The following is a 57,671-nucleotide window of genomic DNA, read 5'->3' as shown; positions in this document are numbered from 1 at the left end:
CCGGAATGATGCCCGAGGCGGCAATTTCCGTCGCGGCGCTTTCGGGGCGCGTATTTCCGCTCAGGACCAGCGCGGTTGCCACGCCGTAAGTGTTGCCGCCCAGGATGTCGGTGTGGAGGGTATCGCCTACCATGAGGATGTCTGCCGGACATACCGAGGGCATCTCCACGGCTACGCTGTCGAGGGCCATCTGAAACATCTGGCTGGCGGGCTTGCCGAACTTAACGAACTTTCGGCCCAGTACGTACTCCGCCAGGCGGGCGATGCTGCCGGTAGCGAGGGCTACGTCGTTGGCCGTAGTGGGGTAGAGCAGGTCGGTATTGGCTACGACGACCGGTACCTGGCAGCGGCGCAGGATGTTGATGAGTAGGTTAATGTCAACGTTTTTGTCGTAGCCCTCGTCGTCGAGAAAAGCTACCGCCTTGATCTCGTCGAGCCGCTCGAAGTCGACGTCCGAAATCGGGATGGCATCGAGCCCGGCGCCGATGATGTATTCGGCCGAGGCCGGCGTACCGAGGTAGGCAACCTTCCCCCCCTTGACCTTTTGCTCCAGAAAGTGGCGGGTGGTCGCACCGCTGGTGATGACTTCGGCCGAGGAGATGCCCCTGAGGCCATAGTCGGCCAGCCGCGCGGCGGCGGCTTCCGGGCTGCGGGCGGCGTTGTTGGTCAGGATGCGGATGTGTTTTCCGGACGCCCGCAGGACGCTGACCGTCTCCAGGGCACCGGGAATGGGACCACGGTGGTTGCGCAGCACGCCGTAGCTGTCGAAGAAAATGACGGGAAATTGGGACGCGACGTCCTTAAAGGCACTGATGTTCATGGGGTTGCTTAAAGGTCGAGAGCGGCAAGGATGGGTTCGGGGCTGAACTTTTCGTCCAGCGTGGGCAGGTGCTCGGTGAGCACTTCGCGGGAAAGTTTTTCGGCAAACTCGGGACGGAAGAAGAAGCGGCCCAACCGGAGCACGTAGTTCAGCAGGAAAAAGCGGTAGGCCTCCTTGATGAATAGTACTTCCGGCCGGGTAAGGGGAAACACGTCGTGGTAAGCGCGCAGGAAGATCAGGAAACGTTCTTCCATCAGCCGGTCGACTTCGTAGGTGAAGACGGTCTTGTCGCCGATCTCACTGACCACGCGACTCAGGAAGTAAAAGTCCACTACCCGGGTCGAGACGCGGAACCAGTCGTAGTCCCACCGGCTGGTGAGGCGGCCGTTCTGATCGACGCTGAAGTTGCCGATGTTCCAGTCGACGAAGACGGGGATCTTCTGAAATCCGTACACGTTGATGCGGAAGGTATTTTCCAGGAACCGCTTGCAGTGCTCTTCGATCAGATCGAAGTGTTCGGGGTAGTCGGTGCGGGCGGAAGTCACCAGAGCGTTGACGTCGGTGGTCATGTCGCGATCGCTGCGCGGCAGGGTATTGGTCACCAGGGTGCAGTCGCGGTGGAAGTACGCCATCTCCCGGCCCAGTTGTTTCACCTGGCCTACGGTGAGGCGCCTGGGGGGATTTTCCTGAATCTGGATGGGCCGGTAGAAGATGATCCACGCGTCCTGCTCGTCGTCGATGTGCCGGTGGAAAAACAACTGGGTGCCCTTCATGAGTCCCCGGCTCAGGAAGTTGGCGTAGCGTACCGGCAGGTTATTGGCCAGTACATTGATGATGGTGTGATCCTCGGCAAATCCCTCGAAGGAGCCGAAGTAGGTCACCTTGGCAATGAGGACATTGCCGTCCTCCATGATCAGTTTGAAGACGTGATTGGTCGACACCTGGGCACTGATGTCCTCGATCGACCGAATGCTCCGCGTGTGGTCGTAAGCCCGCCAGGCGTAGCGAAGGATATTTTGGTAGTTCTTCAAGCAACTTATTTTATGGCCCCGCGGACGCTGATGGCTTCGGCCGGCCACGAAAGTAACAACCACCGGCGGAAACCGGGTAGCGCGGCCCCTAGGCCAGCTCGAAGTAGCGGCGGGTTTCCCAGTCCGTCACGGCACCCAGGTACTGCTGCCACTCCCACTCCCGAGTACGTACGAAGTGGGTGGTGAAGTCCTCGCCGAACAAGTCTGCTGCTTTTCCCCCCTTCATGGCACCCGCGGCCCCGCCCAGATGGTTGGGTAGGGGAGTACCGACCGATTGTTCGTAGGCACTGCCCTCTACGGCGGGCAGGTCGAGCGGGAGTTCGTGCTCGATGCCGTAGAGCCCGGCGGCCAGGGCGGCGGCGATGGCCAGATAAGGATTGGCGTCTGCCCCGGGTACGCGGGTTTCCAACCGGGTGGAGGTAGGTCCGCCGGGGATGACGCGCAGGGCGGTGGTGCGGTTGTCGACGCCCCAGTTAGCCCGGGTAGCCGCCCAGGAGCCCGGTACATATCGCTTGTAACTGTTGATGTTGGGCGCGAAAAAAGGCATGAGGGAGGGCAAGAATTCGAGTTGTCCGGCGGTGTACTGTTCCATCACCTTGCTCATGCCGTGGCGACCGGTGGAGTCGTTGAAAACATTCTCTCCATCCCGCCACAGTGATTGATGCAAATGGCCCCCGCAACCCGGCAGTGCAGCGGAGGGCTTGGCCATGAAACTGGCGATGAGGCCGTGGCGGTAGGCGATCTCCTTTACCCCCTGCTTGAAGAGGACGGCCCGGTCGGCGGCCTCCATTGCCTCCTGGTGTACGATCGCGGCTTCGAGCACGCCGGGGCCGGTCTCGGTGTGCAGGCCCTCCAGGTCGATGCCGAACTCGGCGAGCCGGTCGAACAGGTCGCTCATCAGTCCGGTGTGCTGGGCGGTACGCAGACCGGAGTACCCGAACATGCCGGGGGAAAGGGGGCGTAGATGCTGGTGCGATTTGCGGTCGGCGGTCACCGGAGTTTCCCGGTACATGAACCACTCGTACTCCGGTCCGAAGCGGGCGGTAAAGCCGAGGGAGGCCGCCCGTTCTATTACGCGCTGCAGCAACGATCGCGGACAGGCGGTGCCGGCAGGCCCCCCATCGTGGCGAAAGTCGGCGAGAAAGAAGGGCAGGTCGCTCTCCCAGGGAATGGCGCGGCGGGAAGACTCGACGATGTGGGCCGCAGCGTCGGCGAATCCGGCATCGGCAACGTGATTGGCGTAGACCACGTCCTGGCTGTCCCAGCCAAATACGACGTTGCAGAAGCCGAAGCCGTGATCGAGCGCGTTCAGCAGTTTATCGCGGGAGATGTACTTGGCCCGCAGGATGCCGTCAATGTCCGTTACCGCCACCTTCACGCGGGAGGAAGGGTGATTCCGGAGCCATTCGCTGGTTGCTTGCATGCAACAAAGCTAGCGCATTTCCCACGGGCCGAACCTACCGGCGGGTAGGAATAAAATCCTTATATTTGCCCGTCGTCACCACTCAATTAGCGCTGCGATGCGACAAAATCCACTTTCCTTCCTGTTTGTTCTATCCCTGATTGTGGTATTGCCCAATTTGGGTGCCGCCCAGATTGCCGAGGAGATCGTCGATACGCTCGGTCCGCACGACAGCCACACCGAGTTGGTCGCGGAGGTGAAACGGATTCGCAAGTTAACCTCCCGGGGTCCCCACCGCAAGAATCCCCTGGCCGGTGGCCGATTGCGGACCCTCAACCGCGCCGCCCGGGTAAAGCAGCTGCCGACCACCTACACCCAGCTCACGGAGCGGGCGTTCGGCAGCAGGTTACGGGTACGAACTTCCGACCGATTGGTCCCACAAAAGAAAGTTCCCCGCGCTTACGGTCCGAAGTACAAGAACCGGGGTGCCCGATCGCAGTTTGGTTTCGGTAGGGGATAACCGAAGTTACTCCTCCGGGCGCAGATCGAACCGACGCCGGAGCTCGTCGAGGGCCGGATTCTTCTCCCGCATCTGCAAAAATTTATCCTTCGCCGACAGCCGTTTTTTGACCTTGGTCTGCACCGGCTTCATGGTCTCGTCGTGCTCCAGGATCATGACCAGGTTGGGGCGTTCGAAGGTTTCGCGCAGGAAGGCGACCAGCGTTTCGTCTTCCCGGAGTGAAGCGATGGCGCGTTGGGAACCGAGCTTTACCACTACCTCGTCGTCTCCCCTCACCAGCGGCAGGGCCTGTTTCAAAAAGATTGCCAGGGTGCTGCCCTTTTGCTCCAGCAGGAAGGCTTCCCAAGCCTTGTGCAGCGATTCATCGTCTAGTTCGGGCAGGTCGTCACCCGGTATGGTGGCTTCGAGCTCTCCCTCGGCCTCGGCGATGAGGCTGCTCATATCGATGCTGGTGAAGGCCGTGTTCGCCGGTGGCGGCGGGGGCGCTTCTTGCGCCGTTACGGGCGGGGCGGGAGCGGGGGTCGCCTCAGGACTTTTTTTTTCTGCAAGCGGCGGCGGGGGCGCAGGTGCCGTGTTTGCCAAGGCGGGAGCTACGTTTACTGGCTCGTTGCGGAAGGCCCGTCGGATCGTCACCATGCGCAGCAAACTCATCTCTACGTGGAGTCGTTTGTTGCGGGCGAGCCGAAAACCGAGGTCGCAATCGTTGGCTACGTCGAGTACGGTAAGCAGCAGATCGGGGGGAGCGATCGCGGCCTGCTGGTGGTAGCGTTCGCGCAGGCGTTCGCCTACTTCGAGCAGTTTTAGGGTGGCGGCATCCTTACAAACCAGGAGGTCCCGGACGTGGGCGGCCAGGCCATTCAGAAACAGGTCTTCGTCGAAGCCGCGGCGCAGCACCTCGTCGAAGAGGAGCATCATGCCGGCCCGGTCCTCGGTCAGAATGTAGTCCACGGCGCGGAAGAAGTACTCGTAATCGAGGACATTGAGGTTCTCGATGACCGACTCATACGCGATGGTGTCTCCGCTAAAACTTACGATCCGGTCAAAGATCGACAGGGCGTCGCGCAGGGCACCGTCGGCCTTCTGGGCGATGATGTGTAAGGCGTCTTCGTCCGCGGTGATGCCCTCCTGTGCGCAGATTCCCTGTAAGTGTTCGATGATGTCGTTGGGCTGGATCCGCTTAAAGTCGAAGATCTGACACCTGGACAGGATGGTGGGAATGATCTTGTGCTTTTCCGTCGTGGCGAGGATGAAAATCGCGTAGGGCGGCGGCTCTTCCAATGTTTTAAGGAAGGCATTGAAGGCCTGCTGGGAGAGCATGTGCACCTCGTCGATGATGAACACCTTGTACTCCCCCTGCTGGGGCTGGAAGCGCACCTGCTCGGTGAGGGCGCGGATGTGGTCGACCGAGTTGTTGCTCGCCGCATCCAGTTCGGTGATGTTGAGGCTGGCGTTGTTGTTGAAGGAAACACAGCTATCGCATACGTTGCAGGGCTCGTAGTCTTCCGTCCGGTCCTGGCAGTTGAGCACCTTGGCCAGGATGCGCGCCGAGGTGGTCTTACCTACGCCCCGGGGGCCGCAAAACAGGAAGGCGTGCGCCAGGTGATCCGTTTGCAGCGCGTTCTTGAGGGTTTGCGATACGTGCCGCTGGCCCACCACTTCATCGAAGCGGACGGGCCGGTACTTACGGGCGGAGACAACGAATTTGCTCATTGGGGCGAAGATAGGGACAAGGGGTCGATCATCTCCCGCGCGACGATCTCGCCGGCTTTGGTGTAGATGGAATCGATCCATATGGGTTCCTGTCTGATGATCCACATGAGGCTGTCGAACTCACGCCGGGTGTAGCCGTGATCCGCCAGGACGGAGTCGAAGTACAGCGCTTCTATGGAATCCCGGATGACGATGGGAACTTCTCCGGTAAGGGCCTGGGCGAGGTGGAGGTCGGCCACCGTGCGTACCAGGCGCTCGGTGTCTACCGGTGGACGGGCCGGTGTCACGTCGGCACAACCGAGTGCCAGGAGCAGTAGGCAGCACGTGACGGCTTTTCTCATTTGTTTTCCTTGGGGTAATGGAATGCCGTACGCCGGGCCTGGGCCATTTTCCAGTCCGACCAGTGTTTAGCGTCCGAAGTGCTGGCGACGATGCCGCAGGTAGGGACGTTGCCGATATATGCGTCGTTGCGGAGTACGTTGGCTACTTCGGTGTATCCGGGGTTATGGCCGAAAACGAGCACCGTGCTCCAATCGTCGGGGAGATCTTGGATGCACCGTTCGATGGTTTTAGGGCCGGCGTGATAGAGTTTTTTCTCCTTCGTTATCCTGGCCTTTCCCAGTCCGAAGGCTTCGGCGAAGGCCTGGGCCGTCTGCCGGGTTCGTTTGGCGCTGGAGGTAAGGATACCGTCTATTTTCACCCCCTCTTTTGCGAGGCGGGCGGCCATGTGGGGGGCGTCCTTCTTGCCCCGGGCATTTAGGGGGCGGTCGTGGTCTTTTAGATTCATGTCGGCCCAGCTGCTCTTGGCGTGGCGGACGAAGTAAACTTGCTTCACGGCGAAATTTTATTACGTTGCTTTACCTGCGCTTAACGCGCAATTAAGGTGCAAGCCATATGCTAGGCCTACTTTTGCACTCAATTTAACCCTACACGCATGAATGCTACCCCGGCGAAGATACTTCTGGTCGATGATGAACCGGACATCCTGGAGATCCTCGAGTTCAATTTACGGAAGGAAGGCTTCGAAGTCGCTACCGCCAGCAACGGGGAAGAGGGCCTGAAACTTGCAAGGGAATACCGTCCGGATCTGATCGTCCTTGACATCATGATGCCCATCATGGACGGAGTGGAGGTGTGCCGCCAGCTGCGTGCCGACCCGGATTTCGACAATACGGTCATCACCTTTCTGACCGCCCGGGAGGAGGACTACAGCCAGATTGCCGCCCTCGACACCGGTGGCGACGATTACATCACCAAGCCCATCCGACCCCGGGTGTTGATCAGTCGGGTCAAGGCACTGCTACGCCGCAACGTACGGCAGGATGACGAGGACGAGGCCGCCAGCTCCATCAGCATCGGAGATCTGGAGATCGACCTGGAACAGATCGTCGTACGCCGGGGAAAGGAGCGCATCGAGCTGGCCAAAAAGGAGTTTGACTTACTTACTCTGCTGGCTTCCAAACCCGGCAAGGTCTTTAGTCGGGAAGAAATATTCAATAAAGTATGGGGCACCGACGTCATTGTGGGCAACCGCACCATCGACGTACACATCCGCAAACTTCGCGAGAAACTCGGCGATCACTACATCAAAACCATCAAGGGCATCGGTTATAAGTTCGAGTTCTAGGTATGCTCAAAAACAGTACACCCCGCGAGATCGCGATCCGTACCAGCCTGTTCATCGGCCTCGCTACCGAAGGAGCGCTATTGCTGATCATGGCCCTGCCCCCCGTTGCCTTCAGCTGGTGGATCGTTCTGCTGATCGGGCCGGCCACCTCCCTGATCAGTTACTTCATCGTACTAACCACGCTGGACCACTACATCTACCGTAAGATCAAACTGATCTACAAGACCATCCATAGCCAGAAGGTAAGTTCCGATATCAAACGCGAAGGCATCGATCCCGATCAGCCGATCATCGACGACGTGGAACAGGAAGTAGCCGAGTGGGCCGAGAGCCAGCAGGAACAACTCAATCAGTACGAACGCTTCGCGGAATACCGCCGCCGCTACGTTGGCGACATTAGTCACGAACTGAAAACACCGATCTTCAACATCCAGGGATACCTGCACACCCTGATGGATCATGGCTACGGCGATGAAAAAATTACCAAATCATTCATCAAGAAAGCGGCCAAGAACGTCGAGCGCCTACAGACCATCGTGGAGGACCTCAGCGCCATCAGCCGCCTCGAGAGCGGCGACCTCATGTTCGACCCCGAGCCCTTTAATATCAAGGAATTGGCCCAGGAAGTGATTGAGGAACTGGACCTCAAGGCGCGTCAGGCCAGCATCACCCTCGGATTCAAGCCCGGCGCCGATTCCGGAGTCATGGTTTCGGCCGATCGCGAGAGCATTCGCCAGGTGCTCATCAACCTGGTCACGAACTCCATTAAGTACGGTAATTCCGGCGGTGCCACCCGCTTCGGTTTCTACGATATGGAATCGTACATCCTCTGCGAAGTGGCCGATAACGGGATCGGCATACCCGAGAAACACCTGCCCCACGTTTTCGACCGCTTCTACCGCGTCGACAAGAGCCGCAGCCGCCAGAAGGGGGGGAGCGGACTGGGCCTTTCCATCGTGAAGCACATCATGGAAGCCCACCAGCAAACCATCAACGTCAGGAGTACCCAGGGACTGGGCTCCACCTTCGGAATCACCCTCGCCAAGGCTTAGTCTACCCCGTCGGACCGTTTTAACACCGACGGGGTCACCCCGTCCGCTCCAAAACGGTCCGACGGGGTAGCGGAAGGAGAAATATTTGCAACTACGAATGCTTTCGTATATATTTGTACGAAACACTTCGTACGATGCAACAACCAACGGAAGGCGAATTGGCGATCCTCAGCGTGCTATGGCGACTCGGCGGCGCAACGGTCCGGGAAGTCAACGACCGGCTAAACGACGATAGCGATAAGCCCATTGGCTATACGACCACCCTGAAGTTGATGCAGTTGATGGCCGATAAGGGGTTGGTGAGCCGCGATACTTCATCCCGTAGCCATGTGTATACGGCCATCGCGGGGCGGGAGCGCACCCAGCAGGGGTTGTTGCGCCGCTTCGTGGATGCCACTTTCGGGGGGTCGCGCACCCAACTCGTCCTACGGGCCCTCGGTGAAAGCAACGCCACGCCCGACGAGCTGGCCGAGATCAAGCGCCTCATTGAAGAACTTGAAAAAGAGGAAAATCATGCTTGAGCAATTCCTAAATCCGGCGTTGCTGTACGCTGCCGGCATGACCATCCTCCACTCCTTCTGGCAGGCAACCCTGCTCGCGCTGACCCTCTGGGTATACTCCCGGCAGTCAGGTTCTCGTGCGGAATCGCGCTACAACCTCGGGTTTGCACTGTTGGTCATCCAGGTCCTGGTCTCCGTCTGGACTTTTAGTACGTACTATGAACCGGCAAGCGAGGCCCTGGTCGAGGCTGTCGTATTGATGTCCCCGCCAGTCGGCACGGCCCTGGTCGAACCAGGCATAGCAGCGCCCAAAGCCTGGCTTACTCCCAATTTTTGGCTCAGCCTACTGGTAGTAAGTTGGGCCGTTAGCATGGTGGCGGGCGGCATTCGCCTGGGCTGGTCGTACGGGCAAGTCCGTCAGCTGGCGGCAAGGTCTACCTCCGTGCGCTCAACGGGCGATCTTGCGTACCTGCACCAGCGAGTGGGTCGGTTGGCCCAGCGTATTGGTTACCGCGGGCCGCTGCGACTCAGTCTGTCGGACCGAATAAACGGTCCCATGTTGGTCGGACACCTCAAACCCCTGCTGCTGTTTCCCGTGGCCCTGATCAACGAGCTTTCCACCGAGGAGGCCGAAACCGTGATCCTTCACGAGCTGGCGCACCTGCGTCGCTGCGACCACCTGTTGCATCCGGTCCAGTGCATGATTGAAATCCTTTTTTACTACCACCCGGCCATCCACTGGATCGGCGCTCGCGTCCGTGAAGAAAGGGAACACTGCTGCGACGACCTGGTGTTGCTGCACGGTCCCGGCCGCCTTCCCTACGCTCGGGCCTTACTGTACTTCAGTGAGCATCCTCCCCAGATTGCCGCGCTCTCCCTGGCCGAAGGTGGGGGATTACTCGCCCGGGTACGTCGCTTCATTGATCACCAAGAAATCAAATATACCATGAACTCCAAATTGTTGCTTCTTCCCCTACTGGCCATCCTGACCCTGGTAACCACCGCAGCCAATCTCCCCGCTGAACGGGACGCCAGGATGCTTTGCTCTTTAGAAACCGCCCCTGCTCCCGCGCTTGCCGCCCCGGATACCCTGCCGGACGGCACCCACCAGGTCACAAAAATTTCCGATGGAAAGACAACCCGCCTGCGGGTGGAAGACGGTGAGATTAAGGAGCTGGAGATCGATGGCCGCACCGTACCGCCCACTGAGTTCGATCAACACGAAGCTACGGCGGAAAAACTACTGGGTGTGGATGAGCGGCCGCAGCGAAGTTGGGGCGATGGGGCCTTTTACTTTGATTTCGACTCCTTCGATATAGATTCGATCGACACCCAATCGATGCATGGAGCATTGCCGATGTACCGAGCCCTTTCCAAACTACAGGATATGGACTACGGGCGGTTTGAATTTGAGGAGTTCTCCGAGCGCATGGACACCATCAGTAGAAAACTGGCCCGTATCTACCCCTTCGGGGAGGGGGACAGCGATGGCCTGCTCAGGATACACGAGTTCGACTTCGATACGCTGATGCGCGGGAAACTCCCCGAAATACACCGCTTTCGGGCAAATCCGTGGGGTCAGGAAGAACTGCGCGAGCTGGATCTGCGCGAACTGGAAGCGCACGAGCGTGAATTGCGGGATGCCCTCCGCGAGTTGGAGCAACGTAAGCGGGAACTTTCGGAGGAGAAGGATATTCGCGGTGAGGCGATGCGGTACGAGCGAACTCCCATACACGAGCAACTCATGGAGCGTGAGGTGGCACACCAAAAAGCGGCCGCCCGGCAAATGCGGGAGCAGCTGCTCGCCGAGGGACGGCGTCAACGGGAGGAATATCGTGCGGGAACTGACTGCTCCGAGGCTGTCGCTCACGCCTACGCTTACTCCGTCGGCAATCGGATCCTGCCTACGACGGAAGATGTGGAAAGGATATACATCCGCCAACGGGATGAAGCCGAACCCAGGGTAAGAATAATCCGGGACGTAAGACCGATCCGGCTGGCCGTTCCTGCACCGGTTTCCCCGATCAGCACTTGCCCCGGTTAGTAGCCGGGCGCGTCGGAAAAATGACCGACCGGTTCGGCGGTACGAACGTAGCTGAGGAAGCGCTCAAGTGCCTCCCGTTTGCCGGCGTCCAGGTCATAGTCGATGTGGTGGGTGAAGTAAGCCGTTAGGTCGAACGAAGGATCGGGGGAGGGGAGCAGCAACTGAAGCTGTGGCAAGTGATCGAGACCTTCCCTTAGCGCGGCATTGAACTCCTTCACGAAGGACTGCGGGAGTTTCCGTGTCGTTATCCAGGCTGCGAAAACGAAGGGCAGGCCAGTATGTTTTTTCCAGGCGGTCCCGAGGTCATAGACGTAGGGGAAGCGTTGATCGAGTCCGATGGTGCGATCACCGATGACCAATCCGCCAATGGTACCGTTGATGTGATCGATGTAGCCGTCCTGGGCATCTAAGAAAACCACCTCGTGCTGCCAGTATTCCTCCAGCAACAAGCGCGTGAGCATGACGGAGGTCCGGCTGTGGTGATCGAGGTAGATGTGCGTCATTTGCTCCAACGGTACATCGCCGTAGAGGCAAACCGTGGCAACCGCCCCGTCGGCTCCGATGCAGTAGTCGCTGATGATCTCGTAGTAGGGAAGCTCGGGCAGCACCGCTACGGGCACCAGGGCAATGTCGGCCTCCCCCTCGGTCACCTGCCGGGCGCACTCACTGGGCACGGCCAGGTCCATCCGCAGCCGGTCGCTGATCCGATTGCGCAGCAGCCCGTACAGCAGCGGTTTGGTGTTGAGGTAGCTGACGGCTACGAGGCGGAGGGGGGGAGTGGCTACCATTTGCCGGGCTTTACGGGACCGGGCAGGTGGCTGCGGTCGTTGCGGAGGTGGAATTCGTAGTGGCCCTCCGGTTTTAATTCGCCGATCCAGAGGCCGAGGTTGTTGTGGGTGTGCTCGTTCATGCGACTGATGTGCTCACCCAGCAGGAGGGTGACGAGGCCACACATCGCCCTGCCGTGACTACAGATCAGAATTTTCGATTCCGGCCGATCGGGCAGGTGATCGATGAACCGCTGCAGCCGCGTGCTTAACTCCCGGGCGCTTTCGCCACCGCCGACGCGGCCGTCGATGGCTCCCTCGCTCCAGCCCCGCTTGATCGCGTTAAATTCAGCGATGCTCTCGGGTGTACCTGATTTGCCCTCGTGCTCACCCCACGACATCTCGGTAATTTCGGGGTGTACCTCCCAGGGAATCCCATCGTCGATGAATCCCTGCACCGTCTCCTGGGTCCGCCGGAGCCCGCTGGTGATGACCAGTTCGAATCCCTCGTTTTTATACTTATCGTGAAAATGCCGCGCCTGCTCCCGCCCCGTTTCGTTCAGGCTCGAATCGACCCCGCTGCCCTGTACGATGCCGTTCAGGTTGTAATCGGTTTCCCCGTGCCTTACGATGTAGATTTTCATAACTGATTTTTGAGTTTTTGGGTTGGTGGGGTGGTGAGTTGTTGAGTTACCCGCATCCAACAACTCAACAACCCACCAACTAAACAACCGGCAGCGCCGTATATCCCCGGTATTCCTTGTCGCTGGCAAACTCTACGTCCGTGAAATCTTCAATAATGCCGTAGAGGGTATCGCGTTCGATGGGTTGGCGACCGACGGCCCGGATCATTTTTACCAAGTCTTCGGTGCTCATGGCGGGGTGTTGTTCTCCGCCGGCCATGGAGTAGATGCGGGTGGTGTCGTCGATGGTGCCGTCCAGGTCGTCGACGCCGAAGGCGAGGCTGAGTTGGGCGGTCGTGCGGCCGATCATGGGCCAGTAAGCCTTGACGTGGTCGAAGTTGTCGAGGTAGAGCCGACCGATGGCGTAGTTGCGCAGGTCTTCTATAACGGTCGATTCCGGCAGGTGACTCAGTTCGTTGTTTTCGTTGCGGAATTTGAGGGGGATGTAGGTCTGGAATCCGCCCGTCTTGTCCTGTAGCGCCCGCAGCTTTTCCAGGTGGTCGATGCGGTGGCCGTAGTTTTCAATGTGGCCGTACAGCATAGTAGCGTTGGAGCGACCGCCCAGTTCGTGCCAGATTTCGTGAATACGTAGCCACTGTTCGCCCGAGCACTTGCCGCCGGCGATCTGGTCGCGGATCTCGTCGGCAAAGATCTCGGCTCCACCACCGGGCATGCTATCCAGTCCCGCTTCTTTCATCAGGCGCATCCCATCTTCGTAGCTGATCTTAGCCTTTTTAAAGATGTAGTGGTACTCGACCGGAGTGAGGGCCTTAATGTGCAATTCGGGCCGGTGCGCCTTTATTTGACGGAACAGTTCGGTGTAGAATGGTACATCGTACTGCGGCAGTACCCCCCCGACGATGTGGACTTCGGTCACGGGCTTGCCGTCGTACTGTTTCACGATGTCGAGCATCTCGTCCATCGTGTATTCCCAGCCGTCTTCCCGTTTTTTCATGCGGCGACTGTAGCTGCAGAAGGTGCAGGTGTAGAGGCAAACGTTCGTGGGCTCTACGTGGAAGTTTCGGTTAAAGAAGGTGCGATCGCCGTGCATCCGTTCGCGGACGTGATTGGCCAGTGCACCCAAATAACCAAGCGAGGCTTCTTCGTAAAGCATAAGTCCGTCGGCGGGCGTCAGGCGCTCTCCGTCAACTACCTTTTGGGCGGCGGCGCGCAGGTGCCGGGGCAATTTGGTATCGCGCAGTATGCTTTCGGGGCCGGGAGTTACCATGGTCTTCGTCGTTGGGGTGAGAATTAGAACACGCCGATCAACTTTCAGTTTTTTCTGAAAGTAAATATGTCAACTTATTCTACGGAGATAAGGCGGCGGCGTACCTCCCGACCCCCGCCGCGCCAGTGGTAGCGGTACACTACCCGCACGTGCTGCCCGGGACGCAGGTCCAGGCGCCGAAGTTGCCGCGACTGCGCAAGAAAGGAATATTGCCGCCCGGAAGGAAAGCGAACCAGTAGTTCACCATCGGCGGAGATGCCCACGAAGGTGCCTTCCGCCTGGTACAATTCCTGCCCCTCCCGAAGGGTAGTCTCCAGGGGGTCGGGGGGGGGATTCTTGGGGCCGGTCTTCGGCTCGGTACGCTTCGAAAGTGGGATATCGTTGTAGTACAGCTTCACCTCTTCCGCTTCGGGGGTAAGGCCATACAGTACCGGACACCCGGCGGTGAGTCGGTCGATGAGTAAGTTGCCCAGACTTTGCCGGTCGGCGGCATTGTCGGCCGAAAGCTGTAATTCTAGCTTGATCTGCCGGGCGTGCAATTCAGCTACCAGATTCACGCAGTTTGCGGCCTGAATGCGTGGATAGACGATCTCCGGAGCTTCGGTCATGCAGTCGCAAATCTCTACGGCCAGGGTGTCGAGCAGCGTCTGGGAACCGAGGAACATCGGAAAAAGACAAGCGATGTAGAGCGTAAACCGAAGCATCACCATACATAACGGACCGGTCGCCCTTTGTTGCACGTCCGTACCGAATACCACGGAGGTTGCCGGCCGCACGGTATGCTCGAAAAAGCCGGGACAATAGTAACTTGACCCGTATGCGCACCGTACTTAACTGCTTCTTACTGCTGTTCCTCTGCGCCACCGGTTGGTCACAGAATCCTGCACTCGCGACCACCGTACCCGCCCAGACGAAACCTAATATACTGTTTATCCTCACCGACGATCAGGGGATTGGTGATTTGACGCTGCACGGCAACGACAGCATCCGCACGCCGCACACCGATGCCCTGCTGCAACGCTCCGCACGCTTCGAGCGCTTCTACGTAAGTCCCGTTTGCGCGCCGACCCGCGCCAGTTTTCTGAGTGGGATGTACCACCCCCGGACCGGTGCCATATTCGTCACCCGGCGCCGGGAAACGATGGACGACGGCATCACCACGTTGGCCGAATACCTGCGCGACGCGGGTTACCGTACCGGCTTATTCGGTAAGTGGCACAACGGAGCTACCTTTCCCTACCACCCCGGCGGACAGGGGTTCGAGGAGTTTCTAGGCTTTACCCTGGGCCACTTCAACGATTATTTCCGGGGGGAGCTGCGCAACGAACGCGACGAAGCCGTGCCCTTCCGCGGGGACCTTACGCAGGTACTTACCGACTCCGCGCTGCACTTTATGCAATCCTCCCCGGAGCCTTTCTTCTGTATGCTTGCTTACCAGGCTCCCCACACCCCCGTACAGGTAGCAGATACGTACTGGGATCGGGCGAAAGCCCGCGGGCTGACCGATTACAACACCGGAATTTACGCCATGGTAGAATCCATTGACACGCGGATCGGTGAGCTTCTTGAACAACTCCGCAAGGCCGGAAAAATCGACAACACCCTCATCGTTTTCTCCACCGACAACGGACCGAACGGCGACCGCTACCGCATGGGCCTGAAGGGGACGAAGGGGCAGGTTGACGAGGGTGGGGTGCGCGTACCTTTCGGACTTCGTATACCGGGACACCTGGCAAACGGGCAAGTCATCGCCACGCCGGCCGCCCACATCGATCTGCTACCGACCCTCCTGGATGCCATCGGGGAACTGGTACCTCCGGGGCTCGACGGACAAAGCCTCCTACCGCTACTGAGGGGCGATACCATACCCCGGCGGTACATCTACGCCTTCGGCCAGGGGGATGAATTTACCGGGTATCCGGGCAGTATGCGCGATCGCCACTACCTCTACGTGACATCCGACTCCGGCCGACACGAACTGTACGACCTGCAGCGTGATCCGGGACAGCAGAGAGATATTTACGGTACGTCACCTGTCGGGGACGCAATGGCCCGGGAGTACCGACGGATTGCCGCTACCGTAGGTCGTCCGGACCTCGTCGCACCTCCCATCGACCTAACTGCCGCTCCCGACACCGTCCGCCTACTCGCCCACGAAGGGGAACCCGTGGGTCGCACCCACTTTCAGGATACGTACGGGTGGGCCAACGATTTTTTTGTCGACGTGGGAATCGATGGCGCCTACTGGCCGGTCACTGAATCTGTGGGAGGTGAGTACGAGATCGTCGTGAGGTACCACCTGGACGCCCCCGCACCCCAGGCGATTACGGTGACCACCGATGCCGGGACGAAGCTGCAGGCTGCCCTGCCGCCCGCCCTTACCCGACAACTGCCGGTTGCCGATCGGGTTCCGCGTAAAGAAGTGTACCCCCGTGCGTGGGCGAGGGCCGCCATTGGTACATTACGGGTGCCGGCCGGCGCGACCAGGCTGAGCATTGCCACCCCTGCGCAGGCCGGAGAGGAAACCGGTCTGTGGATTAAGGAACTGCAATTGCGGCCTACCGCAAGATGACCACCTTTCCCAGTCCGTTGCGGAAGTACTGACTGGTGCCGTTGTCGTAGGCCTCCAGCGATTGGCCCTCGGTATTGGAGGTGATAACCCGGTAGAGGTAAACGCCATTAGCCAGGGGGTCGCCGTACTCGTCCGTACCGTCCCAGGTGAAGTCCGTCTGGTGGGTGCCGACGCTGACCTCTTCGTAAGCAAGCAGGTCGATGTCGCGGACAACCCGTCCGGAGACCGTCATGATCTGGATACGGAACACGTCGGGAGATACGCTGCCGGTGAGGGTATACACGAAGCGCGTCTGGGAAGTGAAGGGGTTGGGATAAGTCAGCACGTTACTGATCAATTGCTGATTGATCACTTCGAACGACTGGCGGTACTCCAATCTGCCGGAGGCGTTGCTGGAGCGGTCGCTGGCCTGTACCACAAAGGTGTAGTTGCCGTCCTGTAGCAGCTCGGGGCGGAAATACACTTCCGCCTGGTTTGCCCCATCGGCGGCGGCCGGAACGAACTCAACGCGGGTGTCGGACATTGCGATCGTCTCCGTGGTGCCGTCGGGGGCGATCAGTTGCATGAGGTAGGCGCTCGAGTCGTCTAGGCGGCGGTAGCGGCTCTCGTCCCTTAGCTGGATCAGAATTTCGGGTTTTCCGCTAATCAGTTCGCCGTCGCGGATCCGGCGTCCGTCGTAGTACACCTTCAGGTCCGGGGGGGTGCGGTCGACCGATACGCCCAGGTTGGTAGAGAGCACGTTGTTGAAGAGGATGTCTTCGGCCTGGTCCCCGTAAGGGTTCAGCGTAAGTTGAAGGCGTAATCCTGCGGTCACTTCATCGGTCGGGAGGGCAAACTGAACTTCTCCCGGAGCACCGGCTGCGAGGGGGGGCTGTCGTTTGGCCAGGGTGGTTACCCGATTGTTTTCGTCGGTGACGGTCAGCTCCACGAGCAGGCTGTCCATATCGGTGTAGGAAATGTTTTCGTAGCCGATCGCTATCCGGGCTTGCTGCCCCTGCTCCAGGCTGTCAGGAACGGAATAAGCAACGGAGGGGCTGATCGCGACGTCGCCCGAGCGCTGGTAGTTCACATATATTTCATCGACGGATGCTACGGTGCGATCCGTTTCGTCAAAGAGTTCCATGGCGGCCACGAGGTAGGGGTACGTTGCGGCGTCGTATGCACTCAGGTCGTAATCGAACTGTTTGCGGCTGACGATATCGAGTGACCCTTCGGTGAGTAGTGTTCGGGAGCCACCTTCGGTTTCCCCGAAGAGCTGAAAGAAGCAGCTGTCCGCCGTCCCAATGTTCTGGTTGCGGAAGCGGAGCGTGAGGTCGTTCCACTCCAGGGCCGGACCGATGCGTTTGGTTTCGTAGGCACCCCGTTGGCGATTTTCGTGGATGGGGAACAACACCTGGGTTGTTGCGTCCTGATTTGTGGCAACGGCTTCCGCCAGGGGACCACGGCCCTTCTGGTAGGCAAAGGTGTAGGGTACCGAGCCGAGTTGCTCGAGCAGCCGGACCTGTTCGGCACCTTCCGCTTCGAGCACATCGTATATGGATTTTCCGAGGCGGATGGAATCCTCCGCCCAGCCATCGTTATGGTATTCGAGGGTGGGAGCCCGTTGAACGGTGTACACAAAGACATACCGGCCGGGGGCAATGCCATTCTCCAGAAAGTCAATGAGTCCTTCCCTTCCGGCGTCGGTTCGCGTATCGAAGCTCCACGGGGTAGCCGTGCCGCGGGCCGAATTATAGCTGCCGTCCCCGCTCCGGTACCACAAACTGTTGTTGGTGCTGTCAACAACCATTACCTGTACTCCGGCCCGGATTTTCCAGGGGTGGGGGGAATTGAAGCGGGTACCGTTCCAGACCAGGCGGGGCATCTCCCGACTTTCGTAGACGCCGTTGAAAATCTGGATGTCCGTCGTATTGCGGCCGTAGTTCCACTTGGGGTCATTGGCTCCGAGCAGGATATCCTCGGTCACTCCATCGATCAGTTGCCCCGGGTGCTGCAGGGCGTAGGCAATGCTGCGGGCGGGATGGTCCTTTAAGTAGGTGAAGCTACTGCGGCTCCAGATAAAGCCCGCATCCTCGGTGCTGGAGCTGTCCGGACTGATGCGCCAGTAGTAGGTGGTGCTGTCGGTCAACGTTATGGTGGGGCGGTAGCGGATAACCCCCCCGGGAGAGGAAACCTCCTCGTTAACCACCGGATTAGCAAAGTTCGAGGTCAGGGACATCTGCAGCCGGTAACGGCGCTCGGGGGCCAGGGGATCGGAAGAAGAGGAGAGGAGTTCTACGTCCGGACCCACTACGGCATATTCCGGCGGGAAGGCTACGCGCGCGGTATTGGCGATCACCGTAAGCGGTACGCCGGGCTGTCCGCCCACAACCAGCTCGTTGTTGCTCTCGGCTTCTGCCGCGGGTAGTTCGGCTACGTCGTCTTCTTCATCGACGGTAACGAGGATACGATTTAGCCCCACCGCCTCGAATCCGATGTTCGGTAGGGTAAGCGACACCTCCTCATCGTAATTGGGAACTGCCACCGGGTAGCGTCCGAGGTCACGGACTTCTCCGGACGGCAGCCGCTGATGCACCCGCAGTACCATGGTGTCTTCTACCGATTCAGCCTTCGTGCCAAGATTGAGCACGCGCAGATCGATCTGCAGACTGGTGTCCTGAGCCGGCAACACCGAGGGGGTAAAACTTACCGAAGCCGGGTCGATCACCAGATCGGGGCCGGGGCGGGGGTGAAAGCGGAAGGCCGGATCGCCACTCAGGGAAAACTGCTCGAGCAGAATCCCGATGGTGAAATTATTCGTTCCCGCAAAATCCGTGACCGTTGCCTTAATGGCGTCGCCGACCCCCATCCCGTAGTTGTCGCCGGAGAGGTGGTTGAAAATGCTGCGCCCGTACGTGCCCAGTGCGCTGATGTATCCCAGCCCCTTCGAAGCGGCGAAGGTGATGGCACCACCCTCGGGCAGAAACATGAACCGCTCACTGATGCTGCGCGCCTCCGTAAATGCGTCGCCACTATAGCACCCCAGGCTCATCATGAAGGGGTACTTGTCCTTGTTTTTATAGTTCACCGGATTGTCAATGTTAAAGTCGAACCCCTGACTGCTCGAGTGACCGTAAAAGGTGAGGATTGAAATGCCGGAGTTGATGCGGTCGAAGATGAGCTGCTGGCGCGTCGTCTCGATGGGGTCGGTGCTGGTACGGAAAACGCTGGTCACGTTGCCGCCCCACTTGCTGGTTTCAAATATGTCTTCCATCGTGCCCAGGTGGTAGCGAATCGTAGCTTGCTCGCCGGCCGTCTGCCCCCCTCCGAGAAAAAGGGCCTGCTTCATCCAGTCGATATCCTCAATGGTTTGGTTGGCTAGCTCGATCCGTTGCTCAACGGCCCTGAGTTTTTTGGCGTAAATGGCCACTTCCTCGGGGGTGATGGCCGCCAGTCGACCGGTAGCCAAGCGCGGCACTACACTCCCCGTCTCGGCCGAAAGTAGGTTGTCGGATGCCGGTAGACCGATACCCGGAACAAAAAAGGTTTCCTGCGCTGCCATTAACTGGGCACCCGTCCGTAAATTGACGTATTCCCGCCCCTTTCCGATAATGAAAAGATACGCGAGCGAGGGGGCACGCGCGATCGCCGCATCCAGGTAGTTGCGCAGCGCCTGGGGGTGGCGGTGGTGTCCGTACCCAAAGGCATCGTACAGGTCTTCAACAAACACCGTATGCACGAGATAACTTCCCCCGGTGGAGCTGCTGCGGTACTCCGTCAGGGCGTCAAGTCCGGATCCGGCCAGTCGGCGGCTGGCCAAAATCAGGTAATCGGCATCCGCGGCCGGCAAAAGTTCCCGTAGTTGCAGGGGGGCGGAGGACGCAGGAGCCATGAACGTTCCAACGAGCTGAAACCGGCGCTCCGTAGCCGCGGCGGGAAGGGCAAAGGCGTTCGCGTTTGGGGTGTAGAGGAGCCCCCCGTCCAGATCGTACAGCCGCGCGCCGGACGAAAGACCGGTAAAGGATAGCGTCCTGGCCCCGCCGGCGGGCAGGGTGAAAAAGAGTTGGTCGGTGGTAAGCGATGCGGTGGCCGGATAACTCACCCGCACGTAGGCTAAATTCGCCTTATCCTGGTCACCGGCCTGGCCGGAGATGCTTACTACCGCCTTCTGGCCCGTAGGGGTGAAGTTGAACGATTCGGTTTTAACGCCCCAGTTCGCCGAGCGTACTTCACCGAGCAGCTGTCCGCCGACGCTGATCTGCTGTTCGTGGTCGTTGAAGGCCAGGCCGAACCGCATCTCCAGGGTTGCCGCGCCACCGGTCGATCCCGGTAGCGACAGGTCGACGGCCGTCACCGTAGAGCCGTTGCTCGAAAGCAGATCGGAACTACTGCGTGACCCGTATCCCTCACCCAGCTCGTAGTGTGAAAAAACAATGGTGGCTCCGGAACTGCGGCGGTAGAATTTACTCTGATGGTCACCAAATACGGTCTCCGTTGTCCGGTAGACCACGTTGCTTGCCGTTCCCCCGGTAGACGGTGCTCCCTCCGCATACCTTAGTCCACCGTCACCCTCCGGAGCCAGACCCAGGTAGTAGGCTGAGGTGTCGGTATACATACCGTAGCGGGGATTGAGCTGCTCGACGGCTGCATCCGGAAAAAGGTAGGCGTCGAGTTCTCCCCGTGCCTTCTGACCGTAGAAGTGCACCGCGTTGTTGGCTACGTCCACCGGCACCATCTCGCCGAAGTGATACATCACCAGACGTGCTCCCTGCTCTCCGTCGATCGACAGGCCGGCCGCGCGCAGCGCGGCCGCATCGACGCGGTACATGCCGTCTTCCGCCACCTGAATCTTTAGGTAGTTGCTGCCGGGCGTGAACCATTCATTCCCGAAGCGGTCTCCCTGCGCGGTACTCATTTGGGCGGCGAGATTACCGAACAGAACGTACAAAAACAGAAGGGTAAGGGTGCGCAGCATACGGGGCCTTTTTGTCCGCTGGGTGGTCGGGACGGCTAGTTAGGTTATTCAAACACTAAAGGTAACGTGAATGAAAAGCCGACAGATACGCTTGGCGGCCGGTATTTGTCCGGCAGCCGCTATTGGGCCACCACGAAGGTGACGTCCATTGAAGCACTCTGCCCCCTCAGCGGAGGCATACCCCGATAGGCAAATCCAAATTCTAGGTATGCCTCCCCCAAAGGCAGGTCCGTCGGAAAGTCGAGCGAGCCTTCGTAGAGTACAAGCCGCTCGTTGGCAGGTAAGCGGGTTGTTCGTACGGGGGTAAGCCGCCAGTAGTGTTTCTCACCAGTCGGATACCGCACGATGGCAAACAGGTCGAGGGGCAGCTCGGCGCGCAAGTTAACCGGCCGGGGCGCAGCTCCACGGAGTACGATCTCGAAGTGCTGACCGGGCCCGACCTTTGCCGGTAGCCCTCCATCCACTGACAAGTGAATGTCCTTCGCAACCTGAAAATTAGGCACTTCCAGCAGCAGCATGTTTCTCTTCTGCGTGCGAAAGGGTAGGGCATCCTCATTATTCCAATCTGCCTGCCCCATGAGGAGCACGGTTCGGTCCTGAAAGATCGTATCCCCCCGCCAGATGTCGTACTGGCTAGGACGGTAATTGATGTCGGTAAACGTCCATGCGGGTTGTCCCCCACTGTAGAATTCGTACAGCGACGCGAGGCGGTAGCTATTTTCTATAATCACGGGGCGACCCTCCGCCAGCAGCGCCAATCGCTCCACCCAGGGGGCATGGTCGAAGGGCTTGTCGAAGGGCAGCCAGTCCCGTGGCGCGATAATCAGCAGGCGGCCGAGGAGAAGGATCACACCGGTGAAGTAACACATCCGCAGGAGTGAGGGCTGCCACTCCGGAAACCGCCCGACGGCCCGGTAAGTCAAGTAAACCAGTGGTATGCTCAGGAGAGCCGTCCACTGGGCTTCCGTACTTCCCTTAGTGGTTGTGTACAGAAAGAACAGCAAGAACCCCATCACCAGCCAGCGACAGCTACGTTCGAAGGCGTCGTGGGCGACGTCCTGCACGAGCGCCTTGACGTAATAGTACACGAGCAGCGGACTGAAGATGAGCAGCTGGTTAAGCACGTACTGAATGGTGTAGCTGAACCGGTAGGGATCGTCGCGACCGCTCAGGTGATAGCGAAAAGACGGAAAGTCGTTAGCGTACTGCCAGTACAGATGGGGAAAGAACAGTCCGGCACCGAAGATGACCGCTACCCACGCCGCTCGCTGTCGAAGGAGAAACCATACGTTCGGCAGTACGCTGAATGTGATCAGGATGAGGCCATGGTACTTGCTATACAGCAGTCCGGCCATCGTAAGCCCCCAGAGTAAGCCGCTTCGAACACCGGGCTGTTGCAAAAAGCGTCGGTAAGCAAGCAGGTAGAGGGCAGTGAACAGCAGCAAAGGACCATCGGGGGTAGCAATAAACCCGTATACCTGCAACATCGGCTGGGCAAAGATCAGGGCGGCGGCTAGTGCCAGTCCGCTTCCCCGTGGCTTATCCAGCAAGTGATACACTGCTGCTACCGTAACCGTGCTGGCTAATACGTGTCCAAAACGGACGCCCAGTGCTCCCGGCAGCCAGTCTCTCCCGAGGCGAATCAGTAAGGCCACGGCCGGCGGGTGATCGAAGTAGCCCCAGTCGAGGTGGCCGGCATACATCCAGTAGTACGTCTCGTCGGGATCCAGCGGAGTGAAGGCGGCCTGAACCAAGTTCAGGACAAACCAGGCCACCAGAAGCCAGCGGGGTCGAAAACGTGGGCGGGTTAAATACACAACGGTAAAGGTACGGTCGTGCCTTGCGGGAAACGAAAAAGCCGTCCCGGGGTCATGGGACGGCTGTGAAAAAGGACACTTAACAAACACTATTAATGTACGATGATCTTTACGGCTTGGTGCTGAACACGTAGTACGTATAGACCGGCAGCAAGGTCCTGCGGTAGTTGCAGCGTATTGTTGCTCGATATGGGATAACTTCCAATGGTCCGGCCGGACTGGTCCAGTAGGTCAGCGGAAGGTGATTCGTTGTGGAGATAAGCGGTGGGTAGCTCCAGGTTTATTAGGGATCCGGCCGCTGCGGGATTAGGGCTTACGACCGTAGAGAGATCGACGCTCCCGGCCCATTCAGCGGATCGCAGGCCCAGGGAATTTACCGTACCGTCGAAGTCGTGTTGGTCCAGGCGGTACAGGTTAAGTCCGGCTGCTGGACGGTTATGCAGATACTGGTAGTCACTGAAATCACCCTGACCGGTCAGCCGCGCCAGTTCCTGGTAAAATCTACCGTCGGTGCTGTGCAGTAAGCGATAGAAATCATTTTCGGTTTCCATTGCTGTTTGCCAGGTAAGGTCAATCCCGGTGTTCACCGGCTCGGCGGTCCATTCTATCAGGTCGACGGGCAAATTGCCTGAACTGCCGAGGGTGCAGGGGCTGGGTGGAGGGTTGGTTACGTTGAAAAGGTCCACCCGCAGGCTTAGGCACACCAGTGCATCAAGTCCGAGAACGATGCCGTTGAGGAAATGGGCCCCGGCTGGTCCACTTACGGACGAGGTTACGTGACCATCCGCAACCATCTCGAGCTCCGCGCTCGACCCGTCCAGGGTAAATTTAGTGCCGGAACTGACAAGGGTGGAGGCGAGAAATCTTGCTTGAGTATCGTCACCGATTACGACTTCGATATCCCGAAGATCAATGAACTGGAAAAGGTCGATGCTGCCCAGGCTGTCCTCTAGTACGAGGGAACAAATATCTTCCGGCTTATCGCAACCGTCCGAGTAGGCGATCTCGTCGTGTTCTTTGGTGATCAGGCAATCGCAGACCGCACTGGCTTGCAGTTGTGGGCTTAAGAGCAGGCAAATGAATAAGGAGGTAATAGTAAGGTAAAGGTGGTTCATGGATGAATGTGTTGTATAGTGATAAAAAGGATGGTGGGGGCACAGGAATACCCGTCCCTGAGTGACGCTCAGAGTAGTGGTCGCTGTGCCAAGCGCCCAGATAAAATTGGTGCTGAAAGGGCATCAGGATCCCATTCCCGGCGACAGGTTTTTTTGTCGACGGTTTAATGCAAGCTTATTTCGGTATATACCGAATAACCAACCGGGTTGCTTTAGTGGGTATACTAAGCGCGGTCGTAGCTTTACTGGGGGATAATGTCGGGAATGCTTCTTCCGGCCAGTCCGCTAGCTCGATAACAAGTACCGGCAGTTTACCGGTAAAGAGCAGGTAGGGGGCGGGTAGCGATAGGGTTTGTGATGGTGCATAGTGATCTGGTGTTTAATGTGATGGTCGGGTGAATCAAGGCAATAGCAAGAGGGCACGCCGCCGGCAGCTCCGATCGGGGGCTTCGGCAATAGCAATTAGTTACTACGCTAAATGTGATTCATCACCGGAAAATATTCCAAAGGGTGAGGCTAAAGGAGCCTGCAAAACAATGAGTGGATAAAAAATTATGCCGGGTAATGCATAATTGTTGTAATAAAACTTAACTCAGGATACCGACTCAGCTCAGTAATTTTTCGATTAACTTATTTACAGCGTCGCTGCAGTGAATGGTGTTGCGGGAAAATACCCGGGTGCTAGAGCCAGCACGGAAGCCATTAAGGCTACCTAAAAAATTAGGATGTTAATGTTGTTGTTCAATGTAATATACGTATTATATACATAGTTGGTTCGCGACACGCATGTTAAATTTTGAAAAAAGAACAATTGCGAATAGTAATTCTGTAAATAATATAAGTTGCAGTATATTAGTGTATCTACATGTATTGTACGTAGGGCTACTATGTCGAGTTAAGATACGATGGAAATGGATCGCGAATGCTGTTAAAAATTGATAAGAGCTGTATATATGGAAAGTAGATAGGTATTATAGTGTTAGAACATCTTAATGCCCGGGAGCAGGCGGTGCAGTAGCCTTAGCGTATCGGTACCTCAACTCAACGCTTCGGTCTTGGCGGTAAAGAAAATTAAATCATGGACGCCGCGCCCTCCCATGGGTGACCTTTGCCCCCTAATCCGTCGCAACACGGTCTTTGTGGAGAGGATTTCGGATATTTGTCCGACTATGCAGTACTCTTTACCCCTTGCCGTATTTCTTTTTCTCGGGCTGTTCGTAGGCTGTGACGGATCGCAAACTGATGTGGGTCAACGGCCTACCGATCTCGCTTCCGACCTGCTGGGAACCTGGGAGACGATCGAGTACGATGTCGACTACCAAACCTACCTGGGCGGCGACACCTCCTTCGTAGAAAGCATCCGGGAGGCCGACTGGGGGAGGAAGTTTGGCGTGAAACCACCCAGCACGGTGTTCGCCGCGGATGGGAAATTGCGGCGCACCCATCGCCTGCGAACCGGACAGGTAGCCAACGTTACGAACGGAATATGGAAGGCCCAGGGCGACAGCCTTTTCGTCATCGAGCCTAACATCACCTACACCTACCATCACGACCTGCAGGGCGATCGACTCTTGCTCACCGGCATTGTCGATCAGGACCAGGACGGCCGCCGCGACGACACCTTCCGCGCCGTGTACCGCTTGGTTGGCCGTACACGCTAATCTACACAGCAAAGGGCGCCCTGGTGTGCACCAGGACGCCCCTATAAGCTTAAAATGGTAGATGAAAACTAAGTTCTTTATTCTGCAATCACGAGCTGGGTGGTTCGGTCCCGAACACGTACCGCGTACATTCCTGCCGTAAGCCGGGGTAGTACGAAGCCCCCATTGGAGATCTGGTATTCACCCAGTATCCGTCCTGTGGGGCCGATGAGGTGGGCCACTTCACCGTCCGCATCGGTTAGGTTCACCGTCAACTTGCTGCCGGTGCGGGCCGGATTGGGCGTAGCGGAGAGCGCCGTTTCCTTGCCACCCTGCCAGGTGGTCGACTGTACGCCAAGCTCGTTAACGCGGCCGTCGTAGTCGACCTGCTCGATCCGGTAAAAGTTGATCCCTACGGCTGGCTCGAAATGGCGGAACGCGTATTCACTGATGATGTCCGTGGTGCCATTTCCGGTGATCGTAGCAAGCTCCTGAAACGATCGGCCGTTCCTACTATGCAATAGGCGGAAATAAGCATTATGTTCTTCGGCAACCGTGTTCCACTTTAGTTCTACGTATCGGTCATATGTCTTTGTACTCCACGAAAGCAGGTGTACGGGAAGAAAGGCGGATTCCGTAGGGCGCTCAAGGGTGCAAACTCCCTCGCATCGCGTTAACTCGAGGTTATACCTGCGGATTCCATCCGGATTATTGCCCGCGCCCGGGCCCATCACACGCGCATTTCCCTTGTCGTCGATGACGGTAAGCAAGGTTCCGCCACCCCCTCCCGTAAGGGTAAACTGGGTCAGAGCGGAAGAAAGGGTGATACCCCGGAAGGTAGGCGATGAATGGTTGCCTATGTATACCGTGACATCACGCAGGTCAGAGAACTGGCTTAGGTCCAGATTTCCCACATTCGGCCCTACTTCCAGAGTACATAGTTCCGCTGGCCTGTCACACGCGGGGGAATAAGTAATCTGATCGTTGACGCGCTCGATGTAGCAATTACATTCTTGAGCGAGTACGGAGTGGGGAAGGAGGAGCGCCGCAAAAAGCAGCGCTGCCACAATGAATTTAATCATGAGTTGTGTTGTTTAATAGTGTTTTAAAATGGGTCAAAAAACCCGCTTGTATGTGTATAGTGTCTCAATCAGTGGGTCCCTTGTACTAATACAATGGTAACGCAATACTTAAAATAAAAATGAATGCGAATAAGTGTGTTGTTCAAATGTGTCCAATAGTGTCATGTAGCCAAATAGTCTTGACAGAAAGGATTGCTTCATACACCCATAAATGGCGTATAAATACATAGTCCGTTTCCGGGCCGGGGCGAAGCCGCGGCCGAATACCATACTTACCGTAGAGGAGGGTGGGGGAGCGCTGCAATAAGCAGAGCGGAGTTGGAGGAATTCAAAATTGTGTTGTTTTGTTCAGTGTCATTACGGGCAAAAATGCCCACATGCTAAAACGAAGCGATTTCACAGCGTTGTTCAAAAGTCAATACCGAAAATCAAAAGATTGCGACAAGCGCCACCGGTATGTCCGTCAAACGTAGCCTCTGTGAAAAAGCAAAAGGCTGATAACATAAGTCAAAAGCAGGAGCGGCTAACGTATATAGATCGTGTAACCGGTTTGCCCTACAAATGTACGTCTGTTGTTGGGATAAAGAAGGTTTTAAAGCGATTTGTTCGTCGATGGCTCAAACTTTAACGTTTAACTTAAAATATGTGCCCGATGAGCGAGTGTATGCAGGTTAAATTAGCCACTAGCGCCTATCCAGGTTCGCTATTCTTCGACCGTCACTCGCAGGTTCAGGTCCTTCAACTGCTGTTCGTCGATGCGGGCCGGCGCGTCGATCATGACGTCGCGGCCCTGGTTGTTTTTCGGAAAGGCGATGAAGTCCCGGATTGAGCTCTGACCGTTCATCACGGCACACAAACGGTCGAAGCCGAAGGCAATACCTGCGTGGGGTGGGGCACCGTACTCAAAGGCACCCATCAGGAAACCAAACTGCTCCTCCGCTTCCTCTGGCGTGAAGCCCAGGAGTTGGAAATTTTTCTCCTGCAGTCCCCGATCGAAGATCCGCACCGACCCGCCGCCGATTTCGGCGCCGTTGATCACGAGGTCATAGGCATCCGCCTTTAGGGATTTCATCGTCTCGTGGTCACCGTTCAGCATGCGTTCCACCTCCTCCCGCTTCGGGGAAGTGAAGGGGTGGTGCATGGCGTGGAAGCGACTGGCCTCTTCGTCCCACTCCAGCAGCGGAAAGTCTACCACCCATAAGGGTTTAAAACTGTCTGTGGGAATCATATCGTACTCCGCCGCTACGTGCAGGCGCAGACTACCGAGTTGCTTGCGGGTCTTTTCGTCCTCCCCGCTCAGGACGAGCATCAGGTCACCCTTCTCCGCTCCTGCGGCCCCGCCCCATGCCTGTAGTGCCTCGGCGTCGAAGAATTTGTCGACGCTGGACTTTACGCTGCCGTCCTCGTTGAATTTGACGTAGATCAGCCCCTTCGCCCCAATTTGGGGGCGCTTCACCCAGTCGGTCAGGGCATCGAGCTGTTTGCGGCTCAGGTCGGCCTTTCCCGGTACACGGATGCCCACGACGAGCTCGGCTTCGTCGAATACCTTGAAGCCCTTTCCCTGTGCGACGTTGTTAAGCTCGATAAGTTCCATGCCGAAGCGCAGGTCGGGCTTGTCGGAGCCGTAGCGGCGCAGGGCCTCGTCGTACTGCATGCGGGGAAATTCGCCGAGATCTGTCCCCTTCATTTTCCGGAATACGTGGCGCGTGAGTCCTTCGAAGGTATTGAGCACGTCTTCCTGGGTCACGAAGGCCATTTCGCAGTCGATTTGGGTAAATTCCGGCTGGCGGTCGGCCCGCAAGTCCTCGTCGCGGAAGCACTTCACGATCTGGAAGTAGCGGTCGTAACCGGCCACCATGAGCAATTGCTTGAAGGTCTGCGGGCTCTGCGGCAGGGCGTAAAACTGTCCCTCATTGAGCCGGCTGGGCACCACGAAATCGCGTGCGCCCTCGGGCGTACTCTTGATTAGGTTGGGGGTTTCCACTTCCACGAAGTCCTGGTCGCCCAGGTAGGCGCGTACGGCCAGGGCGAGTTTACTGCGGAAGATGATGTTTTTCTGCAGCGGTCCGCGGCGCAGGTCGAGGTAGCGGTAGCGCATGCGCAGGTCGTCGCCGCCGTCGGAGTCATCCTCGATGGTGAAGGGGGGCACCTTCGACTTATTGAGCACGGTGAGTTCGCGGGCCAGGATCTCCACGTCGCCGGTGGGGCGGTTGGGGTTCTTGTTGGTGCGTTCGCGTACTACTCCGGCTATTTGGATCACCCATTCCCTTCCCAGTTTCCGGGCCCGTTCGGCCAGTGGCGCGTTGTCGTCGCTATCGAACACCACCTGGGTGATGCCGTAGCGGTCGCGCAGATCGACGAAGGTGAGTCCGCCAAAATCCCGCCCGGCCTGTACCCATCCGCTGAGGGTTACTTCTTTTCCGGCGTCTTGGAGGCGGAGTTCGCCGCAGTTATGGGTACGAAACATGGGTCGTTGGGTTGAGGGGGCGAAGGTAGTAAGCTTTGTTTGTATGGGGGCGGCGGCGCGCGGGTGCGGTGTTTATGGATCAAGAGCCATGCCACCGGTACCGGAGTGCCCTATCCTAAGGATGAGGCTTTCCAAGCCGACCCTGCAGCCCTAAGGATGAGGCTTTCCAAGCCGACCCTGCAGCCCCAAGGATGAGGCTTTCCAACCCGACCCTGTAGCTCCAAGGTTGAGGCTTTCTAAGCCGACCCTGCAGCCCTAAGGATGAGGCTTTCTAAGCTGACCCTGCAGCCCCAAGGATGAGGCTTTCTAAGCCGACCCTGTACTGTGCGTTGAATGGCATTTCAGGGTCACCCCAGAGGGGCTCATCCTTTCTTCCCAAAGCCGACCCTGTACTACGAGTTAAATGGCATTTCAGGGTCGCCCTAGAGGGGCTCAACCTTCAAACCCTACCGGCCCACCAACCTAACCCGCTCCCCCGGCAAAACCGAGTAGCGCACGTAGGCCGGTTCGTCTGCATCCCTAAAAACGTTAAGGGGGGTACCGGAATCCGCGTCGGTGGAACGCACGAGCTGTACCGATGTCCAACCCTCCGGAACGGCGGTCCTGAGCGTAAGCGGTACGTTATACACCATAGTGTCCAGCGCACAGTCGATGCTTACCGTAATTTCCTCTTCCGATCGCTGTTCCTCCACCCGGCTGTTCTCCCGCTCGCGGATGTACTTGGTCACCGTAGCGAAGGGGGCGATCCAGAGGCGGTCTTCCCGCTCCTTGATGTAGGTAAAGTATTCCCGGAGCTCGGCCGCCGGGCGGGCCGCCCAGCCGTAGTCGTCGACGCCGTGGAAGACTTCCACCAGCCAGATGTTGTCGTGGGCGAGGGTGGTGTCGACCCAGTCCTTCATCTCCTGTAGGGTGGTGTTGTCGGTCGGGCCGCGCTGCCACTGTACGTACTCCTGCGGCATTGAGCCCGGCGCCACCCGACTGCCCCGGTTCAGTTCGGCGAGGTAGGGGGCGGGCATGCGGTTGCGCAGGGCGGGATACACCCGGTGTGCGAATTCCATGACCCGCTCGTCTTCGGTGCCGTAAGGACCCTCCGCGGAAAAGGTGGCTGCCTCCCCGAGAAATTTCGCGATGTCGGCCCGGCTTTGTTCCAGTTCGTAACGGAGGTTCGGGGCATCGAGGACGGCCAGGCGGGGATGGGTGACCGTGTGGCTGGCGATCTCGTGGCCGGCGGCCTGGTAGGCGCGGTAGTCGTCCCAGGTCGTGGTGTCTACCGGATTGTCGTGAAAAACGACATCGTCGGTGTTCTTTAAGGTACCGCCACGCAGTTTGGCGTAGGCCTCGTCGATGAGGCGGTGGGCTTCCTCTGTTTTTCCGGCCTCAAAGCGGGCACCGGCGTCGGAATGGTAGGTAATGGCCTCCGTGGTGCCCGTAAAGGCAACCAGGGAGGCGCGCTCGAAAAAGTTGCTGGAATCCGTGGGCGTAGTTGCGGTTTCGGCAATGATGAGCTCCGGGTCCCGCCCGATAAATTTTCCCTGTCCCGATCCTTCTACTTTACCGGTGATGATATAGAAAGTACCCTTGAGGCCCAGCGAGTCCAACAGCGGCCGCGCCACGGTAAACTGCGTAATGATCCCGTCGTCGAAGGTGATGGAAACGGCACCCGCCTTGTCGTCTTGCCAGCGGGTAATCTGAGTTTGTCCCGTTGCTACCACACCCTGGGCTCCAACCGGCAGAGCAAGGAACGTAATTAGCGGTACGCATAAACAAGAAAGGAAGGTGCGGACAATCATGATGGAACAGCTTTGTGAAGCAACATACCCATTCTATCGGACTGGTGATAGGATGAAGAAATTCGCCCCTGCACGAATGTCCGATTATTGTATTGAAGGAAACAGGCGAACCGACAATTAATGTGGCTACAAGATTAAAGTGGAAAACTTTATGAACATTTATTCGTGAAATCGTATGCTTTTGGCCGCACGCAACAGAATATTTAATTTCTACTTCCCGTTCTACATGCACTTCTACCGGTTTGTTTTGGCGGGTTAGAAGCAAATTCATTCCCAATGCCCGGCCGATCTGCCCGGCGGACACCTAGACACCCTCATGAAAATTATCCTGACGATACTCGTCCTGGTGGTCTGTGTCACCACCGGACATACGAATAATGTAGATGTTACCAACGTCACCTTCGGAGACAAGGATGTAAGTCTCGGTACCCGCATCATTAATTTCGACGTAAGCTGGGAAAACTCCTGGCGCACCAGTGCCGCCCCCGCCAACTACGACGCCGCCTGGGTATTCGTCAAATTTCTGACCGACGACGGCAACTGGGAACACGCCACGCTGTCGGGGGGCGCACCCGGCACCGTCTCCACCACCGTAGAGCCCAGCGCCGATGGGGTAGGTGCCTTTGTGTACCGGAGCGAGAATGGATTCGGCGACGTAATGCATGCGGACATCGAACTCGAGTGGGACTACCGGGCCGACGGCGTCGCCGATTATTCCATCATGACGGTCGAAGTGTACGCCATCGAAATGGTATACGTACCCGAGGGATCCTTTTACCTGGGTTCCGAGGGCAACAGTGCGCTCGAATTCTACACCAGCTCCACGCTACTGCCCCTCGACCGCTCTCCCTACGAAGTAAGTTCGGAAGAGGCCATCCGCATCGGTACCCTGAACGGGGATCTGAACTTCGTCGGTGCCGAGATAGCGGGCAACCTATTCGGTACCCTCGCAGCCGATTACCCCAAGGGGTACGGAGCATTCTACTGCATGAAGTACGAAACTTCCCAGCAGCAGTACGTTAAGTTCTTCAACACGGTATCGGAGTCGCAGAAATCCCTGCTTGACCTCGCCGGTTTGGGCACCCTCTGTGGCGAACTGGCCGCGTTCCGCAACTCCTTCTGCTGGGACGGAACGAACGAGGCCGTTACCAGCAACCCTTACGTACCGATCACGTTTCTGTCGTCCCTGCAGATGATGGCCTACCTCGACTGGACGGGCCTGAGACCCATGACCGAACTGGAATACGAAAAAGCGTGCCGCGGCACCCGGTATCCGGTCGCGAACGAGTACGCCTGGGGCACCGCAACCATCAATACGACCAAGTACGAAGTAAGTGACGCAGGCTCTTCCAGCGAGACGATCGAAAACTACGGCGAGCTATCGGAGCTTAGTGGCAACGGACTTTATCTGGGCAACGCCCTGGAAATCAGTATGACGCCACTCGACGGACCCATCCGCGTCGGGGCCTTCGCGGCCATTACCGGGGAGGCGACCCGCCTGAGCAGCGGCGGTAGCTACTACGGAATCATGGAACTGTCCGGCAACCTGAGCGAGCTGGTTGTAACGGTCGGCGATCCCGTCGGACGCGCCTTCACCGGAGTAAACGGCGATGGCATTCTCTCATCATCCGGAATGCCCGACGTTGCCCAGTGGCCGCTGTCGGGAACGGGATACGGAAGTAGGGGCGGATCATTCGCTCTGCCGAGTGCCACCCTGCGCGTCTCCTGCCGTGCGCTCGCAGCCACCAATTTCACCGCCTCCGAGTTGCACGGCTTTCGGGGAGTAAGAACTCCCTCCGAATAGCTTCAGCACCTCCTTTTTCCCGCCTAATTCCCTCCCTACGCAAATTCGGTTCCATGGTCTCCCCAAACGTGTCCCTACGGATTTACCTCATCCTCCTCGTGTGCGTTGCGGTACTCCTTCCGGTTTCCCTCTTTGCCCAGATCAGTAGCAAGGGAAGGGCTAAGAGCGTAGTCAACCATTCTATATACCACGGCGGCGTCGCGGGTGGCGACGATTTCGAGATGCTCAGCGATGCTTCGCTGCCCGTCGACCTGGTATCCTTTGCCGCCGAAGCGACCACGACCGACCGCGTCACCGTGAGTTGGGAAACGGAATACGAAGCCGACCTGTACGGATTTTCCGTAGAGTACAGTCCCGATGGAGTGGAATACCAACAAGTCGCCTGGCAGGCCCCCGCAGCAAAGGACGGCCGGGGACACTATGTCCAGGAACTGCCCCGCCCCGCCGGCACGGTCGCTTATTACCGGCTGCGGGTAGAGGAAGCCGACGGTACGAGCTGGAATTCTGATTTAAGCCACCTCCGGTTCACCACCGATGGATGGTCGGTTTCTCCCGCCGTCAATCCGGTGGTCGGCAACCGGGCGACATTCAAGGTCGCGGGAGTCACGGCCGGAGAATCGCTTGCGGTACGGGTCGTAGACCTGAACGGCAGGGTGGTACACCACGGCATTTGCCCGGACACCGGCAGGAGTGAACACCTGCGGCTTTCGTTGGAGTTGAATCCGGCAACCTACGTCGTCACCTTCCGCCGGGATGACGGCCGTCACCAGTCCCATAAACTGGTGGTCCGTTAGCATCAGTGCCTTTCCCAGACAACCAGGGTCTCGTTTATTTTTCCCGCTAACCGGAAGTGTTGCAGGAGCTCCCGCGCCAGGGGAGTATCGGCCTCCGGATCGTCAACCCGGCTTACCACATACCGAACTCTGGGATCATCGATCAGCGACCGGGCCACAGATTGCTCGTCGATCTGAAAGGCCCGCAGGTGGTGATCAAAAAAGAGCAGCGAGGAATGAACGTAGGGCGTGGGCACCGGCCGATCGAGCAAATGATAGGCGATCTGAAAACCGTTGATGGCAAAAAAGGTATCGCCGGGGGATAAACGCGGGGCGAGGTAGTCAGCAATTTCCCGCGGCTCGTCCTTTTTTTTGGCGTAGTAGAGGGCATGGGCTAGCCCGATTCCTACCGCTAGAACGACCGTTCCCACGGCTACCCGTTGCCAGTGCCGCCAGTTGCCCCACGCCCGGCCCACCCACAGTCCCACCCACAGCGCGATCACCGGATGCAGCTGGATCTGGTAGTGCCCGAAGCGTTTTCCGGTCAGCAGCACAACTACCGTGACGAGGATAAACTGCAGTAAAAGGAATCGCTCCAGGTGCCAGGAGCCCCCGCTTTTACTTCGCTTCCACTGCGCCCGCGCGACGCCGCCCAACAGGATAAACGGCGCGTAGCGCAACAGGTAATCCCCCATAAACTTAAGCCGCAGGTACCACGGCAGCTCGATGGGGTAGGCCCCGCCCACCTCCACGGTGTAGAACCAGAGGGCAGACAACAGATCGTGGTGGAAATAGTAGGCCACGACCACTAACTGAGGCAGTAAAAAGGTTCCCACGAGGACCAGTCCTCCCAGGAAAAGCCGGCGGTACTCCCCCCGCCGAACGTAGAAATACACCAGGAATAGCCCGACGGCCAGCGCCTCGGCCGCCACGAAGGGTTTGATGATGAAGCCGACGCCCAGCAGTAGTCCGGCCACCGGCCAGTGCCAGAAGGGGTCGCGGTCGCGATCGTACGTACGGGGAGCCACGGCCAGCGCCACCGCCCCGAGCGTGAACACGTTGAAGAAAATCTCCGTATTGGGCGACATGCCGTAATAGGTGTACACGCTGCACATCATAATGTACACGGTGCCCGCCGTCCAGCCGGCTACGCTATTGCCCCCGGCCCTCACGGCGGCGAGTGCGAGCAGCCAGCCCCCCAACGCCACGAAGGTGCTGGCCGCCAGACGCAGCAGAAAAATGCTGCCGCCGGTGAGTTTGATGAGGAGCGCGTAGAGCCAGAAAATACCGATCGGCTTGGTGTCGATGGCGTCGCGCAGGTACACTTCTCCGCGCAGCAGCTCGTCGGCGATCACGATGTAGGTGCTTTCGTCGTGGTTGATCACGGAGATGAAGAAGGAACCCCAGCGGAGGACGACCGCCAGCAGGATAAAGACCAGCAGGCTGAGCCAGGCGGGATAGGGGCGGGGGAGGGGGCGGACGAAAGGCAAGGGGCGGGGACGCAGGTGCAATGAATGGGCTTCGACTGAGCCATCTTATACGCGGAGGAGCCACGGGCTTCGAGCTACCTTTGCGCGATGTATCAGCGAATAGTCATAAAGGTAGGTACCAACGTCCTGACGCGCGCAGACGGGCGGGTTGATATCACCAGCATCAGTAGCCTCGTGGATCAGATCGCCCTGCTGAAACGGGAGGGGGTCGAACTCGTACTCGTTTCTTCCGGTGCCGTGGGCGCGGGAAAGGAACTGCTCCCGGGGCGTACCGACGACGGTGCCGTGGCCCAGCGGCAGGTGTATTCGGCCATCGGGCAGGTAAGGCTGATGGAGTTGTACCGCCAGTTGTTTGCCGGCCACGGACTGCTGTGCGCCCAGGTGCTGGCCACCAAGGGCGACTTCCGCGACGACCTGCACTACGACAATATGCTCAACTGCTTCCGGGCCCTGCTCGTGGATGAAATCGTACCCGTAGTGAACGAGAACGACGTGGTGGCCGTCACCGAGCTCATGTTTACCGACAACGACGAACTCGCCGGACTGGTCGCACGCATGGTCGACGCCGAGGCGCTCGTGATACTCAGCAGTGTGGAGGGACTTTACGACGGTCCGCCGGAATCGTCGAAAAGTAAACTTATCGCCCGCGTCGATTCACAGGACCGGGCAGTGGCCAACTTCGTACAAGCCCGCAAAACCAGCGGTGGCCGGGGGGGCATGGCCACGAAGCTGCGCATCGCTGCGGAAACCGCCCGGGCGGGCATTCCCGTCATGATCGGCAACGGGCGGCGGCCGGGCATCCTACAGGATATTCTGAAGGGAGAGTGGCCGGGAACGGTGGTGGGATAGCGGGGGCAATCCGCACGACCCGGAATGCAATACCCTCCGCACCAAACCAGTTCTTTAGCTTTGTTCTCACTACCGTATATGCGCACTCTCCTGTTCCTCGGCCTGTTGCTTGTATTCTTTGCGGCCTGCGAAGTTGACCGTGATTTTGTCACCGGTGATGCCGTGCAACTGCGGGTCGGTGTGGATACCCTGAGTTTCGATACCGTTTTCACCGCCCGGGGCAGTGCGACCCAGGTCTTCAAGTTGTACAACGATGCCGCCGACCCGATCAAGATCGACCGCATTACCGTAGCCGGAATGACCGGAGTACACTTCACTTTCAACATCGACGGCGAACTGGGCCCCGAAGCCCGCGACGTGGTGATCTGGGGGCGCGACAGCATTTACGTATTCGTGGAAGCGGAGGTGGACCCGACGGCACCGGAGGAGGTGAGTCCATTTATTGCCGAAGACCGGCTGATCTTCGAGACCGGCAGCCGCCGGGAGGAGGTCGTGCTGCAGGCCTTCGGTCAGAACGCCAACTACCTGAATGGTTTCAACCGCGGCAGTTTTTTTCAGCCCATTTGCCAGGGGGGCACCTTTACCCTGCCCGTGGATTTGCCGACCGTCATCTACGGGTCCATGTTCATCGACAGTTGTACGGTGCAGGCACTGGCCGGTACGCGCATTTACTTTTACGGGGGCATCCAACGCAACGAAAACCTGGGGGGCAGCGGAATTTTTAATGACGGCTTCATCTACACCCTGCCCGCCGGCCGCCTGCACCTGCTCGGTACGCAGGAGGAGCCGGTTGTTCTGGCCACCGACCGACTAGAGGAGGCTTACGGGGAAAGCCGGGGGGGATACCGCGGGCTTATCTTCGGTCCGGAGAGTACCGGCAACCGGATCGAGCACACCCGCATCTACAACTCGATCGTGGGAATTACCGCCGATAGCCTGGCCGAAGTGACCATTGAAAGCTCCATCATTGCCAACAGCTCCGGTGCCGCCATCAGCACGTACCAGTCGACGGTCACGGCCCGCAACAGCCTGTTCCATTCCAACTTCGGCAATACCGTCCAGTTTTTGAAGGGAGGCAGCCTCACCCTCGAGCACTGCACCCTGGCCAATTACGGTACCGACGCCGTAGCGCTGGCCCTGCTCAACTTCAGTTGTGACGACAACGACGTCTGCCTCGCCGCTCCGCTCACCGCCCGGGTGCGCAACAGCATCGTCGTCGGTGCACGCAGCGGGCAGTTGTTGTTTGCCGATGGGTTCAGTGGCGATCAGCCCGACTTCTTCGACGTCGAGATCACCAACTCGGTGGTGCGTACCGACGACGATTTTCTACGGAGCAACGACGGCATCTTCAGCGACTTTTATTCCACTAGCTGCACCGGCTGCTACAATTACCAGTCGGCTGATCCGCTTTTCGTCTCGATCAGCGAGGACGACTACCGGCCCGACAGCCTGAGCGTGGCCCGCGACCTGGGGGTGTTTTTGCCGGCACTGCCCCTGGACCTCGAGGGGAACGACCGCGACACCGACCGCCCCGACGCCGGCGCCCTCGAGTGGCAACCCGCCAACTGACCCAAACCTATCGCCCGTAGCCGGCGTTACACCTCGAACCCCACCCCGCGTACATGGTCATTGACAACATGCTCTATAATTTAGGTCGTTACGTGACCTTGATGCGTTCGACCGTTGCCCGGCCGGAGAAGTTTTCCATGTACTATAAGGAGACGATTCGGCAGATGGATGCCATTGGCGTGGGTTCCGTTTTTATCGTGTTGCTCATTTCGGTCTTCATCGGGATGGTTACGGCCGTTCAATTTGCCGATCAGCTGGGGGATAGCTTCGTGCCGTCCTACTACATCGGGTACATCGTCCGCGACATTACCATCATTGAGATGGCGCCTACGATCACCTGTCTGGTACTGGCCGGTAAGGTGGGGTCCAACATCGCGGCCGAGATCGGGGGGATGCGGCAGAAAGAACACATCGACGCCATGGAGATCATGGGCGTCAATACGGCTGCTTATCTCATCATGCCGAAAGTCCTGGCCGCCGTGGTGGTGATTCCCATGCTGGTGGCTATTTCGGCCTTCGTGAGCATCATCGGTGGTTACATCAGTACCGTACTGCCCGGAACGATTTCGCATACGGAATACGTGCTGGGGCTGCGGTCGTTCTTCGTTCCCCGCTACGTCTTCATGATGTTCGTGAAGGCGGCCGTCTTCGCCTTCCTCCTTACCTCGGTAAGCTGCTACATGGGATATTACGTCAAGGGGGGAAGCATCGAACTTGGTGAGGCCAGCACCAACGCGGTGGTGGTGAGTGACGTGCTCATCCTCGTTTTCGACTTCCTCATCGCCCTGCTGCTCACCTAATCCGCCCTTCATGATCCGCACCCAAGACATTACGAAGTCGTTTGGAGAAAACGAGGTACTCAAGGGTATCACGACCGAGTTTTACGACGGCAAGCCCAACCTCATCATCGGCAGCTCGGGTGCCGGTAAGACCGTGTTGCTCAAACTACTGGTCGGCCTCTTTACGCCCACGACCGGAAAGGTATTTTACGACGACGTCGACCTGTTTTCCCTCGACGACGATGCCATACGGGAAGTCCGCATGAAGGTCGGTATGCTCTTTCAGGGCAATGCCCTCTTCGACTCCATGACGGTCGGCGAGAACATCCGCTTTCCCATGGATATGTTTACGAAAAAGACGCTGAAAGAAAAGACCAAGCGCGTAGACGAGTGCCTCGAAATGGTGAACATGGAAGGCATCAACGACCGCTTTCCCTCGGAAGTCTCGGGAGGGATGCAGAAGCGCGTCGGCATCGCCCGTGCCATGGTCCTCGAACCGAAGTACCTCTTCTGCGACGAGCCCAACTCCGGCCTCGACCCTAAGACCAGTATCCTCATCGATGAGTTGATCTGTGACCTGACCAATAGGAACAACATCACCACCGTCATCAACACCCACGATATGAACTCCGTGATGGGCATCGGCGACAACATCGTACTCCTCAAGGACGGCCACCTGGTCTGGCAGGGAGACAAGACCCAGGTACTCGAGAGTGAGAAAGAGGTGCTGCAGGACTTCATTTTCGCCAGCCCCTTCCTGCGCAGGTTGCGGGAGGATGCATTGAAGCAACGACATGCGCATGACTGATTAGTCGATGAGTAATCAGGTTGATAAGTTGGTCGCCAACGTTGGAGGTGAATTTTGCGTCTGATGGGCAAATGACTGACCTATGCGCTACTTACTGGTTTTCCTGTCGTTTTTGGTTCTGGCCTGTGGTGAGGATGATTTTCGTCTCGATTGCCCGGCCGGGGGGATTGGGTTGGGGGAACAGCTTATCCTTCCCGACGATAGTCGACTTGAATTGGTCCGGGTGAACGACAACCGGTGTCCGTGCGACGTACAGTGCATCTGGGCGGGTTACCTCCAGGCTACGCTAACGGACGGCGACACGACACTAAGGGTGGCCGACGTCACCATCTCCGACTCACTAGGTATCGTGGATGTCGTGCAGTACCGGGGCTTCACCATCTCCATCGATACCGTACAGCTTAAAACGGGAGACTGCCGGACGTACTATACGCAAGATGAGTACTGCATCGCCTTTACGTTTGAATAGGATAGAGTGGAATACATCGGTGGCTTACCTTTAGCGACGAATCAATCGTCCCTAACATGTACCTCATATTTCGCCTTACGTTACTATTCCTAGTTGGTATCTCCGTCGTCGCCTGCCAGGATAGCGGCTCGACCACCCTGAACGCCCAATCCCGGCCGGACAACAGGCAGGCTACGGAAGACCGACCCGATTACGCCCTCGTAATTCACGGGGGAGCGGGTACCATCCTCAAGGAGAATATGTCGGACGAACGGGCTGCCGCCATCACCGAAGCGATGAACGCAGCGATGGATGCCGGTGAGGCCGTACTAAAGGCGGGCGGAAGCAGTGCCGACGCGGTGGAGCAAACGATCTGGGTGCTGGAGGACAGCCCCTACTTCAACTCCGGCCGCGGTGCCGTCTTCACCAATGCCGGCATCAACGAACTCGACGCCAGTTTCATGACCGGTGAGGACCAGAACGCCGGTGCCGTCGGTGGACTTACCACCATCAAGCACCCCATCAGTGCCGCCCGTGCGGTGATGGAGAAATCGGAGCACGTCTTGCTTTCGGGAAAAGGAGCCAACGACTTCGCCGCCGAACAGGGGCTGGAAGTCGTGGATCCGAAGTACTTCTTTACCCAGGAGCGTTACGATGCTCTGCAACGCGCGCTGGATGGAGAGAAGGTAGAACAGGAACAGGTCGATGTGGACAAGAAACACGGTACGGTCGGCTGCGTCGCCCTCGATAAGCACGGCAACATCGCTGCCGGCACCAGCACCGGGGGAATGACCAACAAGCGCTACAACCGCCTGGGCGACAGTCCCATCATCGGCGCCGGCACCTATGCAGACAACGCGACCTGTGGGGTCAGTTGCACGGGGTGGGGAGAGTACTTCATTCGTTACGCCGTAGCCTACGACGTTCACGCGCGAATGGCCTACGGTGGGGCCAGTCTACAGGAAGCCGCCGATGCCGTCATCCACCAAACGCTGGTCAATAAGGGCGGCACCGGCGGCCTGATCGCGCTGGATGCGATGGGAAATGTCGCTATGCCCTTTAATACGCCGGGTATGTACCGCGGCTATCTGAAGGCGGGGGGCGAGCGGGAGATTAATTTCTACGAGGATTAACTCGTCGGCCGACCGAGGCACGAGGCTCGTCCGCCGAGTAGGGGGACAGGATTTACCATTTACAGTTTACCATGTACAATATTCAATTTGCGGCTCAGTTCGCCCTGATAGCTATCGGGACTCGTTTGCCGACTGGGCAGACTCGTCGGCCGACCGAGGTACGAGGCTCGTCCGCCGAGTAGGGGTTGATACCTTTACCTAGCCGACGGAAGCGCTCGACCAATTTTAAATTTAATATTTCACATTTGAAATTTACACCGTCGTAAACATCTCCTCTACCGGGAAGCGCACCTTGGTGTGGTCCTGGGTGGCGTCTTCGGGGGAGCGGTAGCCGGCCGGGGCGATCACCGTGGCAGTGAGTCCCTGAGCTTCGAGGCCGAGGATGCGGTCGTAGGCGGCGACGTCGAAGCCTTCCATCGGGCAGGTGTCGATGCCCATTTCGGCGGCAGCGGCCAGGAGGGTACCGAGACCGATGTAGGCCTGACGCTGGTTCCAGGTGGTTACGCTTTCCAGGTCCTTGCCGGCGACTGAGCCCTTCATGTATTCGGCGTAACCGTCCAGGTTTTCGCGGGGTACGTTGCGGACTTCCGCTACGCGGTCGACGTAGGAGTCAATGTATTCGGGCGACATGTCCCGTTTGGCGGCAAAGACAAACACGTGGGAGCATTCCGTCAATTGGGGCTGGTTGTAGCTCGCCTCACGCAGTTGTTCCTTTACGGCGGGGTCTTCGACCACCAGGACGCGGTAGGGCTGCAGGCCGAAGCTGGAGGCGGCGAGGTTAGTGGCCTCCATCAATGTTCCGAGGTCTTCGGTGCTGATGCGACGGCTGTCGTCAAATCGTTTCGTGGCGTAGCGCCACTTCAGGCTTTCAATCAGTTTCATGGGGAGAATTGTTGTACCTACATTAATTTGTCAGCGAACAAAAAGTTTTGAGCGGGGACGCAGGAGCAGGGCCTTCAATTTAAAATTGACGATTTAAAATTGCAGATTCCACGGGTGCGACTTACTTTTGCGTCCGCTTCTAGCGACACCCCTTGCCCAGGTGGTGAAATTGGTAGACACGCCAGCTTGAGGGGCTGGTGTCCATTGCGGACGTGCAGGTTCGACTCCTGTTCTGGGCACTACCAAGAAAATAGCTTTTCCGTTCCGCGGGAAGGCTATTTTTGTTTTTGGTGACCGGGGCCCCACGCGGATAGACTTATTTTGCGGGTACCCCTACCTTTAGCCCATGATCCTTCCCGCACTATCCCGGGCCCGCAGCCAGGGCCGCAAACTCCTGGCCGTTCTCGTCGACCCCGACAAGGCCTCGCGGGAAAACCTCGAAGCGCTCGGTCGCTACGCCAACGAGGGAATGATCGACTATTTTCTCTGGGGAGGGAGCCTGGTCAATGAAGTCGAATCCTCCTACTACCTGCGCCTACTGAAGGCAATCACGGAAGTACCCGTATTGCTCTTCCCCGGTTCGGTATACCAACTGGACGAGCATGCGGACGCCCTCCTGCTACTTTCCCTTATTTCCGGCCGCAATCCCGAGTTGCTGATCGGTCACCACGTCACCGTGGCGGGGCGGATCAAGCAGATGGGGCTGACGACCATCCCCACCGGTTATATCCTGATCGACGGGGGTAAGCCGACCTCCGTGTCTTACATGAGCGGCACGACGCCCATTCCCGCCGATAAGCCAGCTATTGCCGCCGCCACCGCCCTGGCCGGGGAACAGCTGGGTTTGCGTCTCATCTATCTCGATGCCGGCAGTGGCGCGCTCAATCCCGTCGATGCCCGTACCATCCGTGCCGTCCGCGCCGAAGTGGTGCTTCCCCTCGTGGTGGGTGGCGGCATCCGTACGCCGGAGCGTGCCCGCCAGTCCCTGAACGCCGGTGCCGATATGATCGTAGTGGGCAATGGGTTGGAGCGTGATGCCGACTGGCTTCCGCAACTTGCTGAGGTGGTCCGTGGCGGCGTGCGCATTGCTTAATTGGAATTACACTGCACCTGCGGCCCCGCCCGCTTGTTGTGCCATGTATGCACGCACTTAATCTACCGGCACCCGCCGGGAAGCCCCGGATAGTCGTGATCGGCGGAGGATTTGCCGGCCTGAATTTCGTCCACAAACTCGATACGGACCGCTATCAGGTCGTGTTGCTCGACCGGCACAACTACCACACTTTCGCGCCGCTGCTGTACCAGGTGGCTACGGCCGGTCTGGAGGCCCCGGATATCTGCGGCCCCCTGCGAAAATCTTTTCGGGGCAAGCGGGATTTCCACTTTCGGATGCTGCAGGTGTACGGCATTGATCCCATCCGGCGGGAGGTGAGTACCGGAGCCGGAGCCATCCAGTACGACCACCTCGTGTTAGCTACCGGTACCCGCGCCAATTTTTTCGGGAACACCAACATCGAGGCGCACAGCCTGCCGCTGAAAACGGTGCCCGACGCCCGCAACCTACGTAACCACATTTTTCAGACCCTAGAGCGGGCCGACCTCACCGACGACCCCGTCGAACGCGCCCGTCTGATGACCTTTATCATCGTTGGCGGCGGACCGTCGGGCGTGGAGCTGGCCGGGGCCCTTTCCGAACTGCGTCGCCACGTACTGGTCCACGACTATCCGGATACGCCGATGGAACAGCTTCGGTTTATCCTGGTGGAGGGGGGAGATCAGCTGCTTGCCGCCTTTTCCGACAAATCGAGCGAAGATGCCCGGCGCAACCTCCACGATATGGACATCGAGCTCCGGTTCGGCCTCCTGATGACCGACTACGACGGGCGGGTGGCCACCTTTAAGGACGGTACGACCATCGCCAGCAGCACCGTCATTTGGGGTGCCGGGGTAACGGGCGAGGTGATCCAGGGACTGAAGTCTGAGAGCATCAGCCGCGCCCATTACGTCATTGACGCACATATGCGTGTGCAGGGCTACGAGAACATCTATGCTCTCGGTGATGTCGCGTATTTATCCAATGAAGAGTGGCCACAGGGGCATCCCGGCGTGGCGCAGGTCGCCATACAAATGGGCAAGCGGCTGGCCGGTAATTTTAATGCATTGGTCCGCGGTAAGGAAACCAAGCCTTTCAAGTACTTTGACAAGGGTAATCTGGCCATTATCGGCCGCAACCGTGCCGTTGCCGATCTGCCGAAGGGGCTGCACTTTAACGGCATACCCGCGTGGTTCGTCTGGGCCTTCGTTCATATCTTCTACCTCATCGGTTTTCGCAACCGTCTCTTCACGTTTCTGAGCTGGGTTGGGAATTATATTACCTATAATCGGGCGGTGCGGCTGGTGCTGGAGCCGACGTTGGAGGAGGAGTTGCGGGGGGAGCGTGGTGGGATAAGGTGAAGTCGGGGGAGTAAGTAGCCGTCACGGTGATATGGAAATGAGGTAAACCGTGTGATAACAATTGGTAGCCGTAAACAAGGGCAATTATTTGACAAATATTTGCTCAAGCGTTCGGCAATATCGTACAATGGCAATATATTGGCTTATGAGGATCGGTAAAAACCGATTTTCTGATTGCTTACATACACACGAACAACCCATTGTCCCAGTTATTCCTCGATACGGAATTTACCGGCTTGCACCAACACGCCCGGTTGATATCCCTTGCTCTGGTCCCAAATGAAGGCCCCTGGTTTTACGCCGTATTCGACGACGTAGATAAAGGGGGTCTTACTGAATGGCACCAATCTCACGTAGTTCCCCACCTGGAGCTCACGGAAGCTCAATTGGAAACGTTAGGGCCCGGTACCTACCTCGTTGAAGATACCTCTGTCATCGTAGCCGCTTTACGTGACTACCTCGCCTCCTTCGAAACCATCGAAATGTGGGCCGACGTACCGGCCTACGACTGGGTGCTGTTCTGCGAACTCTTCGGGGGAGCGCTACAACTGCCCAGGCACGTCCACTATATGGTGCGGGACCTGGCGACCCTCTTCGAAGTCAAGGGATATGACATCGACACGGATCGCTTCGCTTTCGCCTACGGCGGGGACGCAGGTGCAACGGGGACCGGGGATGGGCGGGCGGATCTGGTAGGGTCACCCGGAGCGGCTAAGGTAGCAGAGGGGGGGCTGGTGCGGCATAATGCGTTGGGGGATGCGCTGGGGGGGAGGGCTTGTTTTAAAAAGCTACGTTGAAATGGGTAAGGAAAAAACTGCTACGCGGCGGGAACTGATTAGCCATCATGTTTTTTTGTTGCCATTCAAATGGCAAAAAGAGGGTAGCAGTGCATATGACATAGAGGATTTTGCGCAGTTGGTAAAACAATGTAAGGCGAGCCTTGAGAATTCAAGATGGCTGCAACGCCCATTTAGTCAACAACGAATCACCGACTACAATGAGTACCACTACTTCTACGATTATGTTGCTGAAGTGCTCTACCAAACCGAACCAGTAACAAAGGACTCTCGAGCGGAAGATCTATTCATTGCACACTATAGCTTTGATATTGCTCCAGGAACAGGAACATACGCAATCACAGCACCGAACCCACATAAACCTGGGCGGAAGACGTATATTTTGGAGGTTGATAGCGTTTTGTTGCATATGTTCTATTCAGGAGTTGGAATACTGAGTTTTCACCTCAACAACCGTGAGCCCGACCAAAAACACCCCAAGGATATACTGGCCATCAATCAGTTTGGTCGAAGAGTGTTCCCAAATTTCTACCCAATCCCACCCGACGAAGTTGGTTTTCAATCTGCTTTTACAGCTGTAGATTCGACCACCTATCCTCCAGGTGGCATAGAACTAGCTTATTGTATAGGTCTTGACTTGGGTCTTACAGAGGCGGAGGCTGTTGACCTTGAACAAATGAGGCCATCTTTACTAAGTCGAAATTATCACTCCTGGATTGAAAATTGGGCTGGTGGGATTGAGGGACAATTAAAAGATAGAAATAATTACTATCTATTTCGGATGCCTGAAATGCTGATACCACTGATTGGTATGCTAGAGAACGGCTATGACATCAAACCTGTCCTAGACGATCGCATGTTTGTAATGTGTTGGTACGGGAATGATTCATTAGCAACACACCTTACTACCGGGTCGAGCCAACAGAACTATATTACTAACGACTGGTGGTATCGCTACGTATTTGTCGACGGCAATAGTATGCGCACTGTGCAGAATGAGCAATTTCAAGCGGAAGTAGTAAAAAAGGCTACATACAATCGATGGACGGGGCTGCAAACCCTATACGGAGTTAGCGAATATAGCTTTGTTTTACTTACAGACTCGCTGCCGAAGCTTCGCGAAAATAAAGATGCTTTTTTAGTAACTCACTTTCAAACTATATACTACCGACTTACGGAATTGGTATTGTTGCAACGAGCTTCAATTCAAAGATTTAGCGACGATATCACTCACATTACGCAGTTAGATGGCTTAGATGCTAAAATACAAAGTGAGACAGAACTTACGCAGGCCGATCTAGCTCGTCGGCTTAATCGAAGATACATCCGCTTTATTAATCGCATATATTTCCGTGAGGTCACTCCTCAGCAACAAGGTATTGAATTGTACGATATGTTACAGACTCAGGCACGAGTACCAGGTCAAGTGCATGCTTTGCAGGAGGAAATTGAACGGCTACAGAATTACGTACAGCAAGAAACTGATCGCCACCTTTTAAATATAGAACGCGTCTTGGAGAGAACTGAGAAAGTTCGTGCTAACGATGAAAGGATAAAAGAAGTAAACGATGCGAAGGCTAAGTCTGCGCGTGATGAAGCTAACCAGCAAAAGTGGAACCTACTGACACTATTAGGTGCCTTATTTCTAGCCCCAAGCGTCATATTCGCTGCTTATAGTTTGAGCTTCTTTGAAGTCTGTTTTTCTGAAGTAGGTATTTGGGGCTACCTCGTTGCGTTTTTAGCCGCATGTATTTCCGGTATTATGACATATGACCTTTTTTGGAACGCGTCAAGGTTATATGCTAACAAAAAGCTCAATATCGAAATTGAGGACAGCAATGCACCATCAGTAGTCAAGACTCCCGGCGATAGTTACGGCGATCATACTATCACTTCACAATCAGAAGCCCTCTTCCTCATAATACATTCTGGAAGGGCGTGGTTTTATCTGCTAGTATTTGTCGGATTGCTTCTATTACCCTGGTTTTCGTGCCTCATCTTCGATACCTACAACAGTTGACACTATGCCTCGACAATCCTTCCAGCTTTTTCAACACACCCCCCTAATCCACTTCCACGCACAACAGCCGGGGGCCTTCCTACGTGCGACGGAGGTGAAACCGAGATTCGATCGCTACTTGGCGCAGCAACTGGGTACAAACGCTATCCCACCTCACTGGCTGGTAGGCTTTGCACGCCAGGACAACAAGGCAATGGCCTTCAATTACCGCATGAGAATTGTAGCACAGGATGTTCAGTGGTTTGACATCAACGAGGTTGATACCAATAGAAAAAGATTCAGGCCCTATCCTGCCTTTTTTGCAAATACGGGGACAGAGCCCGGCAGCGATGATGTAAAATTTTTCTCCTTTACAAAGAAGCCCGTGCGTGTAGTTATTGACTGCCTTATTCCGGAACTGAGGGAGCAAATCAACAAGCATTTTCCAACTTTCGTGGCAACCAATAATTTCATGACCCGCAAGACGAAAGGCTTCGGGAGTTTTACGGTTATTGACGCAACGGGTAGCGATGTCCTGCCAGATGGGAGAAAACACTACAGTTTTGAACTCGATCGGCCGCGTGGCGACTTACAGGCTGAGTTTAAAGGACTTTTCGAATACATAGACGTGTTCTACCGGACGCTTCGGAGTGGGCTGAACGAAAAAGCCGATCGGGGAGCTACGGACCTGATGTACTTTAAGTCGCTGCTATTCAAGTTTGCAATAGAGCAAAAACACCAATGGGATAAGCGCGAAATGCGTCGCGAGTTGTTCCTCCACGATCGAAAGTTCCAGGAAGTTGAAAGGAAGCGAAGTGATCCAAAGGGTACGGTGCAGTACAATTCCGGAACGCCCTATCTGTACCGCGATATGATGGGACTTGCTACCTCTACATCATGGATGTCGTACAAAGCCACCGTAAAGAAAGATCCGCCGAACCAGGATCTCAACCGCTATCCATCTCCCCTGACCATTAAACCCGTGCTGTTGCCGGGTGGAAATCGGTACCGGATCTACCTTATCCCCGAATTAGGTAAGGAGGAGGAAATGACCAGTAAGGAGAAGAAAATGACTAGTAAAGAGAAGAAAATGACCAATGTTGAGAAGAAAATCACCAGTGTGGAGAAGAAAATGACCAATGTGGAGTTTACCGTGTCGGCGGGTAGTAAGGCGATACGGATGAAGACCCCTCCCGAGTTCTCTATCACGAAGTATCTGGACTATGCGGCGAAGTTTTTCCGCGAGCGGTCCGTAGCCGACCACGTAGGCCGGTACGACCGTAGGGTTGGCTGGAAAGTCCGTCTCTTAAGCGATATCTACTCCCAACTCACAAGCCAATACCCGAAGTATAATGACCAGTGAGCCCACCACATATTATCTGGCCGTTTCCATCGGTCCGATTTACGATACGATCCAGCAGGCACGCAAGACCCGAGAGCTCTGGACGGCCAGTTATCTCTTCTCCTTTCTGATGGAACAATTGGTTGATTTGGTTCACGATCCGGGAGCCAACCGCACCGTACTGGCACCCATTCCCCCTGATCTAAAGCGGTTTCCGGAACTGTACGGAGCTGGTGTTTACCCCGATCGCCTGTATGCTGCATTGGTAGATACACCAACGGATTTTGTGGAGAAGACAATTGCTACCGCCTTGAGGAGGGTGGAGCGGCAGTGTCGAGCGTACGGCACACCGGATGGCTATCCCAATGACGAGCAGGCCTTCCAGGTGGAAGTTCAGAGAGAGAAGTTTTGGGAACGCTATCTCCGGGTAGCTTTTTTCACCGTTCCGGCTTCTACTGCAGAAGCAGGCGGGAATCTGCTCAAGTATTTAAATGACCGCTTGGATACCCTAGAGCTGCAACCCAGCTATTTTGCATCCGAACCAGCGGCGAACCCACTTTTACACTTGCTCAATCATCCCTACCGGAGCAGACTGGCAAGGCAGGGGCTGAGGGCCTCGGATACCAGCGCATATGCCAGGATAACCGACTCGGTAGGAAAAATAGAAAGATTTCCCAGTACGAGCGAGATCGCCACCGTCGAATTATTTCGCCGTGATGAGCAGACTTACCGAATGCTGCAACAAACCGCCGTAGCGGGGTTAAACGAGCAGGACTATAATGAAACCACCTCGGAAGACAGCAGCGAACTGAAGATTGACCTAAGAAGGGACACCGACCAGGCAATTCAAAAGTTCTACGAACTGTTGTTCGGTACCCCCAATCCGCTGCGAAAAAAGGCGCAACCATACCATAAATACTTCTGCATTCTGCATGCGGACGGTGATAGTATCGGCGAAGCAATCAAATCCTTGGGTAATGAAACCCAAAAGATCACCCAATTTTCCGAACGGTTGGCCGACTTCGCCGCCGCTGCTACCCAACAGATCAATGCCTATGGTGGCAAGCCGGTATACATCGGAGGGGACGATCTGGTACTGTTTGCACCCGTAGCCTCCTACATGCCGGCAAATGAATCTGGCGAGGCAGCAGTCAAAAACACCGTGTTCGACCTGATTGCGCAGCTCCGGGAGATTTTCGGAAGAACGGTTACCGCGCATTATCCGAAGACGACCATTTCATTCGGAATTACCCTGACGTATTACAAGTTTCCTTTATTCGAGGCCCGCGACGAGAGCTACCGCCAGCTTTTCTACCGGGCAAAGTTGCTGAAGTGGCAACATAGTGGCAAGAAGAACAGCGTCGGATTCCGTTTGCTTAAGCACAGTGGAAGTTACTTCGAGGGGGTCATGGATAACGACCTACTGGAGGGCTTAAATAGCCTCGTGAAAGAGCTGCGGAAAATTGGCGGAACTAATCGCAATGAAGCAGTCGATTTCCTTTCGTCTTTCATATTCAAGTTGAGAGATTTAGAAGAATTGGTCAACATTAGCTTGGCCGAACAAAGCGCCGAAAGCCTTGCCTTTGCAAGAGGCGCAGCCGATTTGGAGCCTCAACCGGCTGAAGGACCACCCGAGCCAGCGGACAGCTTTTTCCACCTCGTGGAAAATTTCTTCAATGAGCCCGTCCATAAGCGGTATGAAGCGCAGCGTACTGCCGTAAGCCGTTTTGCACGACTCTGTTTCTCTTCCTCTGGAGTGATTGACGATGATTACGGGCAGGTCGAAGAGATCAGCGTGACAGACAATTTTTATGCCTTACTGCGGCTGATGGACTTTATGACCACCCAAAAGAGTAGCGACGATGAGTAGTAGGATACTTGAGATCAAACTGGAGCCGATAGGAAAATTCTTCTTCGGTCGAGAGGTAGTGTTTGGAGGCGACGGAACTGCGGACCCCCGGCGCCGAAGCTATTTGGTACGCACGGCTGATCTTCCCCAACAAACCTCTCTGCTGGGCATGCTACGGCAGGAAGTGCTTACGCGAAACAATGCATTGCTGCCACCCAGCGCCTCTGCGGAGCAACGGAACCGCGCCACTGAATTGGTCGGAGATGTCGGATTTGACGCGGCAAGAACTCCGAATTCATTCGGAGTAATTCGGGGACTTTCTCCGCTACTGATTGGAGACGAAGCCGGTAACCGTTGGCAACCACACCCCCTTGATGATGAGGTGGGCAGGGACGGTGATCCATTGCGGTGGAAAGGGACCGAAACCGAGACCGGCAGTGGTAAGGGTGGCTACACGTTAGAAAATTTCGATCCAAAGCACGATTTATCCACTCAATTTGCCTCGGGTACATCTAAGAAAAGTCTTGAGGATTTTTTCACATCGACCAGTCAGGTTGGGATAAAGGTTACCAACCGACAACGTTGGAGGGCTCCCCGGCCGGGGCAGACCGAGGAGGAATTCAACCAGGAAGGTATGTTCCGACAGACGTTCGCTCGCAATGGAGTGAGTGCATATGCCAACGCAGCGAATGATCTGAACTCGGGCCCGAGATACCATTTCATTCTACGGGTTGAGGTTGATGATTCGGACGTCCAGAACTACCGGCCGCTATCGGATACCGTCGTGAATATGGGAGGTGAGAAATCCACATTCAAAATGACCGTATTCGAGGTAAAGGAAGGTAGTTTGGACGGACTGTTTGTCGCTCCCCAGTACCATAAGTCAATTCCAGAAGTTCCGCAGGGTATGTCCCGGGTATTATTACTTAGTGATACTTACATCGCAAAGGAGACAATAGAGAAACTTGGTGGATTCGTGGTGGCTAAAACCCGCCCCTTTCGATTCTTTACTACTGAACTAGGGAAAACCCGGAATTTCTTTTTGGTCAATCACCGGTACGATAAGGCGCGGAAGCAGGGGACCTACGATTCTAAGGGCCGAAGTCAGAGTCGCCGCTTCACCTTGCTCGAACGCGGCGGTATCATCCTCCTGCCTGCTGATAAGGTCACCGAGCTTAAATATCTCATTGAATCCGAAACTGCCTTTCATCAAATTGGCTACAATTATTGCACTGCGCTATGAAACATACCCAAATTTACCTCCTCCGTGCGCTCACCAACCTCCACCCGGGGGCGGGAGATGCCAACTTCGGAATCATCGATAAACACGTACAGCGCGATTCGGTAACGGATTTGCCAACCATATTTGCCTCCAGCATAAAGGGGAGTCTGCGGGAGCTATTTGAAAGCGGTAATGCCAACAGTGCCAACGTCCTTACTATTTTCGGGGGTGGGGCGGACGGTAAGGCGCAAGTCGAGGCCCTTGCGGGCGAACACAACGACGAAGCCGGAGCAGAACAGCCCAACCCAACGGGTAAGCCAACTGCTGCCAGACAGCCCGCTCAGGGGAATTACATCTTTTACGAAGCCAAGCTGATCGCTCTTCCGATCAGGAGTGATCGCGACCTCTACTATCTGGCCACTACCCCTCCCTTGGTACAGGAAATGCTCGACGACTGTGAGCTTCATGGTGTGACTCCTGAAGGTATGGAGGGGCTTCGGCAAATCGCCGAAATGGGAAGATCGGTTCGCAAGGGGGAACCAAAATACTTCGGTGAGGACCGGGGAAAGGTCCAACTCGAAGAACACCAGGGGCACCAAGCATCGAGTGCTCTCGAGGACGAAACGGCGTTGGAGTCGATATTCGGCAAGCGTCTGGCGGTACTCCACGTAGACGATTTTCAGCGACTGGCGAAGGAGCTACCGACCGTCGCCCGCAACAGCTTAAATAACGGCATCAGTGTAAACCTCTGGTACGAGGAAATAGTGCCGCGGGAAACACGCTTTTACTGTCCCGTCACGGCAATGGTCGAGGAGCAAGATTTACTGGAAGCGGGACTGGCCAGCCATAACCACTTGGTACAGATTGGCGGCAATGCCACGGTCGGGCAGGGACTTTGCAAATGGATCAAACTATAGGTTTATGAAAGACCGGATAAATAAACTATTGCCGCAGGCGTACGCCGCAGTCAAAGCAGAACTATCGCCTAGAGGGGAGCCAATTCAGAAAGAATACCAGGGTTATATTTCTTCCTTCGGTGCCTCGGTTATGCAAATGGGACTGTTGCCGACGCTTGCTGTGTTTGCCGACAAAAAGGTGGAAAACCGGAAGGAAAAATTAGCGGCACGGACGCCGGTCGAACACGACGATGCACAAGCGGGCGCCGCCGAAGCCACCAATGCCGGTCGGGGAAATGCTGGCAAGCAGGAAAATCCCCGCGCTCTGCTCAACATCCTGCACGCCGTGGTGTGTAGCGATGCCAGCAGCCTGAGCCCCACTGTAAAACATGTCCTACAGGCTAGTCAATACGAACGAATCACGAGCGATCGCACGGACAAACTGGTGTTCGAAGCAGCCATCGCTATTTCGAAGAGGGAGCGAGATATCAGCGAGCTCAGAACCCACCTGCTTGATGCCGCTGTCGCCGTAAAGCTCGCCATCCGCACCTTCAAATTAGAGTAAGTATGAGTACCGCAAATTTAGGGCTGAGCTTCTACCGCAACTACTTTGATGGATTCTGGGAATCAAAACGGGACAACAAGGAATCAGACGAAGTATTTTTTGCTAGAAAGCATAAGCCAATTTATGGCTTTCGCCTGAATGAATACTCCGTAGTCACCGCTTACAGGGAGCTTTCCCAACTGCCGGGATATTTTACGATTCCGTTGATAACGGAATATCCTGGACTATTGGTGGGGACCGGATACGCCCACGAAATTGCCGCTAAGGGGGCCACGAAGATCGGGTTCTACTTCGATCACACTACCGGTCTGCCTACGATACCCGGCTCTTCGGTAAAGGGAGTACTGCGTAGCGCGTTTCCCCGACTCGACCTCCGTCGAATTGCACAAAAGGATCGAACCGCCGCATCACTGGAACCGCTCGTTGCATACAAGCGTGCGTATATGAGGGAGGTTCTGCTCGCCTGCGGACTGCCTGTAGATCAAATAACCGATGCTTTCATTGATAATGTGGAAGCCGAAATTTTTGAGGGGACTGATTCCAACAACGAAAAAATCCCCGTCACGAACCGCTTTATCTGTCACGACGCCGTAGTAACGGGTATAGAGTCAAAGAGAGATCGCGACGGGAAGACGCGTCCGGCAAACCTGATGGGACCGGACTTCATCACACCGCATACGAAGGAGACCAGTTTGATTCCCAGACACATGTCGGAACCGAATCCAATTCAACTACTCAAGGTTATGCCGGGGGTCACCTTTACTTTCACCTTTTGCGCGAAATACGCGAAGGAGAAAAACGCGGACGGTACACCGAAGTATTTGCTGAGCGCGGAGCAACTCGAGCAACTTTGTTACCGCTTACTGTTGGACCACGGGGCCGGCGCTAAAACCAATGTCGGTTACGGCCGCTTCCGGGATACACGGCCTTTAACGAAGGACGTTGCTCCTGCGTCCCCGCAAAATGAGGCTGCAACGGCGATAGTGTCGCCTACCACTACAGTTTCCCCACGGCAGGCGGCGACTTCCGGCTATACGCCGCCCGAACCGGCGGAACTCAGACAGCTTAAGCGCGGGCGAAAGTTTCCCGCACGGATATTATCGGTGGAAAATCGCCAGCTCACGGTAAAGCTACACGTTGCCGATTGGGATCATCCACTGAGTTTCGGATACTTTTTCCCCGATGTACCTAAGGTAGGAGACTGGGGCGAAGTGATTATCAAGCAGGTGAACGGCCGGCCGCCGAATGTCAGAGAAATCATCCTCGAGACTAACAAATTTATTCCCCTTTTCTAAGCTCCTCTATGCCATGCAACTTACCACCCTGACATTCAATTTCCCCCTGCATCCATCAGATATACGGGCATTCCGGGCATCCATCGTGGAAGTCGTGGGATTGGGGCATCACCTTTTCCACGGTCACGACAATAGTGAAGCCGGAGTCACCAAATATTCCAATACCTATCCCATGATCAGGTTTGCGGTGCGGCGGGGTCGCGGGTGCATCGTCGGAATGGGGAGCGGGGCGGATGCCGTGATACGCCACCTGTTGCCCGTCTTGCCGGACACCCTCACGATAGCCGGCACGCCCCACCATACAGCTGATTACCGGCTTGAAATGAAAAATTGGGATCCGGAAATTACGCGTACGCCGCAACCCTTCGGCTTGTACCAATGGATGGCCCTGAACAAAGAAAACTACCTGGACTGGAAAAAACAGGAAGGCAACGAAGTAGCCCGTCGGTTTGTATTGGACCGCTGCCTTACCGGGCACCTGAGGGCTCTGGCGGAAGCCGCCGGTATTGCGACTGCCGACCGCATGCGCATCGTAGCAAGAGTGCTGCGGCAGGATAGAGTAAAGCGCATCCAGTGGCACAACAATAAGTTCATCGCTTTCGACGCAGTGGCCGAAGCCAATTTCCTCCCCCCCTACGGCCTCGGCCTCGGCCGCTGCCACAGTTTTGGTTTTGGGGAGGTGTGCAGCAGTTTTCAATATAAAAATCTGCAGAATTCTTTAGCTAAAGTTAGCCTATCTAAATAAAATTATTTTGAGATGATGATTTTGGAACTGTGCGCTGGTATAAAAGCGGTAGCAGAAACTGCTAAATTGGCCGAAACCCTTGCTGCCAAGTTAAAACTGCGCTACCTAACTATAAGCGATCCTGCCGAAGCACTTCAAGAAAGCATTTTGGGAGCCGTATTGATTGCTTTACGGGTCAAGACTTCCAGCTTAAATCTACAGGTGGTTTGGGCGGCCAATGAGAACTTTGATTTAACGCTTGCTGACGAGCTTTCGCGCTTTTTTGAGCATCAAGCAAATGAAATATCCATCAATTCATTCAATCCGGACAATTTCTCAAATGAGCCCATTGTCATTAATTTGATTAAAATATGTAGTAAACGCATCTCTTCAAATAGTGAATACGATCGTGAGCAAGTCCAAACGTCTTTAAGTACTTGGGTGCCATATTATTGGCTGGATTTCATGAGGGGTAACACAGATACGTTATCTAAGCTATCCGAATACCTTGAAAGTCCTGCTAGGAAAGTAGCAGGATTAGCAGAGGGCAAGGATGAATATTACAGTTTGATTCGATCCCTACCTCGGGATCAATTTTCTGTGTTTAGGGGGCAAATAGCAATTCTGAAGGCAAATACTAGTGACTTCTATATTGAACCAGAGTTTGAAATATTTAAAGAATCTGTCTCGCAAATTCTGCTAAGAGATTTGGGGGGCAGTTCTAAGTGGATTCCTGCCGCATATCTTTCCTCGTCCGAAAGCAGTTCAGCCATCGTTAGCAATAATCTGACCGCCTTCATAAATACCTGGCTTTCAGGGCACCCGGATTTGAAAGATATTAAAATGTGTATCGTTGAGGGGAAGCCTGGCCAGGGGAAATCTACATTTTGCAAGCATTTTGCTTCAACTTTTGTTCAAGCTCGCTGGAATATTGAATATCCAGGCTTACATGAAATTTTGTACGCCGATATTGCAGCTGATCCAGACCGGATAGAATTGGGTGATATTATAAATAATCGTGAAAATGGAAATAAGGGAAAAAATTTTATTATTTCAGTTCAAACAATTTTTCAGGAGGAAAGAAACAGTTCTTCTATATATATTCCGAAGAGTTTGGATAGATCACTAATAGTTTGTGACGGTCTTGATGAGATCTCCTTAGAGCGAGGCGACAATGATAACATAAAAGATACTGTTGAAAGTCTATTACTGTCTCTGCTAAAAAATGTTCCTGCTAAATCTCGAATGATAGTTACAATTAGGAGTGGGTTGCTGAACTTAGATAATATCTGCGCGAGAACGAAAAAGGTTATTGTCGTGAGGCTGGCTGACCTGGGTGATGAACAAAGGGAAGCCATAATAAATAAAGTCCTGAATTATGTGCAGCTACCTCCTCAACAAAATTTACAACACAGTGATTTACGTCGAGAGGTAAACAGCCTCGAATTGCCCAAAAATCCTACGTTAGATGAATATGCGTCAATTCATGCAGACTTATTAAGGTTTTTCAAAGAAAGTCCCCTAGTAGCAGATTTTGCAAAGCATCCCTACTATCTTATCAAAGCTTTCACACTTTATCTAGCTAAACGGTTTGGTGAGCAGCAACCAAGTCTGTATAGTGGAATCAGTTACTACGAAGAAATATTGGATACCATATACAGGTCAAGGTGGAGGGCTTCCGAGCGAAGGATTCCAGCGCTAAAATCCCTGTTCGCTAGGGAAGGAAGCCGACATGATTTTACCGAAATAATGGAGGAATTAGCTGGCATACAGTACAAAAGTGGTGAAGGTATTGATCTTGTTAAGTATCCGTGTGTGCCGCTTGAAAAATTCGTTGACGGCACCGTTTGGGCTGAGGACAAAAGAAGTTTTCTTCAAATTGCATTCTATTTTGATGCTGATGATGGTGGGAAGCTGACGTTCTACCACGAAGCTGCTTACAGTGCTTTCCTCGCTAAGTACTTATTTAAAAAGGTTGAATTATTAATAGAACAGCCTATTTCTGGCGAATGGAATAGAATTTTCGGTCTTGATGTACCGCCAGAGGCTACCATGTTTCAAATTAGTACCGATCTCAGGCTATGGCTCGATCAAAGTGAAAATGATAAATATCCAAACGAGCGTAAGCGAAAATTCCAAAGTTTCTGCACTTTTATCCTTGCCGAAATACAGAGTAGTCATTTTGTATATGATATTGATCGCAGTTTGAGTGAAGTTCCTTCGCCTATGGAAAGAGGCTTGAACTGCCTTATTCCGTACCTTCTGGTAGCGGGAGAACTAGTTGGATATACAGATCGATCGATTTTGAATAGAAATGATGTTGACGAAGGGCAGTATTATAAATGGTCTTTAAGTGAACTAATTGGACTGGCAGTAAAGCAAAGGTATTGGAGATCCAGAACAATTGAGAGTCATGAAATCGATCTATCTCATTTAGATATGTCTGATCAAGACTTCAGAGGTGCGAACTTTGTAAAGGTCAACTTAGATTATGCAATCTTAGAATATACAAACCTATCTGAAGCGGACTTGAGGCATTCCTCATTCTTTGAAACTAAGTTTTTCTGCGCCCTGATAAACAATGCCATGTTTGCGGTAAATGCAGATACCGACAATTTTACATGGAATTTTTTATCCCAGAATTCCCAACTTGCTCCTAAAAATGACTTTTTGATCAGTATGTGTGATAGGCCACTGCCCAAGTACTCGCTAGTGAAAAAGCGCGACCTCGTTTAATAGGCCATGCAATGTATCCCACCTCTATTGTTCCTAAAGCAAGGCAGTTTGCCGATCTACGGCTAGAACCTGCAAGTCTTGTTCACCGGTCATTATAGCACCCTAGTCGGGCCAACCTGCTTCGTTGACCATACACCCGCTACGCCGACGATATGACCTTTAGCAGCAAGGAAACACCGATTCGGTTCGGTGACATCGCTGCGGTCAACGAGTGGGTCACCGCCTATGACCTTCAGCTTAATCTAAATAAAAGCATCATTTACGGACCTGACTTCCAGGCTAAAGAAGTGACGGGCTTAATTGTAGGCAGCAGTTCCCCAGGTAAGGTGTACACGTAATCAGACCAATTGTACGCCAAAGAGCTCGGCTAATCGTCCGTATATACCTGAAAAATCCTCGAACGGCTGGGTCGTGAATAAGGCGCGTTGGGTAAACC

46 protein-coding genes and 1 tRNA gene (1 of these 47 running past the window's edge) are annotated in these 57,671 nt (G+C 55.9%); 29 read left to right on the top strand and 18 right to left on the bottom strand.

The window, feature by feature from the left end; translation table 11 throughout:
* From GGR28_RS14790 to GGR28_RS14780, 3 genes are all read right to left on the bottom strand, one after another.
* On the bottom strand, positions 1-820 hold the 5' portion of the coding sequence (locus tag GGR28_RS14790; protein ID WP_183496595.1) for an HAD-IIA family hydrolase. 29 nt of this gene lie to the left of the window's left edge; only the first 820 of its 849 coding nucleotides appear in the window; its start codon is at positions 818-820; its stop codon lies beyond the left edge, outside the window.
* Positions 821-828: 8 nt separating this feature from the next.
* Complete coding sequence (locus tag GGR28_RS14785; RefSeq protein ID WP_183496594.1) at positions 829-1,851, bottom strand: aminoglycoside phosphotransferase/kinase family protein; 1,023 nt, start codon at positions 1,849-1,851, stop codon at positions 829-831.
* An 88-nt stretch (positions 1,852-1,939) separates the two neighbouring features.
* Entirely contained in the window at positions 1,940-3,274 is a 1,335-nt protein-coding gene (locus GGR28_RS14780; RefSeq protein WP_183496593.1) for a glutamine synthetase family protein, read from the bottom strand.
* A 97-nt stretch (positions 3,275-3,371) separates the two neighbouring features.
* Between GGR28_RS14780 and GGR28_RS14775 the strand changes: the two genes are divergently transcribed.
* Positions 3,372-3,773: a hypothetical protein gene (locus GGR28_RS14775; RefSeq protein WP_183496592.1), complete on the top strand. Its 402-nt coding sequence runs from the start codon at positions 3,372-3,374 to the stop codon at positions 3,771-3,773.
* Between the two features lie 6 nt (positions 3,774-3,779).
* Here the strand turns inward: GGR28_RS14775 and dnaX are convergent, their stop codons facing one another.
* The 3 genes from dnaX to GGR28_RS14760 are packed head-to-tail and all read right to left on the bottom strand — an operon-like array spanning position 3,780 to position 6,318.
* Positions 3,780-5,483 carry a DNA polymerase III subunit gamma/tau gene (gene dnaX, locus GGR28_RS14770; RefSeq protein ID WP_183496591.1) on the bottom strand — a complete coding sequence of 568 codons (1,704 nt, stop codon included), beginning with the start codon at positions 5,481-5,483 and terminating at the stop codon, positions 3,780-3,782.
* Positions 5,480-5,824, bottom strand: a complete 345-nt coding sequence (locus GGR28_RS14765; protein ID WP_183496590.1) for a hypothetical protein — start codon at positions 5,822-5,824, stop codon at positions 5,480-5,482. Before GGR28_RS14765 ends, dnaX begins: the two co-directional genes overlap by 4 nt.
* Positions 5,821-6,318, bottom strand: a complete 498-nt coding sequence (locus GGR28_RS14760) for a SixA phosphatase family protein (protein WP_183496589.1) — start codon at positions 6,316-6,318, stop codon at positions 5,821-5,823. The genes GGR28_RS14765 and GGR28_RS14760 overlap by 4 nt, the downstream gene beginning before the upstream one ends.
* A 99-nt stretch (positions 6,319-6,417) precedes the next feature.
* Between GGR28_RS14760 and GGR28_RS14755 the strand changes: the two genes are divergently transcribed.
* The 4 genes from GGR28_RS14755 to GGR28_RS14740 all read left to right on the top strand — a co-directional run bounded on the left by GGR28_RS14755 (position 6,418) and on the right by GGR28_RS14740 (position 10,706).
* Positions 6,418-7,110, top strand: a complete 693-nt coding sequence (locus GGR28_RS14755; RefSeq protein ID WP_183496588.1) for a response regulator transcription factor — start codon at positions 6,418-6,420, stop codon at positions 7,108-7,110.
* A 2-nt stretch (positions 7,111-7,112) separates the two neighbouring features.
* Entirely contained in the window at positions 7,113-8,162 is a 1,050-nt protein-coding gene (locus tag GGR28_RS14750; protein ID WP_183496587.1) for a sensor histidine kinase, read from the top strand.
* 134 nt (positions 8,163-8,296) lie between these two features.
* A complete protein-coding gene (locus GGR28_RS14745; protein WP_183496586.1) occupies positions 8,297-8,683 on the top strand; it encodes a BlaI/MecI/CopY family transcriptional regulator in 387 nt (128 codons plus the stop codon).
* Positions 8,676-10,706, top strand: a complete 2,031-nt coding sequence (locus GGR28_RS14740; protein ID WP_183496585.1) for a M56 family metallopeptidase — start codon at positions 8,676-8,678, stop codon at positions 10,704-10,706. Before GGR28_RS14745 ends, GGR28_RS14740 begins: the two co-directional genes overlap by 8 nt.
* On the opposite strand, the gene GGR28_RS14735 is transcribed toward GGR28_RS14740, so the two are convergent.
* From GGR28_RS14735 to GGR28_RS14720, 4 genes are all read right to left on the bottom strand, one after another.
* Entirely contained in the window at positions 10,703-11,494 is a 792-nt protein-coding gene (locus GGR28_RS14735; RefSeq protein ID WP_183496584.1) for a menaquinone biosynthetic enzyme MqnA/MqnD family protein, read from the bottom strand. The genes GGR28_RS14740 and GGR28_RS14735 overlap by 4 nt on opposite strands.
* Positions 11,488-12,117, bottom strand: coding sequence for a histidine phosphatase family protein (locus GGR28_RS14730; RefSeq protein ID WP_183496583.1), 630 nt, complete (start codon positions 12,115-12,117; stop codon positions 11,488-11,490). Before GGR28_RS14730 ends, GGR28_RS14735 begins: the two co-directional genes overlap by 7 nt.
* Before the next feature lie 79 nt (positions 12,118-12,196).
* On the bottom strand, positions 12,197-13,384 hold the full coding sequence (mqnE, locus tag GGR28_RS14725) for an aminofutalosine synthase MqnE (RefSeq protein ID WP_183496582.1): 1,188 nt from the start codon (positions 13,382-13,384) through the stop codon (positions 12,197-12,199).
* Between the two features lie 74 nt (positions 13,385-13,458).
* A complete protein-coding gene (locus tag GGR28_RS14720; RefSeq protein ID WP_183496581.1) occupies positions 13,459-14,088 on the bottom strand; it encodes a hypothetical protein in 630 nt (209 codons plus the stop codon).
* Positions 14,089-14,201: 113 nt separating this feature from the next.
* Here GGR28_RS14720 and GGR28_RS14715 point away from each other — a divergent pair, with 113 nt between their 5' ends.
* The gene (locus GGR28_RS14715; RefSeq protein ID WP_183496580.1) at positions 14,202-15,956 is read left to right on the top strand and encodes a sulfatase-like hydrolase/transferase; all 1,755 of its coding nucleotides are present in this window, start codon (positions 14,202-14,204) and stop codon (positions 15,954-15,956) included.
* Here GGR28_RS14715 and porU2 read toward each other — a convergent pair.
* The 3 genes from porU2 to GGR28_RS14700 form a co-directional block, all read right to left on the bottom strand.
* Positions 15,943-20,910 carry a putative type IX secretion system sortase PorU2 gene (gene porU2, locus GGR28_RS14710; RefSeq protein WP_183496579.1) on the bottom strand — a complete coding sequence of 1,656 codons (4,968 nt, stop codon included), beginning with the start codon at positions 20,908-20,910 and terminating at the stop codon, positions 15,943-15,945. The two genes, GGR28_RS14715 and porU2, sit on opposite strands and share 14 nt — an antisense overlap.
* 119 nt (positions 20,911-21,029) lie before the next feature.
* The gene (locus GGR28_RS14705; protein ID WP_183496578.1) at positions 21,030-22,727 is read right to left on the bottom strand and encodes an ArnT family glycosyltransferase; all 1,698 of its coding nucleotides are present in this window, start codon (positions 22,725-22,727) and stop codon (positions 21,030-21,032) included.
* Positions 22,728-22,819: 92 nt separating this feature from the next.
* Complete coding sequence (locus GGR28_RS14700; RefSeq protein WP_183496577.1) at positions 22,820-23,842, bottom strand: T9SS type A sorting domain-containing protein; 1,023 nt, start codon at positions 23,840-23,842, stop codon at positions 22,820-22,822.
* Positions 23,843-25,011: 1,169 nt separating this feature from the next.
* Between GGR28_RS14700 and GGR28_RS14695 the strand changes: the two genes are divergently transcribed.
* Positions 25,012-25,503 (top strand): hypothetical protein, encoded by a 492-nt coding sequence (locus GGR28_RS14695; protein WP_183496576.1) that lies wholly within the window; start codon positions 25,012-25,014, stop codon positions 25,501-25,503.
* A 77-nt stretch (positions 25,504-25,580) separates the two neighbouring features.
* Here GGR28_RS14695 and GGR28_RS14690 read toward each other — a convergent pair whose 3' ends face one another.
* The 3 genes from GGR28_RS14690 to GGR28_RS14680 form a co-directional block, all read right to left on the bottom strand.
* Positions 25,581-26,564 carry a hypothetical protein gene (locus GGR28_RS14690; protein WP_183496575.1) on the bottom strand — a complete coding sequence of 328 codons (984 nt, stop codon included), beginning with the start codon at positions 26,562-26,564 and terminating at the stop codon, positions 25,581-25,583.
* Positions 26,565-27,267: 703 nt separating this feature from the next.
* On the bottom strand, positions 27,268-29,031 hold the full coding sequence (gene aspS / locus GGR28_RS14685) for an aspartate--tRNA ligase (protein ID WP_183496574.1): 1,764 nt from the start codon (positions 29,029-29,031) through the stop codon (positions 27,268-27,270).
* A gap of 446 nt (positions 29,032-29,477) precedes the next feature.
* The gene (locus tag GGR28_RS14680) at positions 29,478-30,821 is read right to left on the bottom strand and encodes a polysaccharide deacetylase family protein (RefSeq protein WP_183496573.1); all 1,344 of its coding nucleotides are present in this window, start codon (positions 30,819-30,821) and stop codon (positions 29,478-29,480) included.
* A 316-nt stretch (positions 30,822-31,137) separates the two neighbouring features.
* Between GGR28_RS14680 and GGR28_RS14675 the strand changes: the two genes are divergently transcribed.
* Positions 31,138-32,625 (top strand): SUMF1/EgtB/PvdO family nonheme iron enzyme, encoded by a 1,488-nt coding sequence (locus GGR28_RS14675; RefSeq protein ID WP_183496572.1) that lies wholly within the window; start codon positions 31,138-31,140, stop codon positions 32,623-32,625.
* A 53-nt stretch (positions 32,626-32,678) separates the two neighbouring features.
* Positions 32,679-33,419: a hypothetical protein gene (locus tag GGR28_RS14670; protein ID WP_183496571.1), complete on the top strand. Its 741-nt coding sequence runs from the start codon at positions 32,679-32,681 to the stop codon at positions 33,417-33,419.
* 2 nt (positions 33,420-33,421) lie between these two features.
* On the opposite strand, the gene GGR28_RS14665 is transcribed toward GGR28_RS14670, so the two are convergent.
* Complete coding sequence (locus GGR28_RS14665) at positions 33,422-34,888, bottom strand: ArnT family glycosyltransferase (RefSeq protein WP_183496570.1); 1,467 nt, start codon at positions 34,886-34,888, stop codon at positions 33,422-33,424.
* A gap of 87 nt (positions 34,889-34,975) precedes the next feature.
* On the opposite strand from GGR28_RS14665, the gene proB reads away from it, so the two are divergent.
* The 6 genes from proB to GGR28_RS14635 all read left to right on the top strand — a co-directional run bounded on the left by proB (position 34,976) and on the right by GGR28_RS14635 (position 40,474).
* Positions 34,976-35,737 (top strand): glutamate 5-kinase, encoded by a 762-nt coding sequence (gene proB / locus GGR28_RS14660; RefSeq protein ID WP_183496569.1) that lies wholly within the window; start codon positions 34,976-34,978, stop codon positions 35,735-35,737.
* Between the two features lie 78 nt (positions 35,738-35,815).
* A complete protein-coding gene (locus GGR28_RS14655) occupies positions 35,816-37,306 on the top strand; it encodes a right-handed parallel beta-helix repeat-containing protein (RefSeq protein ID WP_183496568.1) in 1,491 nt (496 codons plus the stop codon).
* A gap of 53 nt (positions 37,307-37,359) precedes the next feature.
* On the top strand, positions 37,360-38,106 hold the full coding sequence (locus GGR28_RS14650) for an MlaE family ABC transporter permease (protein ID WP_246416756.1): 747 nt from the start codon (positions 37,360-37,362) through the stop codon (positions 38,104-38,106).
* A gap of 10 nt (positions 38,107-38,116) precedes the next feature.
* Positions 38,117-38,893: an ABC transporter ATP-binding protein gene (locus tag GGR28_RS14645; RefSeq protein ID WP_183496567.1), complete on the top strand. Its 777-nt coding sequence runs from the start codon at positions 38,117-38,119 to the stop codon at positions 38,891-38,893.
* An 82-nt stretch (positions 38,894-38,975) separates the two neighbouring features.
* Positions 38,976-39,362, top strand: a complete 387-nt coding sequence (locus GGR28_RS14640; protein ID WP_183496566.1) for a hypothetical protein — start codon at positions 38,976-38,978, stop codon at positions 39,360-39,362.
* Positions 39,363-39,418: 56 nt separating this feature from the next.
* The gene (locus tag GGR28_RS14635) at positions 39,419-40,474 is read left to right on the top strand and encodes an isoaspartyl peptidase/L-asparaginase family protein (protein ID WP_183496565.1); all 1,056 of its coding nucleotides are present in this window, start codon (positions 39,419-39,421) and stop codon (positions 40,472-40,474) included.
* A gap of 252 nt (positions 40,475-40,726) precedes the next feature.
* On the opposite strand, the gene GGR28_RS14630 is transcribed toward GGR28_RS14635, so the two are convergent.
* The gene (locus GGR28_RS14630) at positions 40,727-41,356 is read right to left on the bottom strand and encodes an NAD(P)H-dependent oxidoreductase (RefSeq protein WP_183496564.1); all 630 of its coding nucleotides are present in this window, start codon (positions 41,354-41,356) and stop codon (positions 40,727-40,729) included.
* Between the two features lie 154 nt (positions 41,357-41,510).
* Between GGR28_RS14630 and GGR28_RS14625 the strand changes: the two genes are divergently transcribed.
* From GGR28_RS14625 to GGR28_RS14560, 14 genes are all read left to right on the top strand, one after another.
* A tRNA-Leu gene (locus GGR28_RS14625) sits at positions 41,511-41,595 on the top strand.
* Positions 41,596-41,702: 107 nt separating this feature from the next.
* Positions 41,703-42,449 carry a geranylgeranylglyceryl/heptaprenylglyceryl phosphate synthase gene (locus tag GGR28_RS14620; RefSeq protein WP_183496563.1) on the top strand — a complete coding sequence of 249 codons (747 nt, stop codon included), beginning with the start codon at positions 41,703-41,705 and terminating at the stop codon, positions 42,447-42,449.
* Positions 42,450-42,496: 47 nt separating this feature from the next.
* On the top strand, positions 42,497-43,810 hold the full coding sequence (locus GGR28_RS14615; RefSeq protein WP_183496562.1) for an NAD(P)/FAD-dependent oxidoreductase: 1,314 nt from the start codon (positions 42,497-42,499) through the stop codon (positions 43,808-43,810).
* Between the two features lie 200 nt (positions 43,811-44,010).
* Positions 44,011-44,607, top strand: a complete 597-nt coding sequence (locus tag GGR28_RS14610) for a 3'-5' exoribonuclease domain-containing protein (RefSeq protein WP_183496561.1) — start codon at positions 44,011-44,013, stop codon at positions 44,605-44,607.
* 1 nt (position 44,608) lies between these two features.
* Positions 44,609-46,627, top strand: coding sequence for a hypothetical protein (locus GGR28_RS14605; protein WP_183496560.1), 2,019 nt, complete (start codon positions 44,609-44,611; stop codon positions 46,625-46,627).
* Positions 46,628-46,631: 4 nt separating this feature from the next.
* The gene (locus GGR28_RS14600) at positions 46,632-47,969 is read left to right on the top strand and encodes a hypothetical protein (RefSeq protein ID WP_183496559.1); all 1,338 of its coding nucleotides are present in this window, start codon (positions 46,632-46,634) and stop codon (positions 47,967-47,969) included.
* Complete coding sequence (locus GGR28_RS14595) at positions 47,959-49,818, top strand: Cas10/Cmr2 second palm domain-containing protein (RefSeq protein WP_183496558.1); 1,860 nt, start codon at positions 47,959-47,961, stop codon at positions 49,816-49,818. The genes GGR28_RS14600 and GGR28_RS14595 overlap by 11 nt, the downstream gene beginning before the upstream one ends.
* A complete protein-coding gene (locus tag GGR28_RS14590) occupies positions 49,811-51,040 on the top strand; it encodes a hypothetical protein (protein ID WP_183496557.1) in 1,230 nt (409 codons plus the stop codon). Before GGR28_RS14595 ends, GGR28_RS14590 begins: the two co-directional genes overlap by 8 nt.
* Positions 51,037-51,936, top strand: coding sequence for a type III-B CRISPR module RAMP protein Cmr4 (gene cmr4, locus GGR28_RS14585; protein WP_183496556.1), 900 nt, complete (start codon positions 51,037-51,039; stop codon positions 51,934-51,936). The genes GGR28_RS14590 and cmr4 overlap by 4 nt, the downstream gene beginning before the upstream one ends.
* A gap of 4 nt (positions 51,937-51,940) precedes the next feature.
* A complete protein-coding gene (locus GGR28_RS14580; RefSeq protein WP_183496555.1) occupies positions 51,941-52,480 on the top strand; it encodes a type III-B CRISPR module-associated protein Cmr5 in 540 nt (179 codons plus the stop codon).
* A gap of 2 nt (positions 52,481-52,482) precedes the next feature.
* On the top strand, positions 52,483-53,775 hold the full coding sequence (gene cmr6, locus GGR28_RS14575) for a type III-B CRISPR module RAMP protein Cmr6 (protein ID WP_183496554.1): 1,293 nt from the start codon (positions 52,483-52,485) through the stop codon (positions 53,773-53,775).
* 13 nt (positions 53,776-53,788) lie between these two features.
* Positions 53,789-54,520 carry a CRISPR-associated endonuclease Cas6 gene (locus tag GGR28_RS14570; RefSeq protein WP_183496553.1) on the top strand — a complete coding sequence of 244 codons (732 nt, stop codon included), beginning with the start codon at positions 53,789-53,791 and terminating at the stop codon, positions 54,518-54,520.
* 12 nt (positions 54,521-54,532) lie between these two features.
* Positions 54,533-57,235 (top strand): NACHT domain-containing protein, encoded by a 2,703-nt coding sequence (locus GGR28_RS14565; RefSeq protein ID WP_183496552.1) that lies wholly within the window; start codon positions 54,533-54,535, stop codon positions 57,233-57,235.
* A gap of 152 nt (positions 57,236-57,387) precedes the next feature.
* Positions 57,388-57,573 (top strand): hypothetical protein, encoded by a 186-nt coding sequence (locus GGR28_RS14560; RefSeq protein WP_183496551.1) that lies wholly within the window; start codon positions 57,388-57,390, stop codon positions 57,571-57,573.
* Positions 57,574-57,671: the final 98 nt, after the last annotated feature.

It is taken from the genome of Neolewinella aquimaris, assembly GCF_014197245.1.
GTDB lineage: Bacteria > Bacteroidota > Bacteroidia > Chitinophagales > Saprospiraceae > Neolewinella > Neolewinella aquimaris.
This window is presented reverse-complemented; position numbering and strand designations above follow the sequence as displayed.

Excerpts from the sequence above, each read along its gene's own strand:
- GGR28_RS14780 (WP_183496593.1), bottom strand. The coding sequence starts at position 3,274 with ATGCAAGCAACCAGCGAATGGCTCCGGAATCACCCTTCCTCCCGCGTG.
- GGR28_RS14775 (WP_183496592.1), top strand. The coding sequence starts at position 3,372 with ATGCGACAAAATCCACTTTCCTTCCTGTTTGTTCTATCCCTGATTGTG.
- dnaX (WP_183496591.1), bottom strand. The coding sequence starts at position 5,483 with ATGAGCAAATTCGTTGTCTCCGCCCGTAAGTACCGGCCCGTCCGCTTC.
- GGR28_RS14765 (WP_183496590.1), bottom strand. The coding sequence starts at position 5,824 with ATGAGAAAAGCCGTCACGTGCTGCCTACTGCTCCTGGCACTCGGTTGT.
- GGR28_RS14755 (WP_183496588.1), top strand. The coding sequence starts at position 6,418 with ATGAATGCTACCCCGGCGAAGATACTTCTGGTCGATGATGAACCGGAC.
- GGR28_RS14750 (WP_183496587.1), top strand. The coding sequence starts at position 7,113 with ATGCTCAAAAACAGTACACCCCGCGAGATCGCGATCCGTACCAGCCTG.
- GGR28_RS14745 (WP_183496586.1), top strand. The coding sequence starts at position 8,297 with ATGCAACAACCAACGGAAGGCGAATTGGCGATCCTCAGCGTGCTATGG.
- GGR28_RS14740 (WP_183496585.1), top strand. The coding sequence starts at position 8,676 with ATGCTTGAGCAATTCCTAAATCCGGCGTTGCTGTACGCTGCCGGCATG.
- GGR28_RS14735 (WP_183496584.1), bottom strand. The coding sequence starts at position 11,494 with ATGGTAGCCACTCCCCCCCTCCGCCTCGTAGCCGTCAGCTACCTCAAC.
- GGR28_RS14730 (WP_183496583.1), bottom strand. The coding sequence starts at position 12,117 with ATGAAAATCTACATCGTAAGGCACGGGGAAACCGATTACAACCTGAAC.
- mqnE (WP_183496582.1), bottom strand. The coding sequence starts at position 13,384 with ATGGTAACTCCCGGCCCCGAAAGCATACTGCGCGATACCAAATTGCCC.
- GGR28_RS14720 (WP_183496581.1), bottom strand. The coding sequence starts at position 14,088 with ATGCTTCGGTTTACGCTCTACATCGCTTGTCTTTTTCCGATGTTCCTC.
- GGR28_RS14715 (WP_183496580.1), top strand. The coding sequence starts at position 14,202 with ATGCGCACCGTACTTAACTGCTTCTTACTGCTGTTCCTCTGCGCCACC.
- porU2 (WP_183496579.1), bottom strand. The coding sequence starts at position 20,910 with ATGCTGCGCACCCTTACCCTTCTGTTTTTGTACGTTCTGTTCGGTAAT.
- GGR28_RS14700 (WP_183496577.1), bottom strand. The coding sequence starts at position 23,842 with ATGAACCACCTTTACCTTACTATTACCTCCTTATTCATTTGCCTGCTC.
- GGR28_RS14695 (WP_183496576.1), top strand. The coding sequence starts at position 25,012 with ATGCAGTACTCTTTACCCCTTGCCGTATTTCTTTTTCTCGGGCTGTTC.
- GGR28_RS14690 (WP_183496575.1), bottom strand. The coding sequence starts at position 26,564 with ATGATTAAATTCATTGTGGCAGCGCTGCTTTTTGCGGCGCTCCTCCTT.
- aspS (WP_183496574.1), bottom strand. The coding sequence starts at position 29,031 with ATGTTTCGTACCCATAACTGCGGCGAACTCCGCCTCCAAGACGCCGGA.
- GGR28_RS14680 (WP_183496573.1), bottom strand. The coding sequence starts at position 30,821 with ATGATTGTCCGCACCTTCCTTTCTTGTTTATGCGTACCGCTAATTACG.
- GGR28_RS14675 (WP_183496572.1), top strand. The coding sequence starts at position 31,138 with ATGAAAATTATCCTGACGATACTCGTCCTGGTGGTCTGTGTCACCACC.
- GGR28_RS14670 (WP_183496571.1), top strand. The coding sequence starts at position 32,679 with ATGGTCTCCCCAAACGTGTCCCTACGGATTTACCTCATCCTCCTCGTG.
- proB (WP_183496569.1), top strand. The coding sequence starts at position 34,976 with ATGTATCAGCGAATAGTCATAAAGGTAGGTACCAACGTCCTGACGCGC.
- GGR28_RS14655 (WP_183496568.1), top strand. The coding sequence starts at position 35,816 with ATGCGCACTCTCCTGTTCCTCGGCCTGTTGCTTGTATTCTTTGCGGCC.
- GGR28_RS14650 (WP_246416756.1), top strand. The coding sequence starts at position 37,360 with ATGGTCATTGACAACATGCTCTATAATTTAGGTCGTTACGTGACCTTG.
- GGR28_RS14645 (WP_183496567.1), top strand. The coding sequence starts at position 38,117 with ATGATCCGCACCCAAGACATTACGAAGTCGTTTGGAGAAAACGAGGTA.
- GGR28_RS14640 (WP_183496566.1), top strand. The coding sequence starts at position 38,976 with ATGCGCTACTTACTGGTTTTCCTGTCGTTTTTGGTTCTGGCCTGTGGT.
- GGR28_RS14635 (WP_183496565.1), top strand. The coding sequence starts at position 39,419 with ATGTACCTCATATTTCGCCTTACGTTACTATTCCTAGTTGGTATCTCC.
- GGR28_RS14630 (WP_183496564.1), bottom strand. The coding sequence starts at position 41,356 with ATGAAACTGATTGAAAGCCTGAAGTGGCGCTACGCCACGAAACGATTT.
- GGR28_RS14620 (WP_183496563.1), top strand. The coding sequence starts at position 41,703 with ATGATCCTTCCCGCACTATCCCGGGCCCGCAGCCAGGGCCGCAAACTC.
- GGR28_RS14615 (WP_183496562.1), top strand. The coding sequence starts at position 42,497 with ATGCACGCACTTAATCTACCGGCACCCGCCGGGAAGCCCCGGATAGTC.
- GGR28_RS14605 (WP_183496560.1), top strand. The coding sequence starts at position 44,609 with ATGGGTAAGGAAAAAACTGCTACGCGGCGGGAACTGATTAGCCATCAT.
- GGR28_RS14600 (WP_183496559.1), top strand. The coding sequence starts at position 46,632 with ATGCCTCGACAATCCTTCCAGCTTTTTCAACACACCCCCCTAATCCAC.
- GGR28_RS14595 (WP_183496558.1), top strand. The coding sequence starts at position 47,959 with ATGACCAGTGAGCCCACCACATATTATCTGGCCGTTTCCATCGGTCCG.
- GGR28_RS14590 (WP_183496557.1), top strand. The coding sequence starts at position 49,811 with ATGAGTAGTAGGATACTTGAGATCAAACTGGAGCCGATAGGAAAATTC.
- cmr4 (WP_183496556.1), top strand. The coding sequence starts at position 51,037 with ATGAAACATACCCAAATTTACCTCCTCCGTGCGCTCACCAACCTCCAC.
- GGR28_RS14580 (WP_183496555.1), top strand. The coding sequence starts at position 51,941 with ATGAAAGACCGGATAAATAAACTATTGCCGCAGGCGTACGCCGCAGTC.
- cmr6 (WP_183496554.1), top strand. The coding sequence starts at position 52,483 with ATGAGTACCGCAAATTTAGGGCTGAGCTTCTACCGCAACTACTTTGAT.
- GGR28_RS14570 (WP_183496553.1), top strand. The coding sequence starts at position 53,789 with ATGCAACTTACCACCCTGACATTCAATTTCCCCCTGCATCCATCAGAT.
- GGR28_RS14565 (WP_183496552.1), top strand. The coding sequence starts at position 54,533 with ATGATGATTTTGGAACTGTGCGCTGGTATAAAAGCGGTAGCAGAAACT.
- GGR28_RS14560 (WP_183496551.1), top strand. The coding sequence starts at position 57,388 with ATGACCTTTAGCAGCAAGGAAACACCGATTCGGTTCGGTGACATCGCT.